The 57,671-nt window shown below is 72.0% G+C and carries 47 protein-coding genes, 1 rRNA gene and 2 pseudogenes (1 of these 50 running past the window's edge); 16 read left to right on the top strand and 34 right to left on the bottom strand.

Annotated elements, in window-relative coordinates; all coding sequences use genetic code 11:
• The 9 genes from scpB to ACIBSV_RS47450 all read right to left on the bottom strand — a co-directional run.
• A protein-coding gene (gene scpB / locus ACIBSV_RS47490) for an SMC-Scp complex subunit ScpB (RefSeq protein ID WP_395873814.1) crosses the window boundary here: on the bottom strand, positions 1–516 show its 5' portion. 108 nt of this gene lie to the left of the window's left edge; 516 of the gene's 624 nt are visible here — the first part of the coding sequence; it begins with the start codon at positions 514–516; the stop codon falls past the left edge of the window.
• A gap of 146 nt (positions 517–662) precedes the next feature.
• The gene (locus ACIBSV_RS47485) at positions 663–1,697 is read right to left on the bottom strand and encodes a segregation and condensation protein A (protein WP_395873794.1); all 1,035 of its coding nucleotides are present in this window, start codon (positions 1,695–1,697) and stop codon (positions 663–665) included.
• Between the two features lie 132 nt (positions 1,698–1,829).
• On the bottom strand, positions 1,830–2,393 hold the full coding sequence (locus tag ACIBSV_RS47480) for a hypothetical protein (RefSeq protein ID WP_395873793.1): 564 nt from the start codon (positions 2,391–2,393) through the stop codon (positions 1,830–1,832).
• Positions 2,378–3,352: a ParA family protein gene (locus ACIBSV_RS47475; RefSeq protein WP_020555592.1), complete on the bottom strand. Its 975-nt coding sequence runs from the start codon at positions 3,350–3,352 to the stop codon at positions 2,378–2,380. Before ACIBSV_RS47475 ends, ACIBSV_RS47480 begins: the two co-directional genes overlap by 16 nt.
• A gap of 354 nt (positions 3,353–3,706) precedes the next feature.
• Positions 3,707–4,606, bottom strand: coding sequence for a tyrosine recombinase (locus ACIBSV_RS47470; protein WP_395873792.1), 900 nt, complete (start codon positions 4,604–4,606; stop codon positions 3,707–3,709).
• Positions 4,607–4,940: 334 nt separating this feature from the next.
• Positions 4,941–6,056 (bottom strand): alanine dehydrogenase, encoded by a 1,116-nt coding sequence (gene ald / locus ACIBSV_RS47465; RefSeq protein ID WP_395873791.1) that lies wholly within the window; start codon positions 6,054–6,056, stop codon positions 4,941–4,943.
• A 200-nt stretch (positions 6,057–6,256) separates the two neighbouring features.
• Entirely contained in the window at positions 6,257–8,377 is a 2,121-nt protein-coding gene (locus ACIBSV_RS47460) for a tetratricopeptide repeat protein (RefSeq protein ID WP_395873790.1), read from the bottom strand.
• Between the two features lie 188 nt (positions 8,378–8,565).
• Positions 8,566–9,207 carry an NUDIX domain-containing protein gene (locus ACIBSV_RS47455; protein ID WP_395873789.1) on the bottom strand — a complete coding sequence of 214 codons (642 nt, stop codon included), beginning with the start codon at positions 9,205–9,207 and terminating at the stop codon, positions 8,566–8,568.
• 275 nt (positions 9,208–9,482) lie between these two features.
• Positions 9,483–11,159 (bottom strand): CTP synthase, encoded by a 1,677-nt coding sequence (locus ACIBSV_RS47450; protein ID WP_395873813.1) that lies wholly within the window; start codon positions 11,157–11,159, stop codon positions 9,483–9,485.
• Positions 11,160–11,866: 707 nt separating this feature from the next.
• Here ACIBSV_RS47450 and ACIBSV_RS47445 point away from each other — a divergent pair.
• Both ACIBSV_RS47445 and ACIBSV_RS47440 read left to right on the top strand, forming a co-directional pair.
• Positions 11,867–13,690, top strand: coding sequence for a glycoside hydrolase family 15 protein (locus ACIBSV_RS47445; protein WP_395873788.1), 1,824 nt, complete (start codon positions 11,867–11,869; stop codon positions 13,688–13,690).
• 115 nt (positions 13,691–13,805) lie between these two features.
• A complete protein-coding gene (locus tag ACIBSV_RS47440; protein ID WP_395873787.1) occupies positions 13,806–14,069 on the top strand; it encodes a hypothetical protein in 264 nt (87 codons plus the stop codon).
• A 170-nt stretch (positions 14,070–14,239) separates the two neighbouring features.
• On the opposite strand, the gene ACIBSV_RS47435 is transcribed toward ACIBSV_RS47440, so the two are convergent.
• The 5 genes from ACIBSV_RS47435 to steA form a co-directional block, all read right to left on the bottom strand.
• Complete coding sequence (locus ACIBSV_RS47435) at positions 14,240–15,373, bottom strand: glycosyltransferase family 4 protein (protein WP_395873786.1); 1,134 nt, start codon at positions 15,371–15,373, stop codon at positions 14,240–14,242.
• A complete protein-coding gene (gene murJ / locus ACIBSV_RS47430; protein WP_395873785.1) occupies positions 15,357–17,150 on the bottom strand; it encodes a murein biosynthesis integral membrane protein MurJ in 1,794 nt (597 codons plus the stop codon). Before murJ ends, ACIBSV_RS47435 begins: the two co-directional genes overlap by 17 nt.
• A gap of 70 nt (positions 17,151–17,220) precedes the next feature.
• Positions 17,221–18,168, bottom strand: a complete 948-nt coding sequence (locus tag ACIBSV_RS47425; RefSeq protein WP_395873784.1) for a hypothetical protein — start codon at positions 18,166–18,168, stop codon at positions 17,221–17,223.
• Entirely contained in the window at positions 18,165–19,286 is a 1,122-nt protein-coding gene (locus ACIBSV_RS47420; protein WP_395873783.1) for a copper transporter, read from the bottom strand. Before ACIBSV_RS47420 ends, ACIBSV_RS47425 begins: the two co-directional genes overlap by 4 nt.
• Positions 19,283–20,458, bottom strand: coding sequence for a putative cytokinetic ring protein SteA (gene steA / locus ACIBSV_RS47415; RefSeq protein WP_395873782.1), 1,176 nt, complete (start codon positions 20,456–20,458; stop codon positions 19,283–19,285). Before steA ends, ACIBSV_RS47420 begins: the two co-directional genes overlap by 4 nt.
• Positions 20,459–20,966: 508 nt before the next feature.
• Between steA and ACIBSV_RS47410 the strand changes: the two genes are divergently transcribed.
• The 3 genes from ACIBSV_RS47410 to ACIBSV_RS47400 all read left to right on the top strand — a co-directional run bounded on the left by ACIBSV_RS47410 (position 20,967) and on the right by ACIBSV_RS47400 (position 24,958).
• Positions 20,967–22,202, top strand: a complete 1,236-nt coding sequence (locus ACIBSV_RS47410; RefSeq protein ID WP_395873781.1) for a hypothetical protein — start codon at positions 20,967–20,969, stop codon at positions 22,200–22,202.
• A gap of 350 nt (positions 22,203–22,552) precedes the next feature.
• Positions 22,553–23,773 carry a sensor histidine kinase gene (locus ACIBSV_RS47405; RefSeq protein WP_395873780.1) on the top strand — a complete coding sequence of 407 codons (1,221 nt, stop codon included), beginning with the start codon at positions 22,553–22,555 and terminating at the stop codon, positions 23,771–23,773.
• A 498-nt stretch (positions 23,774–24,271) separates the two neighbouring features.
• On the top strand, positions 24,272–24,958 hold the full coding sequence (locus ACIBSV_RS47400; protein ID WP_395873779.1) for a response regulator: 687 nt from the start codon (positions 24,272–24,274) through the stop codon (positions 24,956–24,958).
• A gap of 40 nt (positions 24,959–24,998) precedes the next feature.
• Here the strand turns inward: ACIBSV_RS47400 and ACIBSV_RS47395 are convergent, their stop codons facing one another.
• Positions 24,999–25,673 carry an antibiotic biosynthesis monooxygenase gene (locus ACIBSV_RS47395; RefSeq protein ID WP_395873778.1) on the bottom strand — a complete coding sequence of 225 codons (675 nt, stop codon included), beginning with the start codon at positions 25,671–25,673 and terminating at the stop codon, positions 24,999–25,001.
• 278 nt (positions 25,674–25,951) lie between these two features.
• On the opposite strand from ACIBSV_RS47395, the pseudogene ACIBSV_RS47390 reads away from it, so the two are divergent.
• Positions 25,952–26,245 (top strand): annotated as a pseudogene (locus ACIBSV_RS47390) (FCD domain-containing protein); the annotation flags it as partial.
• Between the two features lie 122 nt (positions 26,246–26,367).
• Here the strand turns inward: ACIBSV_RS47390 and ACIBSV_RS47385 are convergent.
• Together ACIBSV_RS47385 and ACIBSV_RS47380 are read right to left on the bottom strand one after the other, a co-directional pair.
• Positions 26,368–27,135, bottom strand: coding sequence for a hypothetical protein (locus ACIBSV_RS47385; protein ID WP_395873777.1), 768 nt, complete (start codon positions 27,133–27,135; stop codon positions 26,368–26,370).
• Positions 27,132–27,737 (bottom strand): RNA polymerase sigma factor, encoded by a 606-nt coding sequence (locus tag ACIBSV_RS47380; RefSeq protein ID WP_395873776.1) that lies wholly within the window; start codon positions 27,735–27,737, stop codon positions 27,132–27,134. Before ACIBSV_RS47380 ends, ACIBSV_RS47385 begins: the two co-directional genes overlap by 4 nt.
• A gap of 294 nt (positions 27,738–28,031) precedes the next feature.
• On the opposite strand from ACIBSV_RS47380, the pseudogene ACIBSV_RS47375 reads away from it, so the two are divergent.
• From ACIBSV_RS47375 to ACIBSV_RS47360, 4 genes and pseudogenes are all read left to right on the top strand, one after another.
• Positions 28,032–28,427 (top strand): annotated as a pseudogene (locus tag ACIBSV_RS47375) (hypothetical protein); the annotation flags it as partial.
• Between the two features lie 143 nt (positions 28,428–28,570).
• Positions 28,571–28,900 carry a hypothetical protein gene (locus ACIBSV_RS47370; protein WP_395873775.1) on the top strand — a complete coding sequence of 110 codons (330 nt, stop codon included), beginning with the start codon at positions 28,571–28,573 and terminating at the stop codon, positions 28,898–28,900.
• A 160-nt stretch (positions 28,901–29,060) separates the two neighbouring features.
• Positions 29,061–29,855, top strand: coding sequence for a metal-dependent hydrolase (locus ACIBSV_RS47365; RefSeq protein ID WP_395873774.1), 795 nt, complete (start codon positions 29,061–29,063; stop codon positions 29,853–29,855).
• A gap of 108 nt (positions 29,856–29,963) precedes the next feature.
• Positions 29,964–30,521 (top strand): hypothetical protein, encoded by a 558-nt coding sequence (locus ACIBSV_RS47360; RefSeq protein ID WP_395873773.1) that lies wholly within the window; start codon positions 29,964–29,966, stop codon positions 30,519–30,521.
• A gap of 147 nt (positions 30,522–30,668) precedes the next feature.
• On the opposite strand, the gene ACIBSV_RS47355 is transcribed toward ACIBSV_RS47360, so the two are convergent.
• The 7 genes from ACIBSV_RS47355 to ACIBSV_RS47325 all read right to left on the bottom strand — a co-directional run bounded on the left by ACIBSV_RS47355 (position 30,669) and on the right by ACIBSV_RS47325 (position 39,705).
• Positions 30,669–32,282: an FAD-dependent oxidoreductase gene (locus ACIBSV_RS47355; RefSeq protein WP_395873772.1), complete on the bottom strand. Its 1,614-nt coding sequence runs from the start codon at positions 32,280–32,282 to the stop codon at positions 30,669–30,671.
• 276 nt (positions 32,283–32,558) lie between these two features.
• Positions 32,559–33,569 (bottom strand): LacI family DNA-binding transcriptional regulator, encoded by a 1,011-nt coding sequence (locus tag ACIBSV_RS47350; protein ID WP_395873812.1) that lies wholly within the window; start codon positions 33,567–33,569, stop codon positions 32,559–32,561.
• Between the two features lie 147 nt (positions 33,570–33,716).
• Positions 33,717–35,189, bottom strand: coding sequence for an enolase C-terminal domain-like protein (locus ACIBSV_RS47345; RefSeq protein ID WP_395873771.1), 1,473 nt, complete (start codon positions 35,187–35,189; stop codon positions 33,717–33,719).
• Positions 35,186–36,154 carry an NAD-dependent epimerase/dehydratase family protein gene (locus ACIBSV_RS47340; RefSeq protein WP_395873770.1) on the bottom strand — a complete coding sequence of 323 codons (969 nt, stop codon included), beginning with the start codon at positions 36,152–36,154 and terminating at the stop codon, positions 35,186–35,188. The genes ACIBSV_RS47345 and ACIBSV_RS47340 overlap by 4 nt, the downstream gene beginning before the upstream one ends.
• A 125-nt stretch (positions 36,155–36,279) precedes the next feature.
• Positions 36,280–37,134: a carbohydrate ABC transporter permease gene (locus ACIBSV_RS47335; protein ID WP_395873769.1), complete on the bottom strand. Its 855-nt coding sequence runs from the start codon at positions 37,132–37,134 to the stop codon at positions 36,280–36,282.
• A gap of 20 nt (positions 37,135–37,154) precedes the next feature.
• A complete protein-coding gene (locus ACIBSV_RS47330) occupies positions 37,155–38,108 on the bottom strand; it encodes a carbohydrate ABC transporter permease (protein ID WP_395873768.1) in 954 nt (317 codons plus the stop codon).
• Positions 38,109–38,292: 184 nt separating this feature from the next.
• Positions 38,293–39,705: an ABC transporter substrate-binding protein gene (locus tag ACIBSV_RS47325; protein ID WP_395873767.1), complete on the bottom strand. Its 1,413-nt coding sequence runs from the start codon at positions 39,703–39,705 to the stop codon at positions 38,293–38,295.
• A 252-nt stretch (positions 39,706–39,957) separates the two neighbouring features.
• On the opposite strand from ACIBSV_RS47325, the gene ACIBSV_RS47320 reads away from it, so the two are divergent.
• Positions 39,958–42,360, top strand: a complete 2,403-nt coding sequence (locus tag ACIBSV_RS47320) for a hypothetical protein (RefSeq protein WP_395873766.1) — start codon at positions 39,958–39,960, stop codon at positions 42,358–42,360.
• 232 nt (positions 42,361–42,592) lie between these two features.
• Here ACIBSV_RS47320 and ACIBSV_RS47315 read toward each other — a convergent pair whose 3' ends face one another.
• Entirely contained in the window at positions 42,593–43,099 is a 507-nt protein-coding gene (locus tag ACIBSV_RS47315) for a hypothetical protein (protein ID WP_395873765.1), read from the bottom strand.
• A 346-nt stretch (positions 43,100–43,445) separates the two neighbouring features.
• Between ACIBSV_RS47315 and ACIBSV_RS47310 the strand changes: the two genes are divergently transcribed.
• From ACIBSV_RS47310 to ACIBSV_RS47300, 3 genes are all read left to right on the top strand, one after another.
• Complete coding sequence (locus tag ACIBSV_RS47310) at positions 43,446–44,030, top strand: TetR/AcrR family transcriptional regulator (RefSeq protein ID WP_395873764.1); 585 nt, start codon at positions 43,446–43,448, stop codon at positions 44,028–44,030.
• A 111-nt stretch (positions 44,031–44,141) separates the two neighbouring features.
• Positions 44,142–44,543, top strand: a complete 402-nt coding sequence (locus ACIBSV_RS47305) for a cupin domain-containing protein (protein WP_395873763.1) — start codon at positions 44,142–44,144, stop codon at positions 44,541–44,543.
• Between the two features lie 52 nt (positions 44,544–44,595).
• Positions 44,596–45,210: a DUF4865 family protein gene (locus tag ACIBSV_RS47300; RefSeq protein ID WP_395873762.1), complete on the top strand. Its 615-nt coding sequence runs from the start codon at positions 44,596–44,598 to the stop codon at positions 45,208–45,210.
• A gap of 663 nt (positions 45,211–45,873) precedes the next feature.
• On the opposite strand, the gene recN is transcribed toward ACIBSV_RS47300, so the two are convergent.
• From recN to ACIBSV_RS47275, 5 genes are all read right to left on the bottom strand, one after another.
• The gene (gene recN / locus ACIBSV_RS47295) at positions 45,874–47,607 is read right to left on the bottom strand and encodes a DNA repair protein RecN (RefSeq protein ID WP_395873811.1); all 1,734 of its coding nucleotides are present in this window, start codon (positions 47,605–47,607) and stop codon (positions 45,874–45,876) included.
• Between the two features lie 122 nt (positions 47,608–47,729).
• A complete protein-coding gene (locus tag ACIBSV_RS47290) occupies positions 47,730–48,617 on the bottom strand; it encodes an NAD kinase (protein WP_395873761.1) in 888 nt (295 codons plus the stop codon).
• A 73-nt stretch (positions 48,618–48,690) separates the two neighbouring features.
• Positions 48,691–49,494, bottom strand: a complete 804-nt coding sequence (locus tag ACIBSV_RS47285; RefSeq protein ID WP_395873810.1) for a TlyA family RNA methyltransferase — start codon at positions 49,492–49,494, stop codon at positions 48,691–48,693.
• Positions 49,495–49,596: 102 nt separating this feature from the next.
• Entirely contained in the window at positions 49,597–49,848 is a 252-nt protein-coding gene (locus tag ACIBSV_RS47280) for a hypothetical protein (protein WP_395873760.1), read from the bottom strand.
• Positions 49,845–50,453, bottom strand: coding sequence for a hypothetical protein (locus tag ACIBSV_RS47275; protein WP_395873759.1), 609 nt, complete (start codon positions 50,451–50,453; stop codon positions 49,845–49,847). The genes ACIBSV_RS47280 and ACIBSV_RS47275 overlap by 4 nt, the downstream gene beginning before the upstream one ends.
• A 397-nt stretch (positions 50,454–50,850) precedes the next feature.
• Here ACIBSV_RS47275 and ACIBSV_RS47270 point away from each other — a divergent pair, with 397 nt between their 5' ends.
• A complete protein-coding gene (locus ACIBSV_RS47270) occupies positions 50,851–51,192 on the top strand; it encodes an alkyl sulfatase C-terminal domain-containing protein (RefSeq protein WP_395873758.1) in 342 nt (113 codons plus the stop codon).
• 30 nt (positions 51,193–51,222) lie between these two features.
• Here the strand turns inward: ACIBSV_RS47270 and ACIBSV_RS47265 are convergent, their stop codons facing one another.
• Both ACIBSV_RS47265 and ACIBSV_RS47260 read right to left on the bottom strand, forming a co-directional pair.
• Complete coding sequence (locus ACIBSV_RS47265) at positions 51,223–52,227, bottom strand: HAD-IIA family hydrolase (RefSeq protein ID WP_395873809.1); 1,005 nt, start codon at positions 52,225–52,227, stop codon at positions 51,223–51,225.
• A gap of 65 nt (positions 52,228–52,292) precedes the next feature.
• Entirely contained in the window at positions 52,293–52,766 is a 474-nt protein-coding gene (locus ACIBSV_RS47260; protein ID WP_395873757.1) for a tetratricopeptide repeat protein, read from the bottom strand.
• Between the two features lie 103 nt (positions 52,767–52,869).
• Between ACIBSV_RS47260 and ACIBSV_RS47255 the strand changes: the two genes are divergently transcribed.
• Positions 52,870–54,129, top strand: coding sequence for a DUF1015 family protein (locus ACIBSV_RS47255; RefSeq protein WP_395873756.1), 1,260 nt, complete (start codon positions 52,870–52,872; stop codon positions 54,127–54,129).
• A 454-nt stretch (positions 54,130–54,583) separates the two neighbouring features.
• On the opposite strand, the gene ACIBSV_RS47250 is transcribed toward ACIBSV_RS47255, so the two are convergent.
• Together ACIBSV_RS47250 and rrf are read right to left on the bottom strand one after the other, a co-directional pair.
• On the bottom strand, positions 54,584–55,450 hold the full coding sequence (locus ACIBSV_RS47250; RefSeq protein WP_395873808.1) for a hypothetical protein: 867 nt from the start codon (positions 55,448–55,450) through the stop codon (positions 54,584–54,586).
• Positions 55,451–57,578: 2,128 nt separating this feature from the next.
• A 5S ribosomal RNA gene (gene rrf, locus ACIBSV_RS47245) occupies positions 57,579–57,671 on the bottom strand; the annotation flags it as partial.

Here is a 57,671-nt window from a genome sequence, read left to right as displayed (position 1 = left end):
GCCGTCCAGGACCCCCTCGCCCTCCGCCTCCAGGGCCTCGATCTCGGGGAGGAAAGGGGCCAATTCCGGCAACTCGTCGAGCGAGCGCAGACCCATCCGCTCCAGGAAGAACTCGGTCGTGCGGTACAGCGTGGCCTGGGTCTCGTATTCGACGCCGTACTCCTCCACCAGGCCGCGCGCGAGCAGCGTGCGCATCACGCCGTCGCAGTTGACGCCGCGCACCGAGGAGATCCGGCCGCGGCTGACCGGCTGGCGGTAGGCGACCACGGCGAGCGTCTCCAGGGCGGCCTGGGTCAGCCTGGACTGCTGCCCGTCCAGGACGAAGCGCTCGACGGCGGCGGCGTGCTCGGGGCGGCTGTAGAACCGCCAGCCGCCGGCCACCTCGCGCAGGTCGAAGCCGCGGCCCTGGGCGGTGTACTCCAGGGACAACGTGCGCAGTGTGGCGAGCACCTCGACGACCGGGCGATCGAGCACCTCGGCGAGCAGATGTTCGGAGACCGGCTCCTGGACCACCATCAGGATGGCCTCCAGCGCCGCCGGAAGCGGGCTGTCCGACACCGGGAGGGCGGGCGGCGGGGTCTTGCCGCGCGCGGCCCGCGGGGCGGGTACGGCGGCCTCCGGGGCCTCGTCCTCGGGCTCGATCCAATATCCCTGGTCGCCGCTCACGCGTCCTCCTCCTCGCCCTCGCGCAACACCGTGTCGAACTCGTCGAACCCGTCCCCGACCACCACCGCCTCGTCCGTGCCCGCCGTCCACCGCACGGTCAGCTCGCCCAGCGCCTCGACCTGGTCGAACCCGACCGCCAGTTCGCGAAAGAGTTCGAGCAGGACCAGGAACCGGGCGACCACGTGCAGCGTGTCCGGCGCGTCCGCGGTCAGTTCGGCGAACGTCGCGCTGCCGGTCCGGCGCAGCCGCTCGACCACTATCGCCGCCTGCTCGCGCACGCTCACCCGCTGGACGTGGATGTGTTCGATCGACACGATCCTGGGCGCCTTGGGCGTCATCGCCTTCGCCGCCAGCCGGGCGAACCGCTCGAGCGAGGTGGTGATCACCACCTCGGGCAGCAACCCCTGATACCGCGGCTCCAGCGGCACGTCGCGCGGATGACGGCGCGACTCCTCGGCCCAGCGGTGCTCCAGGATGCCCGCGATCTGCTTGTACGCCCGGTATTGGAGCAGCCGCGCGAACAGTATGTCCCGGGCCTCCAGCAGGGCCAGGTCCTCCTCGTCCTCGACCTCGGCGACCGGCAACAGCCGGGCCGCCTTCAGGTCCAGCAGGGTCGCCGCGATCAGCAGGAACTCGGTGGCCTGGCCCAGGTCCCAGTCCGGGCCCTGGGCCCGGATGTGCGCGATGAACTCGTCGGTGACCCGGGACAACGCGACCTCGGTGACGTCCAGCTTGTGCTTGGCGATCAACCCCAGGAGCAGGTCGAACGGACCCTCGAAGTTGGCCAGGTTGACCCGGAATCCGGTGTCGTCGTCCGCCGCGGGCGGCGGTGCGGCGGGCTCGGGGAGGGCCTGCGGTTCGGGCCGCGACGCGGACCCCGACCCGACGGGCGCGCCGGGCCCGGCCCGGCCGGCGCGTGCGGCCTCGGCGGCGGGCTCGGCCCGCACGGCCCGTTCGGCCGGTACGGCGGGCCGGTCCGGGCCGCGCCCGAGCGTGCGTCGGGTGGGGGCGGGACCGTTGCTGTTGGACATGGTGCGCTCAATGGTGCGGGCCGCGACTGCGGGAAACGGCACGGACCCGCCGGGTGGTGGTCCGAATTGGGCCACTCAGGGGACCGGCGGGTCCGTCGAGACTTCGCGAAGCGGGGTTCGCTCGAATGTCGCTTAAGAGCCACGCAGCCGACGGACGAGAATGCTCGCCTCGCCGCGCGCCTCCAGGTCGGCCAGGACCACCGCGACGGCCTCACGCACTATCCGACCGCGGTCCACGGCCAGGCCGTAGTCGCCGCGCAGGCTGAGGCGCGCGTGCTCGAGGTCCATCAGTTCCTCGGCGGACACGTAGACCGTGATCTTCTCGTCGTGTCGCTCGCGCCCGCTCGGTCGGCGCTGCGCACGGGTGCGTCGGTGTGCCGGGCGCGCGTTGGGGTCGACACCCGCGGCGGCGGACATCGAGGACGCCCCCGACGGTGTGGGCGCCTCACGGCGGCCGGGCACGGGGTGTTGCACGGCGTGCTGTTCGACCTCGCCGGAGCCGCCGTCCGCACCGGACGACTCGTGTCGCTCGGCGCTGTCGGGACTGGCCCCGACCGGCGGAACCTGCGCGGGTACGGTGCCGCGCGGCTCTCCCGATTCCCCGCCGGCGCTCTGCTGCTGTTGTTGCCGCAGCATGGCGCCGCCGGTGGTCCGGAACAGCTCGTCGGCACCCGGGAGACTCACTCGGCGCGACACCGGGCGAGCACCTCCCTGGCCAGTTGGCGATAGGCGGCCGCGCCCACCGAGTTGGAGGCGTAGGTGGTGATCGGTTCGCCCGCGACGGTGGTCTCGGGGAACCTGACGGTCCGTCCGATCACCGTGTGGAAGACCTGGTCGCCGAACGCCTCGGTGACCCGGGCCAATACCTCGCGGCCGTGCACGGTGCGCACGTCGTACATCGTCGCCAGGATGCCGTCGAGCACGAGGTCGGGGTTGAGCCGCTCGTGCACCTTCTCGATCGTCTCGGTCAGCAGCGCCACCCCGCGCAGTGCGAAGAACTCGCATTCCAGCGGCACGATGACGCTGTTCGCCGCGGTGAGGGCGTTGACCGTGAGCAGCCCGAGCGAGGGCTGGCAGTCGATGATGATGTAGTCGTAGTCGTTGACCAGCGGCCGGATCGCGCGCGAGAGCGTGGTCTCACGGGCCACCTCGGTGACCAGCTGGACCTCTGCCGCCGACAAGTCGATGTTGCTGGGCAGCAGGTCCATGCCCGGGATGATGGTCTTCAGCAGGACGTCGTCCGCGCTGAGGTGACTTTCCATCAGCAGGTTGTAGACCGTGAGTTCGAGCTCCATGGGGTTGACGCCCAGGCCCACCGACAGCGCGCCCTGGGGGTCGAAGTCCACGAGCAGGACCCGACGACCGTATTCGGCCAGCGCGGCACCCAGGTTGATGGTCGACGTGGTCTTGCCGACGCCGCCCTTCTGGTTGCACATCGCGATGATCTTCGCGGGACCGTGTTCGCTCACGGGCGCCGGGATCGGGAAGTACGGAAGGGCGCGGCCGGTCGGGCCGACCCGCTCGCGCCGCTGCGTGGCGGCGTCGGGGGCGAGTGTCGCGGCGTACTCCGGATCCGGTTCGTAGTCCGCGTCGGGGTCGAACGGTCCGCCACGCAGTTCCTCGGCGTAGCGCAACTCGTCGTCGTAGTAGTACATATCGTAGGCGTACTCGTGCGCGTCCGGACCATCGAGCCCGTCTTGCCCGGCCTGGCCGGCCGGGGCGGTCTGGCCCGCCTGGGCGGCGCTGTCCGTGCGCGTCCCCTGCTGGTCCTGCAGGCCGTCGGCGGGCCCGTAGGAAGAGGTAGTCGGCGCTGCACGGCCCGGCGCCGCCCCTGGCTGGGCACCCCCGGGAGCAAATGTCGACTCGTTCACAAGTCGTCTTACCTCCTTGCCGACCAGGTCATTTCTTGCTTCGTCAGCCTGAATCCTTGCCGACGGATCGCGACTCTATGGCGTTGCGGACGGTCGCAGCAAGGCGAACCGCCCGACGCATGCAACATGTGAGGCGATCTAGTCAAGCGCCCGGGGGTGGGATCCTGCGTACACATGACGACGTCCGTCGGGGGTTTCGCGCCCGTAGACCCGGGTCGTGGACACCGAGGAATGACCCAGGAGTTCCTGGACGACCCGGACATCGGCCCCACCGTCGAGCAAATGTGTGGCGAACGAACGCCGCAGCGTGTGCGGGGAGATGGGGTCGGTCAACGCCGCCCGCGCGCCGGCGGCCCGGAGCACGGCCCAGCCGCTCTGCCGTGACAATCCGCCGCCTCGCGCGTTGAGAAAGACGGCGGTGACGCCGCACCCGGCGGCGGCGAGTTCGGGACGCGCGCGCACCAGGTACGTGTCGAGCGCCTCCAGGGCCGGCGCGCCGAGCGGCACGACACGACGCCGGCCGCCGGGACCGGCCAGGGTGATGGTCCGCGCGGCCAGGTCCAGATCGTGCAGATCCGCGCCGACCGCCTCCGAGACGCGCGCACCGGTGCCGTACAGGAGTTCGAGCAGGGCGCGGTCGCGGTGCCCGTACGGCGCGGCACCCGTCGAGGCGGCGGCGAGCAGCGCCTCGACCTGCTCGACCGACAGCGCTCCGGTGCGCCGCGGCGGGGGCGCGCCCGGACGCACGTCGTGCGCCACGTCGACCGGGACCAACCCCTCGCGCAGCGCGAACCGGTGCAACCCGCGCACCGCGACCACGGCCCGGACCACCGACGCCTCGGCCGACCCCGCGGTACGCAACGCCGCGACGAACGCGGTCACGTCCGCGGCCCGCACCTGCGCGAGCGCACCCACCCCGCGCCCGTCCAGATGGGAGAGGTAACGCCGCAAATCCCGCCGGTAGGCGAGCAGCGTGTTCCGCGCCGCCCCACACTCACCCGTCACATGGGCCAAATAGGCCCCGACCACCACATCCACGCCCCCATTCTGACCCCCAAAACACCACATGCCGCGCACCCACATCTTTGGGGGTACACGGCACGCAATGCCTACAAAAACCTCAAACACCAAACAAGCCAACCCAGCTCGCCCGGTGTCTGAGGACTAACGAGACCGCCACCCTCAAACACCGGGCAAGCCGACTCCAGCCCGTCCGGCGCTTGAGGACTAACGAGACCGCCGCCCCCAACACCGGGCAAGCCGACTCCAGCCCGTCCGGCGCTTGAGGACAAGTAGCCCAGGCCAACCTCAGCCCGGCCGGCGCATGAGGCCAATCCCAGCCCGGCCGGCGCCTGAGGCCAAAAGCCAGGCGTCAGCCCAGCACGTCATCCAACGACACAGCCGGCAGGCCGAGCGCCTCGCCGACCGCAGCGTTCGTAAGCAGACCCTCGTGCGTCGACAGGCCAAGCGCCAGCGCCCGATCCGCCTTCGCCGCATCCCGCCACCCGCGGTTCGCGAGCTGCACGATGTACGGCAGCGTCGCGTTCGTCAGCGCGTAGGTCGAGGTGTGCGGCACCGCACCCGGCATGTTCGCGACGCAGTAGAAGATCGAGTTGTGCACCTTGTACACCGGGTCGTCGTGCGTCGTGGCGTGCGAGTCCTCGAAGCAACCACCCTGGTCGATCGCGATGTCCACGAGCACCGAGCCCGGCTTCATCCGCGACACCAGCTCGTTGGTGATCAGCTTCGGGGCCTTCGCGCCCGGGATCAGCACCGCGCCGATGACCAGGTCCGCGTCCAGCACGGCCTTCTCGATCTCGTACGTGTTGGACGCGACGGTCTGCAGGTGGCCCTGGTAGATCCGGTCCGCGTCGCGCAGCGCCTGGATGTTCCGGTCCAGCAAAAGCACCTCGGCCTGCATGCCGAGCGCGATCGCCGCCGCGTTCATGCCCGAGACGCCGGCGCCGATCACGACGACCTTCGCGGCGTAGACACCGGAGACGCCACCCATCAGGGTGCCGCGACCGCCGCCCTGCGCCATCAGGTGGTACGAGCCGACCTGCGGCGCGAGTCGACCGGCCACCTCGGACATCGGGGCGAGCAGCGGCAGCGCGCCGTTCGGCAACTGCACCGTCTCGTACGCGATGGACGTGGTGCCGGCGTTGAGCAGGGCCTCGGTGCACTCCTTACCCGCGGCGAGGTGCAGGTAGGTGAACAGCGTCTGGTCCTTGCGCAGCCGACCGAACTCCGAGGCGATCGGCTCCTTGACCTTCAGAATGAGGTCACCGGTCGCCCAGACGTCGTCCGCGGTCGCGAGGATGGTCGCCCCCGCGGCCACGTACTCCTCGTTCGGGATGGACGAGCCGACGCCCGCATCGTGCTCGATGTAGACCTCGTGACCGTTGCGCACGAGCTCGTGCACGCCGGCGGGCGTGATCGCCACGCGGTACTCGTGGTTCTTGACCTCGCGGGGGATACCGACCTTCACGGCTATCAAGTCCTGTCGACAGAGGGTTGGGCACCAGCGAGCCCGGGCATGCGAATGCACGCCTTACCTCGTGGTGTCCCTAGCTTAGTGCGGTTGGAACGCCCCGCCAACCTTACAAAGTGGCAGTGAGGGGTCGACCGCTTGTCTATTTCGTAGGTTGCGCCCGAGTGGATGGGTCGGAGCGAGTACCCGCGAGGCGGCTATTCGTCACCCAGATGGCGACGAACCTCGTCGGCCTCGGGCGCGCCCGCGTCCACGAGCAGGGCCAATGCCTGCCGGCGGCGCGATCGGGCGTCCCGGACGTCGCCGGCCTCGAGCGCCAGTTCGGCGCTTTGCAACAGGGCGAGGGCCTCCAGGCGCTCGTCGCCCGCCGCCCGGAACGCCTCCATCGCGTCCCGGTAGACCGCGAGCCCCTCCGGCACCCGGCCCGCCTCGCCGAGCACCGCCGCGATGTCGGTGAGCACCCGGCCGATGTCGGCGGGGTCACCGATCCGGCGGCGCACTCCGAGGGCCGCCCGGTGATCGCGGACGGACTGTTCGAACCGGCCCATCCGCGCGTGCAGCCGGCCCAGGTGGGACAACACCCTGGCCTGGCCGGCCGCGTCGCCGATGGTGCGGCGCAGCAACAACGAGCGGTCGTACCAGTCCGCGGCGCGTTGCAGATCGCCCAGGTCGGCGTAGGCGTTGCCGAGGTTGACCATCGCGCGGCCCTCGCCGGCCGGGTCGCCCAGTCCGCGGGACACCTCCAGGGCCGCCCGGTAGCAGGACAGCGCCTCCTCCAGTTCCTGGCGCGCGACGTGCAGGTTGCCCAGATTGAGCAGCGCGACCGCCTCCTGCCGACCGGAGCCGGCCCGCCGTGCGGTGGTCAGCGCGAGTTCGTGCAGTTCGCGCACGTCGCTCCAGTGCGCGCGCCGGTCGAGCAGGCGGGTGAGCACCGAGACCAGTCGGCGGGTGGCCGCGTCCAGGCCGGCCGCCGCGGCGACCCGGGCGGCGGCCAGCAGCTCCGGCCGCTCGTCGCGCAGCCAGGCACGCGCCTCGTCGGCGGACTCGAAGCGCACGTCGGCGCCCGGGTCGGGGCCGTCCACGCCGACGATGACCCGCTCGGCCGAGCGGGCGAGCCGTACATACCGGTCGAGCAGGCGCACCCGCGCGTTGCGCCGCTCGCCGGGCCGCTCCTCCGCGTCCAGGCGCTCCTGTACGTAACCGCGCACCAGGTCGTGAAAGCGGAACCGTCCCGGCACCGAGCCCTGCTCCAGCAGATGCAGCTCGCGCAACTCGATCAGCGAGCGGGTCGCCGCGTCGGGACCGCAGTCGGCGAGCGCGGCGGCGGCGTCCGCGCCGAACTCGCGCCCGGGCACCAACGCGAGCAGCCGCAACAGCCGCGCGGCGGAAGGCACCAGTTCGCGGTGGATCAGCGAGAAGCACGCGCGCACCGCGAGGTCGTCGCCGGCCTGCTCGTGCAACCGCAACCGCTCGGCCCGCAGCCGGCGCCCGACGTCGGCCATCGCGTACCGCGGCCGGGCCCGCAACCAGGCACCCGCCATCCGCAGCGCGGCCGGGTGGAAGTCGCACAGCGCGGCCAACTCGTCCGCGGCGCGCGGATCGCACGCGACCCGGGTGTGCCCGGCCAGGTTGCCGAGCAGTTCGGCCGAGGCGCGGGTGTCCAGCATGTCCAGCGCGCACGTGCGCACCGCGGCGGCTCGGCCGAGCCCGGTGAGCGGGGACACCGAGGTGAGCACCACGAGCGCGGTGGGACTCTCCGGGAGCAGCGGGCGCAGTTGCGCCGTCCCGGTCACGTCCTCGAGCAGGATCAGGAAACGCTTGCCGTCCAGGTGCTCGCGAAAGAGCCGGATCCGCTCCTCGTGCGCGGAGGGGATGCCGACCGTGCCGAGCGCGTACAGCAGTGATTCGAGCACGTCGCCGGGCGGGATCAACTCACCGCGCGGCCCGGTGAGGCGGGCGTAGAGCCGACCGTCGGGGAAGTGCGGCGCGAGCCGGTGGGCCAGTCGTACCGCGAACTCGGTCCGGCCCACGCCGACCGGTCCGGTGATCGCGACCACCCGGTCCCGGGGCAGCCAGACCGTGCGGGTGGTGCCCGGGTGCTCGGGGTCGGTCGGCGCCAACTGGGCCGGGATCGCCGCGCCGGGACCGGTGACCCAGCCGTAGAGAGTGTCGAGTTCGTCGGTGCGGCCGACGAAGTCGGGGCCTCCGGGGGGCAGTTGGTCCACGATCGCGGGCAACGCCTCAACCGGCGCGCGCATTCCGGGAACCAGCGCCTCGGCCGTCGCGCACCCGACCCCGGACTCCCCGGTCACAGCCACCGCAGACGCCCCCTGTCTCACCCACACCCAGCCCGCAGATTACGACCACGCACCGGTCCACAGGGCCCGACTCGCCAACCCCGCGGCGCTAATTCCGTAGCGCTGATTCCGCGGCCTTTCGACCCAGACGCGACGGGTGTGCCGGTGGGCGGGAAATCCCGAGCCCACCCGGCGGCGACCGCGGCCCGTCAAAAGGGCCGAGCGGGCCAGGGCGCGTCCGCCGCCCGAAGCGCGTCCAGCCCGTCGCCGGCCAACGCCGCCGAGAGCGCCAGCGCTCCGGAAACCAGCATCGGGTTGTGCAGTTCGCCCGCCAGAATCCCGGCGATCGCCTCGTCCAGCGGAAGCCAGGAGAGTTCCATCCCGGCCTCCTCGTGCTCGGCCGCGAACCGCTCGGCCCGCGACTCGGACAACCCGCGCGCGAGGAACACCCGGATCGCCTCATCCGAGGAGCCGGGTGTGGTGAAGACGTCCACCAGCACGTTCCACGTGGCGGCCTCGTGATGGGCCTCCTCGAACAGCTCGCGCTCGGCCGCGTGCAGCGGGTTCTCCCCCGGCACGTCCAGCAGCCCCGCCGGAATCTCCCACAATTTGTGCCGCACCGGGTGCCGGTACTGGCGCAGCACCAGCAGCCGCCCCTGCTCGTCCAGCGCCACCACGCCCACCGCCCCGGGATGGTCCAGGTAGTCGCGTCGCGCGCTGCTCCCGTCCGGCATCTCGACCACATCGCTGCGCATCGACCAGACCCGCCCCTTGAACGGTGTCTCGCTCTCCGCGACGGGCCACGCCTCGGCGGTATCGACGATCCTCGCCCGAGTGCCCGGGTCGTTCACGATGCGCTCCCCTTCAAGCTGCCGCCGGCCGAATACCGCCGTCCCGATCGGCCAGCCTAGTGCCGCTCCCGGCCACACCGAGCGCCCCGGCCCGCGGTTTGTCGCGCCGGTCCACCGCCGGCCCGGCGTCGGAGGCCACCGGCGGAGAAGCCACCCGCCCCGGGTATCGGGGCGGGTGGCTTCTCGGGGTTGTCGATCGGGCCGGATCGCCGGTCAGGCGCCGCTGCCGCGACCGGCGGCGCGTACCGGTTCCCGGTCACGGCGCCGCCCGGTGTTCAGGAGGTGGTCTCCGCGACCCGGTCCTCGCCCTTGATCCGCCGTACCGCCGCCGCGACCAGGCCCGCGAAGAGCGGGTGCGGGCGGGTCGGGCGGGACTTGAGCTCGGGGTGGGCCTGGGTGGCGATGAAGTACGGGTGCTGCTCGCGCGGCAGTTCCACGTACTCCACCAGCCGGCCGTCGGGCGAGAGGCCGGAGAAGGTCAGGCCGGTCTCCTCCAACCTGGCGCGGTAGGCGTTGTTGACCTCGTAGCGGTGCCGGTGGCGCTCCTCGGACTGGGGCGCGCCGTAAACCTCGCGGGCGATCGAGCCCTCGGCCAGGTCCGCGGTGTACAGGCCCAGTCGCATCGTGCCGCCCAGGTCGCCCTGGCCCGCGACGATGTCGAGCTGGTCGGCCATGGTCGCCACCACCGGGTGCGCTGCCTCGGGGTCGAACTCGAGCGAGTTCGCGCCGTCCAGGCCGGCCAGGTTGCGCGCGGCCTCGATCACCATGCACTGAAGGCCCAGACAGATGCCCAGGGTCGGGATCCGGTGCTCGCGCGCGTACGCGATCGCCTGCACCTTGCCCTCGACACCCCGGTCGCCGAACCCGCCGGGGACCAGCACCGCGTCGCAGTCGCCGAGTTCACGCGCGGCGCCTTCGGGCGTCGCGGTGTTGTCCGACGTCACCCACTTGATCTTGGCGCGCACGTTGTTCGCGAAGCCGCCCGCGCGGATCGCCTCGGTGACCGAGAGGTAGGCGTCCGGCAGGTCGATGTACTTGCCCACCAGCGCGACGGTGACCTCGCGCTCGGGCTGGTGCACCCGGCGCAGCAGGTCGTCCCACTGGGTCCAGTCCACGTCCCGGAAGTTGAGCCCGAGCCGGCGCACCACGTACGCGTCCAGGCCCTCGGAGTGCAGCACCTTGGGGATGTCGTAGATCGAGGGGGCGTCGATGGCCGCGACCACGGCCTCCTCGTCCACGTCGCACATCAGCGAGATCTTGCGCTTGATGTCCTGCGGTACGGCCCGGTCCGCGCGCAGCACGATCGCGTCCGGCTGGATGCCGATACTGCGCAGCGCGGCGACCGAGTGCTGGGTCGGCTTGGTCTTCAACTCGCCCGACGGGCCGATGTAGGGCAGCAGCGAGACGTGCAGGAAGAACACGTTGTCCCGGCCGACCTCGTGCCGGACCTGGCGGATCGACTCGAGGAAGGGCAGCGACTCGATGTCGCCGACGGTGCCGCCGACCTCGGTGATCACGATGTCCACGTCGTCCGCGGCCATGGCCCGGATCCGCGACTTGATCTCGTTGGTGATGTGCGGGATGACCTGCACGGTGTCACCGAGGTACTCGCCGCGGCGCTCCTTGGCGATGACCGTCGAGTAGACCTGACCGGTCGTCACATTGGCCGAGCCGTGCAGGTCGACGTCGAGGAAGCGCTCGTAGTGGCCGACGTCCAGGTCGGTCTCGGCGCCGTCGTTGGTGACGAACACCTCGCCGTGCTGGAACGGGTTCATCGTCCCGGGGTCGACGTTCAGGTAGGGGTCGAGCTTTTGCATCGTGACCCGCAGGCCGCGCGCCTTGAGGAGCGCTCCGAGGCTCGACGCGGTGAGCCCCTTGCCGAGCGAGGAGGCGACGCCTCCGGTGACGAAAAGGTGCTTCGCCTGCCGGGTGCGACTGGGCGTCTGAGGCACTGCCAAGGAGGGGCTCCCGTGGTTGCGATCGAGGGGATTTCGAAGGGGACGCTGCTGGGCCGATGCGGGCCCGGAACAGTCCCACCAAGTCCACGGGATACCAGCCTAACAGCGTCGGGCCTCGAGGTCCCGCACCCGGTGCGGAACAACTGCGACACCATACGGCGATTGCCCAGAGTGACAACGCACGGGAGAATCCGGGCACATACCGACGGATCGGCCGAGTCGGATTCGACACAGAGTCAACGATCGGGTCGGCGCTCGCGGGCACGTTTCAGCGCCGACGGCGCACTATGCTACGCAGACGGCGCGCGAGCGTTTCTCCGCTCGCCGTCGCCCGCGCGCAGCGGAACCTCACGCGCGCGACGGGTGACGTCCCCCGGATCCCGACGGGACGACATTTCGGGAGTACCGGTCGATCCGACCACCGTTTCGGCGGTCGATCACGCGCGCGTGGTGCACTCTGGAATGAATCGATCAACCGCTGATCAGAACATGCCGGTCGGCGACGCGGTAAGCACAAGCGCAGCACAACACGGTTCTCCACATCACCGAACGCAGCACAACGCGGTTCTCCGCACCACATTCCGCCGGACCCCCGCCGCGCGCAGTACGAGCCGGGACGCAGCACGCGCCGACCGACTCGCAATACGCACAACCAGGACGACCGGCATCAACAGGACGACCAGGAACGGAAAGCGTTGCCCGTGACCAGCCGCATCGAGGACTACGCCCTCATCGGGGACATGCAGACCGCCGCTCTCGTGGGCCGCGACGGTTCCATGGATTGGCTCTGCCTCCCCCGCTTCGATTCGCCCGCCGTGTTCGCCGGCCTGCTCGGCACCGAGGAACACGGTTCGTGGCGGGTCGCCCCGCTCTCCGGCGGGCCCGCGACACGCCGGCGGTATCGCGGCGACTCGCTGATCCTCGAATCGGAATGGGAGACCCCGCGGGGGACCATTCGGGTGATCGATTTCATGCCTCCGGCGGACGCGCTGGTCGGCGCGCCCGTGGTGGTACGGATCGTGGAGGGGGTGTCGGGCCGCGTGCCGGTCCGCTCGGAGCTGCGCATGCGGTTCCACTACGGCAAGGTCGTGCCCTGGGTGCGGCGCGAGGCGGACGGGCGCACCGTCGCGGTGGCCGGCCCCGACGCGGTGTGGTTCGCCAGTGACACCGAGACCTACGGGCGGGGTCTGACCACCTATTCGGACGTCACCCTCGGCGAGGGCGACCGGGTCACCTTCACCCTCACGTGGCATCCCTCGCACGTCGAGGGTCCGCTGCCCACCGACGCGCTCGCGGCGCTGGCGGACACCGAGAGGTTCTGGACCGACTGGATGACCCGCTGCACCTACAAGGGGCCGTGGCGCGAGCCGGTGGTGCGCTCGCTGATCACGCTCAAGGCGCTCACGTACGCGCCGACCGGCGGGATCGTCGCGGCGCCGACCACGTCGCTGCCCGAGGACGTGGGCGGGGTGCGCAACTGGGACTACCGCTACACGTGGCTGCGGGACGCGGCGATGACGCTGGGCGCGCTGCTGAAGACCGGTTTCGTGGACGAGGCCAAGGCGTGGCGCGAGTGGCTGCTGCGGGCGGTCGCGGGCGACCCGGAGAACCTGCAGATCATGTACGGCGTGGGCGGCGAGCGCCGGCTGACCGAGTACGAGGCGACCTGGCTGCCGGGCTACGAGGGCTCGCACCCGGTCCGGATCGGCAACGCCGCCGCCGAGCAGTTCCAGCTCGACGTCTACGGCGAAGTGGTCGACGCGCTGCACCTGGGCCGGGTCTCCGGCATGGAGGGCAACGACCACGCGCACGCGCTCCAGCTCAAGCTGATGGACTACATGGAGCAGCACTGGCGCGACCCGGACGAGGGCATCTGGGAGGTGCGCGGGCCGCGCCGGCACTTCGTGCACTCCAAGGTGATGGCCTGGGTCGCGGTGGACCGCACGATCCGGATGCTCGTGGACGAGCCGATGGCCTCGGACACCGAGAAGATGCTCGAACACCTGCGGGGCGTGCGCGAGGAGATCCACCGCGAGGTGTGCGCCTACGGGTACGACGTGGACCGCAACACCTTCACCCAGTACTACGGCTCGACCGAGCTGGACGCGTCGCTCCTGCTGATCCCGCAGGTGGGCTTCCTGCCGCCGGAGGACAAGCGGGTGATCGGCACGATCGAGGCGATCCAGCGCGAGCTGACCGAGGACGGCTTCGTGCGCCGCTACCCGACCAACGGCACCAGCGTCGGCCTGGACGGTCTGCCCGGCGACGAAGGGGCGTTCCTGGCCTGCTCGTTCTGGCTGGCCGACGACCTGGCGATGATCGGCCGGGTCGAGGAGGCGCGCGAGTTGTTCGAGCGCCTGCTCGCGCTGCGCAACGACCTGGGCCTGCTCGCCGAGGAATGGGACCCCCGACTCCAACGCCAGGTGGGCAACTTCCCCCAGGCATTCAGTCACGTGCCACTGATCGACACGGCCCTGCGGCTGACCGCGACGATGCGCGCCGAGACGGCGACCGACCAGGACTGAGCACGCGGGCGCGGGAGAGGCACGGCACGAAGCCGGGAGCGAGCGGCCCGGGCGGGTCCGGTGGGCACTGCGTGCAGGTGTGCGCATCGGTTTCCGGGTGGTTCCTTCGGACGCCATGACCCGCGCACGCTCCAGGACCGCAGCGACGGGCGACGAGCCGACCGGCTCGTCGCCCGTCTTGTCGTTGCCGTTCCTGCCCCGGGGCCGGCGGCGGCGCGCGCTCACCCCCGGCGCCCGGCGACCTGCCGGCGATCACCCCGCCCGCTGCCCGGAGTGGGTCCGGCAACGATCCCTGCTGCGCGACGCGGTCGAGCGCACCTACCCCGACGCGGCCGGTCGCCGCTTCGCGTGGGAGCCGGATCGACAAGGGATCGGCTGAGCGGGCGGGCGGACCGACGGAGGGTGCGCGGCGGCCGGGCGGGCCGGCCCCCCGGTCACGGCACCGGTGCCGTGACCGCGACCCGTCCCGGTGCGCCGCGCGCCGGCGCGGCGATCGGTGCGGGCCGCGGCTCCGGTGTGATGGTCGCGGGACGGCGAGGTGGCCGCGGGCTACACCGGGCCCAGTTCCTCGTAGATGCTCAGCACCTGGGCGATGGTCTCGCGTTCGTCGGGCCAGGTCGCGGCCTGGGCTCGGCCCGCCTCGACGAGTTCGGCGCGCCGGGTCGGGTCGGCGAGCAGGCCGCGGACCGCGGCGGCGAGCTCGTCCGGCTCTCCGGCCGGCACCAACACCGCCGCGTCGCCGACGAGTTCGGGGATGCCGCCGACCTGCGTGGCGACCAGTGCGACGCCGGTGCGCAGGGCCTCCTGGGCGACCAGCGCGCGGGCCTCCCAGTGGCTGGGCAGGACCGCGAGGTCGGCCGCGCCGAGCAGGTCGGCCACATCGGCGCGGTGGCCGAGCAGGCGGACCGGCAGCGACTCGGCGTCGATCCGGTCCTGGAGCGATTCCCGCAGCGGACCGTCTCCGGCGATCACCAGCAGCGGGGTCGGCTCGTCATCCAGCCACTGCCGCGCGGCGTCCAGAAGCACCGGGTAGTCCTTCTGCGGGGCCAACCTGCCCACCGCGACCAGCAGCGGCCGGTCCCCGGCCGCGAATTCGGCCCGGACCGCCGCCCGATCCCGTTCGGCCGGCGGCAGCGGCGGCGCCGACACGGGTCCCAGCCGGGCATCCCGCGCGCCGAGTTGCCTGGCCCGGTCGACCAGGTCGGTCGAGGCGCCCAGTACGACGTCGGCCGCCCGTACCGCCCGCCCCTCCAGCACCCGGGTCAGCGCGCCCTTCGCGCCGCCGACCAGGACCGCGTTGTGCAGGGTCAGCACCAGCGGCCTGCGTCGTACCCGATGTCGGCCGAGCGCGTTGCCCGCCGCCAGCCCCGCGCGCAGCCCGTGCGCGTGCACCACATGCGCCGGGGCGCAGGCCGCGCGCAGTTCCCGCAGCGCCGCCCGATCGGTGGGCCGGGGCCCGGACCCGATCTCGACCGGGCGAAATCGCGCGCCGGCGCCCGTGAAGTCGAAGTGCTCGTCGGTCGCGGCCGGGCCGCACACGGTCACCGCGACCCCGCGCCCGACCAGGCCGGCGGCCAGCGAGCGCACGTGCGCGCCGATGCCGCCGGTGGACGTGGCCAGGACCAGGACGGCCCGCAACCGGGCCGGTTCGGTGCGCTCTCGCGACTCAGTCGTCGTGTCCACGTCGCTGCTCCCCTTCCGATTCGGCCGTCCGCCGCCCGCACAACGCGGCTTTGACAGCCTCGCCGACGGTCACGGAAACGACTCCCGCGAACACCAGGGTGCCCACGATGGCGGCAACCGCCGCGATGATCAACGTGAAGACGATGCCGCCCGTCCCGAATAGGCGCGACACGCCGAATCCGGCCGCGCCGGCGGCGACCGCGGCCACCACCGTGCCGGCCGCCGTCCCGGCCATCGACGTGCCCGCCAACGCCCGGGGGCCGGCCGTGCGGGCCACGGCGTAGGCCAGCAACACGCCGGCCGCGCTCATCCCGATCGAGTTGCCCAGGCCGAGCGCGGCCACCGTCCAGCGCGCGGGCAGCGCGAAGGCGAGGGCGACGTCGGCGAGTACCACCACGCACCAGCCGGCCACCACACAACCCGCGGCGGCGCGACCGTGGCCGGAGGCGTTCAGCGCGCGGCCCAAGTGCGCGATCAGCGCGTACCCGAGCAGGCCGGGCGCGAACGCGGCCAGCGCCCAGGCCATCTGCTCGGGCTCGGTGGAGCCGGCCATGAACAGCGCGAAGAATCGACCCAGCGGCGCGGCGGCGGCCAGCAGCAGCGCGGTGCCGAGCGCGCCGACCAGGAGCACGGTGCGGGTGGTCGCGGCGACGGCGTCCGCGAACGCGTCCCGGTCGCCGTCGTGCGCGTGGGCGCTCAGCCGCGGGAAGGCGGCGGTGGCGATCGGCACCGCGAGTACCGCGTACGGGAGCAGGTAGACCATCCACGTGGTCTGGTAGACGACCAGGGATCCGTGCGTACCGCGCCCGTTGGCGAGCAGGATCACCGCGATCGTCGCGGCCTGCTGGGCGATCAGCGTCGCGACGCCGGCCAGCGCGAGGGTGCGCACCCGGCGGGCCACGCCGTCCGGGAAGCGCAGCGTGGGACGCAGTCGCAGGCCGGTCGAGCGCAGCGGTACGACGGTGACCAGCGCGAGCGCGAGGACGCCCGCGGTGGTGCCCAGCGACAGCGTCAGTTCGGCGCCGCGCGGCAGGTCGGCGAGGTTGTCGAGGTCGACGTCGTAGCGGCTCGCGAAGAGCAGATAGCTGCCGGCCACCACCAGGCTGGACACCAGCGGCGCGAGCGTGCCGGCCAGGAATCGGTGGTGCGCCTGGAGGATGCCGCCGGCGACCACGGCGATCCCGTACAGCGGCACCTGCGGCAGGAACACCAGCAACATCCGGGAGGCGACGTCCGCGACGCCCGGCCCGTCCGCCTTCCCGGCCAACAGCAGTTCGGCGATCGGGCGGGCGAGCAGCGCGCCCAGCAGCACGATCGGGGTCAGCACCAGGACGACCCAGGTCAGCAGCGCGGACGCGATCCGCCCGGCGTCCTCGCGCGCGCCCTTGGCCACCGGTCCGGCCAGCACCGGCACGACGACACTCGCCAGCGCCCCGCCGGCCACGATCTCGAAGACGATGTTGGGCACCGAGTTGACCGTGCTGTACACGGTGCCCAGGACGGTGTCACCGACCGTCCCGGAGAACACCAACTGCCGCCCGAACCCGGCCAGTCGGGCGAAAACGGTGACCACGGCCATCAACGCGGCAGCCCCGGCGAGACCACGCACGACGGCGCGCGAGCGGGTGGCACCGGCTGGGGTGGGGGCGAGTTCGGCGTCCGGGGGGATCGCGTCGGTGCCGGCGTCGGGGGGGATGGCGCCGGCTTCGCTCCCGGGGGGCGAGCCGTCGGCTCCGCGGCCATCCGACGGCGGGGAGGCGCCTCGGGTGTCGCTCACCTGCCGACCGTTTCCGTGCCGCTCTCGGACACGCCCCCTCGCGTGCCCGCAGGCCATCGATCGTTGCCGGTCATGCCGGTGCGGTGGCTCCCTCGGCGGCCGGCTGTCGGGGCGCCGGAGCGGCGGCCGGGCGACGGCCGAGCATATCGATGGTGTTCAGCGGCCGGTTGCCGGCGATGACCTTGGTGAAGCTGACCTTCTCGCTGGCCGCGGTGAGCGCGGTGAGCACGAGCGCCTTGGCCAGCAGGCCCTTGCGCGAGGAACCGGCGGCAAAGGCCACACCCAGAGCCGCGCCCAGCGCGTTCGCGCCCGCGTCGCCGAGCATCGACTTCTCGCCGAGGTCCTCGGGCAGCAGCGCCGCCGCCGCGCCCAGCGGCGCCGCCGCGAGGGCTGCCGCGGGGCCGCCGCGGAGCAGCCGCGGAGTGCCCGAGATCAGGACCGCCTTGGCCGCGCGGCCCGGCCGCAGGTCGAACAGGTTGATCAGGTTGGCCGTACCGGCGACCACCACGCCCGCGAGCAGCTTGTCCACCGGCCGCCGCTGCACGAGCGCGCCGGCCGCGAGACCGGCCGCGCCGAGTCCGACGATCTTGAGGCCCCCGCTGGTCACCTCGCCCTTGGCGAGCGCGCCGAGGTGGCCCTTGAACCCGCGCCGATCGCTCGACCCGGCCATGTCGTCGTAGGTCCCGAACCCGGCACCCGCGACCGCCGCCAGCACGCCGGCCGCGCGCCACCGACCGGGCACCCCCGGGGCGCACGCGGCGGCGACGGCCGTGCCGACCGCCGTCGCGGGCCCTTCGAGCAGGGTCAGTACCTCGCCCCGGTGGTTGCGCCGCTCCCACAGCGCGGCCTCGCCCGGCGGGCGGCGGGTCAGCGCGGCGTACGCGGCCCGGGCCGCACCGGTCGCGGCCAGCGCCGTCACCAGCCGACCCGGCCGACCCCGGTGGGTGTCGCCGGGGGCCGCGGCACGGCCGGCTACACGAGCGGTGGCACCAGCCGGGGCGGCGGCGGCCTTCGTCACGGCGTCTCCTTCTTCGGCAGCTCCGGCAACGGACCGTCGGTGGTGCCCGTCGTCCCGTATTGACCCGAACTGCCCTGCTTGTCCTCGACCACCAGGGACCACACGACCGCGACCTGACCCACGGGCGTGTCGGCGGTGTCCACGGTGGAAACGGCCTTGGCGGTTTGATCGTTACGGCGCAGCGCCCAGATCACGCCGTTCTCCTGCGCGGCGGACGCGGTGCCGGCCATGACCGTACCGCCGTCGCCGCTGTCCAGGGCGCGAGCGAGCGAAAGATGAATGTTGTTGATCCGGCCCGGATCGTCCCCGCCGGTGGCGCCCGAAGGCGCGACGATCACGACCAGGTCGGCGCCGGTGGCGGGGTTGTCCTTGATGTCCACGAAGCCGGCGTCCTTGAGCTTGGTCAGCGTCTCGGTCGCGGCCTGCGTGTTGTGCGTGGCGGGGGTGGTGGTGCCGTTGTTCTGGTTGGTGGTGCCCTGGCCCGGGGTCTGGCCGCTCGGCGGCGCGGAGGTGGTCCCGGCTCCGGTCGTCGGCGCGCCCGACTCGGGCGCGCCCGGCGTCGAGCCGCTCGCGGGCGGCTGGGTCGACGCCGGCGGCGAACCGGGCGTACCGGTCTGCACCGGCGGCAACTTCTCGGTGATCGCGCCCGCGAGCACGCGCGCGGCCCGATCGGTCGCCGACCCGGTCGGGAAGGCCGCCGCGTTGGCGCCCAGGGCGGTGACCAGGTCGCTCTCGCGCTTGGGGTCGGTCCAAGCGCCCTTGACCGCCACCTGGCCGGTGACCGTCGCGGAGGCGCCGTCGAGCAGCTTGACCGTGCTGTCGGTCAGCTTGGTGTCCGCGCCGGGCAGCGCGACCACGACCGCCTTGTGCCCGGCGAGCCGGCCCTTGGTCAGCTCGGGCCCGACGGTGTTCATGATGCCGTTCAGGTACCTCGTACCGGCGTTCGCCCGATCGAGTTCACGACGCAAGCCTTCGTTGTTCCGGGCCAGGTCCTGGACCTGCGTGTCGAGCCCGGAGACGGCCGCCTCCTTGAGGAAGGACGCGCCGAGCACCAGCCCGACCGACAGGGCCAGGAAGACCGCGATGATGGAGACGACGTGGTATCTGAAGTCGATCAACTGAACAGTCCCTGGAGCCAGTAGACGAAGGCGTCCCACTGCGCCCCGAACACGTGGAAGTACGCGCGACCGAGCGGGGTGACCCGCACGGTGACCGCGATGGTGACCAGCGCGGCGAGGCACAGCATGAGCAGCGATGTCGTGGAGATGCGGCTGCGGTACAGACGGCTGACGCCCTTGGCGTCCACGAGCTTGCCGCCGACCCGCAGCCGCGTGAGGAAGGTGCTCGCCATGCCGGCCCGGCCCTTGTCCAGGAACTCGACGAGCGTGAGGTGCGTACCGACCGCGACGATCAGGCTCGCGCCGCCGTCGTCGGCGAGCAGCATCGCGATGTCCTCGCTGGTCCCGGTGGCGGGGAAGGCGATCCCGTCCACACCGAGCTCGTCGAGGCGTTCCATCCCGGGGGCGCGCCCGTCGCGGTACGCGTGCACGATGATCTCCGCGCCGCAGCGCAGCGCCTGGTCGGACACGGAGTCCATGTCGCCGACGATCATGTCCGGCTTGTAGCCGGCCTGGAGCAGCGCGTCCGCACCGCCGTCGACGCCGATCATCACCGGGCGGTACTCCCGGATGTAGGGCCGCAGCGCGGCGATGTCCTCGCGGTAGTGATAGCCGCGGACCACGATGAGCACCTGACGGCCGTCGATCCGGGTCCGGATCTCGGGGACGCCGACGCCGTCGAGGAGCAGTTCGCGCTCCTCGCGGATGTACTTGAGGGTGTTCTCGGCGAACGCCTCAATCTGCTCGGACAGCCCGGCGCGGGCCTCCTCCATCGCGGCCGCGACCGATTCCGCGTCGAGCAGGGTGCCGACGGCGATCGGGTCGTCGCCGCGGTAGAGGACGTTGTCCTCGACCCGGACCAGCTCACCCTCGCGGATCCGGTCGAGCACGCTCCCGCCGACGGCGTCGAGGAGCGGTACGCCGGCCTCGACGAGCAGTTGCGGCCCGATGTTGGGGTAGCGCCCGCTGATGCTTTCGGCGGCGTTGACCACGGCGGCCGGCCGGCACTTGACCAGCGCCTCGGCGGCGACGCGGTCGAGGTCGCCGTGATTGATGATCGCGACGTCTCCGGGCCGCAGGCGCTTGGTGAGGTCCTTGGTACGCCGATCGACCCGGGCGAACGAGCCGGTGTCCTCGGTTTGCCGTCGACGACGAAGCGCGGGAATCCTCACCGGCGCAATCCTGCCATGCACAGTATTTGGCGGTGGCCGCCGGCCGCTCTCTCCTCGCTCGCTCGTCGATCACCGGTCGACGATGCAGTCGTGGGCGCCGACGCGCCGAGAGGCGCCCGAATTCGCAGCAGCCCGGGGGTGGGGGCGCGGCCGGGTCGTGGGGGCGGGGCCGAAGTGGGGGCGGATGAGGGGCGCGAGGAGGGGTGAAACCGAAGCGCGGCTGTTACACGACGCCGGTGGAGCAGCGCACACGACATGGGGCCGCGGGGCCACGGCAGGCCACGTCGGCGCCCGTGAAACCCCACACTCCCCCGCAACGGTGGGCCGGGTGGGACATGTCCCACCCGGCCCACCGAGACGCGGCCGCACCCGTGCCCGGCCGGCTCGGGTACGCGGCCCGTTCCGGGATCGGTGGGAATGCCGACGAGGGGCGGTCCCCCATCCGGGGGATCGGGATCGGCATGTGTGGCGACGCGCTCGGGTGTGGGTCGCCACAAGGCTGGTCCGCATGGAGACCACGGAGCCGACCCACACCGCCGACCCGCACCCGACGGCACCCGATCCGACATGCGCGGACACCGATGCCCGGCATCCCGCCGAGGCGGACCCGCGCGGCGGACCCCGCCCGGTCGTGGCCCCCGGGGCGGGCCCCACCCTCGACGTCCCGCGCGACGCCGACCCCGCCGGTCCGCGTCCGGCCGGCGCCGATGCCCGGGGCGTGCTTCGGCGGCGGCTCGCCTGGTTCGCGGTGCTCGCGTGTTCGCCCTACTTGCTGTTGAAGCTGCTCTGGGTGGTCGGGATAGACGTGGGCGTGGTGCATCCCGACGAGCTGCACCGCGCGCAGTGGATTGCCGCGAACGCGCTCACGTTCGGAATGGACGCGATCGCGGCGCTGATCGCGTACGCCCTCACTCGGACGCGCGAGGTCCGGGTCCGCGCCTGGTTGATCGCGTTGCCTTTGTGGGTGGCGTCGGGGCTGCTCGTGGTGATCATGACGGCCGTACCGCTCAGCCTGATGGGTGCCGCGGTCGGTGACGGCAACCCGTTCGCGGACGACGACTTCCTGCGGCCGTGGGTGTACGCGGTCGTCTACGGCGGCTTCATTGTCGAAGGCGCGGTGTTGTCGGTGGCCTTCGGGCTGTATGCCCACGAACGCTGGGGCGCGCTCTTGCGGGTCCGCGTTCGGGCTCTGCCGGATCCGGCCGGCACCGGTGACGCGCAGCGGTTCCTCGGTACGGTTGCCGCGCTCCTCCTCGGCTTCGCGGGTGTACTCCGGATGGCGTGGGCAGCGGGCGCCCACTTCGGCATGACCGGCCGGTGGATCGCCGACCGGAACGCGACCGGGCGCTGGATGGACGGCGTACAGGGCGGGCTCGCCCTGATCGGCGCGACGGGCCTGATCCTGCTCGTCCACCGGCTCGGCGGCACGCGTGTCCGGGGTCCCCTGGCAATGGCCTGGTTCGGGGCGGGCAGCGCTTTCGGATGGGGCGCCTGGATGGGCTTGATCAGCGCCGGAGCCGCAGCCGACAGCACCCTGGCGGAGCGCACCTCCAGACTGCTGCACTTTGTCTACACTGCCGAAATGATCAGCGGCGTCCTGGCTCTGACCATCGGCTGGTTCTTCCTGACCGAGTACGCCGGCCACACCCGCCACATCACGCACACGGCACACCCGAGCACCACCCCCGACGCCCCGAGCGCCGACGGCGAGCCCCACGCGCACTCGACGAAAGCCCACCCGTGACCACCGGTCGCATCCACGCCGCCCCACCCACCACGCGCAACGCCGACCGCGCACCGAGCGCCACCGCGCACGGTGCCCCCGGCCCGGCCCACGACGACACACCCGAGCCGACTCGGATCCCGTGTGCCGGGGGCGTCGCGTGTGCCGGTGTCGGAGTGGTCCGTGACGGCACGTCGGCCGTGGGTGGACGGGGTCGGCGTGCCGCCGGCGCCTCGGGCGGCGATGGTGTGGCGGGGTGGGCGTGGTGGGGGCTGGGGGCGGGGGTGCGGGGCGTGGTCGGATGGGTGGGTCGGCGGATGATGGTTCGGGTCGTTCGAGGGCTGGTCGGGCGGCGGGCACGGTTGCGGTGGGTGCATCTCGTGTTGGGGGGCGCCCTGTTGATGCCCTTCCATTTCGCCGCGCTCACCGTGCTCGCGGCCACCGGGCTGTTGCGCGGCACACCGGCGGAGGCGCTCACGTCGCAGTTCGTCGCGCTGGTCTTGGCGCTGCCGTTCGTGGCGACGGCCGGGCTGGTTCCGCTGGTACGCACCCTGGAGGGCAGCGCCGCACGGGTGTTGTGCGCGCCGGAGGGTGAGGTGCTGAGTGTCCCGGCGACCAGTGCGGCGGCGCGGCGGCGGGCGTCCGCGTGGTTCACGCTGCATGCGCTCGTGGGCGGTGTCGTCGCGGGCACCTCGCTCGCCGCGCCGCCCGGGGGTGTGGTGTTGCTCGTACTGCCCCTGGCCCCGGCCGTCGCCGACGTCTTCCCCTGGGCCGAACCCGCGCACGCGCTGCCGATCGCGTGGGTGCCGGTCGGCCTGGCCCTGCTCGTCCTCCCCCTGTTCGTATCCGCCGCCGCCGGCGCCTGGCTGGCCCGCCTCGCCCCCACCCTGCTCGGCCCGACCCCCGCCGACCGCCTCGCCCTCGCCGAGCAACGCGCCGAACGCCTCGCCGAACGCGCCCGAATCGCCCGCGACCTGCACGACTCGGTCGGCCACGCGCTGAGCGCCGTCGGCATCCAGGCCGCTGCGGCCGGCCGGCTGCTGGAGCGCGATCCGGCCTTCGCCGCCCGGGCGCTGGCCGCGATCGAGGACACCGCACGCGAGGCGGTGGCCGAACTCGACCATGTTCTGGGCCTGTTGCGCGAGGAATCGGACCCGTCCGCCGCGCCCGTACCGTCGCTCACCAACCTGGCCGACCTGATCGCCCGCACCCGCGCGGCGGGCGCCGACGTAGACCTCGAACTCGACCTCGAACCCGAACTCGGCCGCGACCTCGAACCGACGGGGGGCTTGGAGGGCCTGCCGCGCCTGGTCTCGCGCGAGGCGTACCGAATCATCCAGGAGGGATTCGGCAACGTCTTGCGGCACGCGGGCGAAGTCCCGGTCCGACTCCGCATAGCGGTCGCCAGGGGCGAGTTGGCCATCGACCTGAGCAATCCGCTCGGCTCGGCCCGGGCCACCCGACACGGCGGCGGACGCGGCCTGCGCGGCGCAGCCGAGCGAATCGCCGTACTGCGCGGCACCTTCACCGCCGCCCCCCACGACGGCCACTGGCACCTGACCGCCCGCATCCCCCTGGAAGGCCACTCGTGACCAAGACCCACACGCGTGCCGACCACCGCCGAAGTGCCGCCGCCACAGGCCGCCGCCCGCGCACCCTCACCGCCGGCCCGCACCGACGCCGGCGACACCCGACCACGCCACCCCACACACCACGCCCGCCGCCGCAACCGGCCCCGCACCGCCCCCATCGGGCGACTCCCCGGCCGCACGAAGACGGGACGCGTACCGCATCTCCTCGAGGGCGTCCCTGTGAGCGACCCCGAGCCGACACCGACAAACAGCGCGGTCCACACCGTCGCGACGGCCGGCCCCACCGTGATCGATCGGGCGCACGTCGCCGTGGAGGCTGCTGCCGTGAGCCGCGGACTCTCGGAGACGCGGTCGTGACCCGGCCCGAACCCGGCCCGATCGCCGCCGACGACGGCGGAATTCCCGCCATGCCGGCCCGCGCGCCATGGTCACCGGCGCCCGGCCCGCGCCGAATGGCGGCGGCGGGGAAGCGGGTGTGCGTCGCGACCGCTTGGAGGTATGTCCGTGAACGAGCCCGTGCGCGTGTTGATCGCCGATGACGAGAGCCTGGTTCGTGCGGGACTCCACGCGATCGTGGCCGCCGAGCCCGACCTGGCTGTCGTCGGGGAGGCCGCCACGGGTGTGGAGGCGGTGGCGAGGGCGCGGGAGTTGCGGCCGGATCTGGTGTTGATGGACGTTCGGATGCCGGGCCTGAACGGGATCGAGGCGACCGCGCAGTTGCTGCGCGAACCGTCGGGGTCGCCGAAAGTTCTGGTGGTGACGACGTTCGAGAACGACGAGTACGTCTACGACGCGTTGCGGGCCGGAGCGCACGGCTTCCTGCTCAAGCGGGCGCGCGCGGAGGAGATGGTGCACGCGATTCGGACCGTGGCCCGAGGCGATTCGTTGTTGTTCCCGACCGCGATCCGCGACTTGGCGTTGAGCCGGGCATCGGCCCGGGAGCGGAGCCGGGAACTGCGTACGCGGATCGACCGGCTGACCGCGCGCGAGCAGGAGGTGCTGCGGTTGATCACGGCCGGCCTGTCGAACACCGAGATCGCCGAACGGACCGCGCTGGGGTCGGAGACGGTCAAGACGCACGTGGCCCGTGTACTCGGCAAGCTCGGCGTCCGAGACCGCACCCAGGCGGTGATCGCCGCGTATGAGAGCGGATTCGCCACGACGGGGCGCGGGGGCTGGGAGTAGGTCCCTTTGTGGCGACTCCGGGAGCGGGTCCCTTGCCGGCTCAGGCTGTGGGGCGGTGCAGGCTCTTGCGCAGGTGGTAGGCCCGGGTGTCGAGGGAACGCACCCCCGGGAGAACCGGGTCGGGTGGGTCGGACGGACCGGTGGCGGCTCGGGACGCGGCGTAGGACTCCGCGTCGGCCCACTCCGTGTAGGCCATGCCCCGGGTGCCGTCGAGGTTGATGTGCACGTGGGTGGCGATCCGGCCCGGGGCGTGGTCGCGTACCGCCGTCGCCAGGGTCAGTTCGGCCCAGCGGCGGGCGGCCGGTGCGGTGTCGGCCTCGATGTCGTCGATCACGATCAGGGTCGGGGTGGCCGGGTATTCGGGGTGGATCGCGCTGCCGGTCAGGCGATAGCGGATCACGCCGGGGCGTTCGATGCCGGGTATGACCTCATCGATGCCTCGGACGAGCTTCGGCCGCGTGGTGCGCATGAAGGCCCGGTGCTCGTCGTCGCCGGTCCACTGGGCGTAGTTGAGGACGCGCTCGCCGTCGGTACTCACGAAGCAGTTCAGGGTGAGGAAACCGGCGGGCCACGGAACGCCCTCCCACTCGGCGATCGTCGCGTCCACGGCGGCGCGTTGGCGCTCCGGCGTGTGCACGATCCAGGGGCTGACCAGGATCGTACCCACGTCGGCCCGGCGAACCCGGGGCAGCGCATGGTGCGGTGTAGCGGTCACGGAGACTCCTCGACTCGACCTCGACGGCAGAACCCACCCCACGGTGCAACTTCAACCGCTCTTGAGGTCAAGCCCGGCACGGCGCCCGGCCACCACCGCAGGCGGCCGCCGTGGCGCCGCTGCGGATCGAGTACGACAGACCAACGGCCGGAGCGCGTACGCCGAACCCGACGAGCAATACGCCAAACGCACCACACACGCGCCCCCGACAGCAACACCGCGCCAACGGCGCCCACCCGGCCCCTGACAGGCGCGGCCGGCCCCAGGCCCCACGTCCTCTCTTCCACCGCACCCTGCTGGAGGGTTGCGGCAACCCCGTACTCCTGGAGACCTTCGACCGCATGTGGACCGCGAGCGAACTGGCCCGCCGCTGGTCGGCCCACCGCTCCCCCGACCGGGACGGCATCGACGAACACCGCCGAATCGAGGAAGCGGCGCCGGCCCGTGACGCCGACACCGCAGCTGCGGTGCTGCTCAAGCACCTCACCCGAACCGCGACCAACCTGACCGGCTGTGCCCACCCCGACCCCGACCCCGGACACGACACCACGCCACACACCGGACCGGCGTAGCGGTCACGTCCCACGCCGACACTGCACCTCACGGCGTCGGCCGAGCCGCGTCGGGCCCGAAGCCGCGCTGCCGACGCCGCCCCGCAGGCAAGCCGGGCGAGCCGGGCGAACCGCGGGCCGAACTATCGGCCGGGCAAGGGACCAGCGGGAGTTGCCGACCCGGCCGGAGCGGGTGGCGGGGTCGGGCCGTCGTCGAAGGTCGGGCCCGTCTGACTCGGGTCGTCGACCAGGACACAGGGACCCACCGGGCCATCGGCGAGCTGGTAGAGGGTGGTGCTTCCGGCGCTGTCCGAGTTGTGTACGCGTCGGCCGTCGCGAAAGCCCGGGTCGGGGAGGTCCTTCGCGTTGACCTTGAAGAGAGTGGCGGTGAGCACCAACGTGGCGTCCGGGGGGATGAGCTCCGGGCGTACCTCGGTCCAACGGTGGCTGTAGAACTCCAGTTCCGCGTCTGTCATCAGCCGGCCCTCGGGCGATGGGAGCCAGTGATAGATCGCGTTCAGGTCGTCGTTCGAGATGGGGCGTTCGGTGAAGCGGCCGGCAGCGCACTTCTTGCCGTAGGGCACGTAGTCGACGACTGCCCGCAATCCCAGGTCCCGGAAGCGCTGTTCGAGGCCCTTGGGGTTCCGGAACTCGTCGACCTTGAACAGGATCCCGCCATCGGGCCGCTTCACCACCTCGAAGGGCTGGGCCTCGGCCGAACCACCGCTGAGCATCGGCACACCGACCCCGATCCCGGTCGCGAGCACCGCCGAGGCGGCCAAGCCGTAGACCGCCCGCCTGCGCCGGCGAGAGGTCGCGGGGCGCACCGGTGGCGGATCGGCCGCCGGCACACCTCCCTCGGCGGCGAGCGTCTTGAGCTCCTCCAGCGCGCGTTCCTCGAAATTGATCATGCCTTCGCCTCCGCCTGTACGTGTGCGCTCCGGGTCTCTCGGTGGGGCTCCGCCGACGGCGAGCCCAGTTCCTTCGCGAGTCGTCGCCGCGCCCGGTGCAACCGCACCCGCGCCGCGACCGGCCCGATGCCCAGCACCCGAGCGGCCTCGACGACCGTCATGCCGTCGACGCTGACCAGTTCGACCACCGAGCGGTCGTCCTCGGACAACCGCTCGATCGCCCGGTAGATGTGCCGGGCCGCCGATGCCGCGTCGAGTCGCTCCTCCAGTCGCAGGATGTCGTCCTCGTCCAGCCACCGACGGCCCGCCATCCGCCGCGACGCGTCGGCCTCACGCGCCGAGCGACGACGTTCGCTCGCGACCACGTTGCGGGCAACCCCGTACAGCCATGCCAATTCGCCGCCCGGACCGCCCCGATAGCCCCCCGCAGAGCCCATCGCGGCGATGAAGACCTCGACGGTCAGATCGGCGGCCGACTGTGGGTCGTCCACCCGTCGGGCCACGAAACGCCCCACCGCGTCTATATGTCTGCGATAGAACGCCTCCAGGAGCGCCGGGTCCCCGGCGATCCCTTTGACCGCTTGCACATCCGGTCCGTCCAAAATGGGCTCCTCGCACCGCGCCGATGTTGTCGCCTGTCACCTCTCTTGTGGCGGGTGGCACCGAGAGCGTTACAGGTCCCGACAGGAGCTCCGACCCCGACACGGACCCGGCGTGTACACGGACACGAAAGCGCGCACATCCACGTACACATACGCATCCGCGCGGCGACTGCTGTCCGCAGAAGCCGTCGTACGGCGACGACGACTCCACGCGACGATCGAGCAGATGGACCGCACCGCATGCCCGCGGCGATCGTGTGACGCGCTGTCGGCGGCGGCTGCGATGCTTCCGACGTGCCCCCTTGGAACCTGCTCGTCCTCGACAAGGCCCTGCGCGCCGGTTGGGCCGCCGACACCTGCTCTCCCGACAACCAGGCCGACTGGCTTCCCGACAACCCTGCCTGGGGCCACTGCGACATCACGGCCTTGATCGTCCAGGACATCCTCGGCGGCGACCTCCTGCTCGGCGAGGTCCACCTCGACGGGGACCAACATGGCTTCCACTGGTGGAACCGCCTGCCCAGCGGCATCGAACTCGACCTGACTCACGAACAGTTCCGGCAGGGCCAGGCCGTCACCGAAGCCCGCGTCGTCCCACGCCCACCGGGCCTGCCACCCCGACGCCGCGAGGAGTACCTGCTCCTGCGCGAACGCGTCACCAAACACCTCGGCCACCTACCGCCCCCCGCCGCCCGACCACCCCGGAGGCGGCGCCCGGTCGACCCCGCCCCAGCCCGCCGAGCGAAGCGACGCGCCGGACGTTCGGCCGCGCGGGGTTCGAACCGCCCGGAAATCGGGTGTGCCGGCCTGACGATCGCCGGGAGACTCGACTCATGCTGCGATTCCCGGCGAACCCCGGCGGCCTGAAAGACCCGGTCACTCTCCTCGACGACGAAGGGACCCGCTGGGTGCTCCATCGCAGGCGCGTGGACCTGCGCGTCGTGCGGCGGCTCGTCAAGGACAACGCCACATCGGTCATATGGGGCGACATGGGAGGCATCTGCCCTCGACCCGTCCCGGAGACCGAACGACCCGAGCTCTGGGGTCGGATCAAAGACGAGTACCTGGGCCCCGGCGGAGCATGCTCGACCGGCCGTTACCTGGCACACGAGTTCCGTGCCGACCCGCGACGCCGCATGCTCTACATCGAAGACCACTGCTGACCGTGCGCGAACCGACGGCCCGCCGGTGCGGACTGCCGGGCCACCAGCCGAACGACTGCCCTCTCCACGGGGGTTCACAGCCCCCAAGATCGGCACCGCTAAGCTGCGGTCACTGTGCGGGCTCGGGGTTCGCCCGGGTTCACCAGAGGAGCACGACCGCATGATGGGGCCGGCCCATTCACTGTCCGGAGCATGCGCGTGGATGGCCGCGGGTGCCGCCGCCGATGCCTACGGCCGCCCGATGCCCTGGCCCGTCCTGGTGGTCGGCGGCCTGATCTGCGCCGGCGCCGCCCTCGGGCCGGACCTCGACCACAAAGCCGCCACCGTCTCCCGCTCGTTCGGGCCGATATCCCTGATCCTGTGCGGCCTGGTCGACGCCCTCGCGTCCGCCACCTACAAGGCCACCCGCAAGAAGGGCGACCCCCGCCGCAACGGTGGCCACCGCACCCTCACCCACACCTGGGTCTGGGCCCTGCTGGTCGGCACCGGCGCCTCGGCGATCTGCGCGTACGGCGGCCGCTGGGGCGTACTGGGCGTTCTGTTCGTGCACATGGTGCTCGCCATCGAGGGTCTGTTGTGGCGCCAGGCCCGGCTGCACAGCGACATCCTGGTCTGGCTCCTCGGCGCCACCAGCACCTGGATGCTCGTCGAGGTCCTGAACCGTCCAGGCAACGGCGCGAATTGGTTCTTCACCGAGCCCGGCCAGGAGTACTGGTGGATCGGCCTACCGATCGCTCTCGGCGCCCTCACCCACTGCGTCGGCGACGCGCTCACCGTCTCCGGCTGCCCGATCCTGTGGCCGATACCGATCGGCCGCAAACGCTGGTACCCCCTGGGCCCGCCGAAGTCCATGCGCTTCCGCGCGGGCGCCAAGGTCGAGGTCAAGGTCCTGATGCCACTGTTCATGGGCGCGGGCGGCCTGGGCGCCGTCAGCGCCCTCGGCTACCTCGGCTGACCCGGGCCGCAATCCTCGCACCCGCGTTCGATCGTCGAAACGCTTTCCCGACGGCACGCAATTGTCCCTGTCATGCTGATTGTTCCGGCTCGAACGACAGGAGCGTCGATGCGTGCGGAGGACGTGGCCGCGGTCGTGGTCGCGGTGGTGGTGCCCGTACTGACCGCAACCGTCGCGGTCTTCGCGGTCGCCTGGCAGGATCGCCAGGCGAGCCGGTCGCAAACCGGCCGTCGGCAACGGGCGTTCGAGGACGCGACCCGACAGGTCGACTTCGCGGTCCTGTGGTGGGACGCGCGTCAACGCCTTCCCGGCAACCAGGAGGAGTTGGCCAACGCGAGTCGCGTCGCCCAACGCTGGCTCGATCAGGCGGGCGCGCTCGTGGTCGCCGCCGGACCCGGCACCGTCGACCCACCACGTCGGTTGTCCCCCACCCGGCTATTGCTGCTCTATCCGTTCCGTTACACAGCCGCCAAGTTCATCCGCGCGAGCTTCCTCGCGGCACTCGGCATCATGGCCGTCACCAGCGTCGGTGTGCTGAGCGTGGCGCTGTCCACCGGTACCGGCGCGGACTTCGGCTGGTCGCTGACGTGGCTGCTGCTCTTCGCCCTGATCGCGCTGTCCCTGCGCTTCTGGGCCGTCTCGGCGGATGCCGTCCGCCAACCCTGAACCTCGATGGGTTACGAGCCCGACCCATCGATCAGGTCCGGGCCCCGACCACGCGATCAGACCCGATTGCGACCAATCGGCCCGGCACCCTCCGAAGGCCGCCCCGCCGACACGCCTGCGGCGAAGCGGCCCTCGGGCTGGGGCTGTTCAGTACCCGGCCGGGGCCGGCCAGTGGCGCTCCACCCCGATCGCGTCCAGTACGTCCGCGAACTCGGCGAACAGCGCCGGGTCTTCGCGTACCGCGTGTGGTTCGACGCCCCGCTCCAGGCAATAGGAGGCGAGTCGGCCGACCACCTCGCCCACGTTCCACTCCACCGGGTGCAGCCGGTAGCAGCCGTTGGAGATGTGCGTGGTGCCGATGTTCTTGGCCGCCGGGAGCAGGTTGCGCATCCGGATCGGCAGCAGTGCGCCGAGCGGGATCTCGAACGGCACGCTGGCCACGTCGATGTAGTTGTCGCCGCCGGTCGAGGGATGCAGGTCGATCCGGTAGGCGCCCACGCCCACCGAGTCCGGGAAGTGGTGGATGCCGTGCGTGCCCAGGATGTCCCGCGAAACGTGGTGTTCGGTCACCGTGGTGACCGCGCGGATGCGCCGCGACTCGCGCACGTAGGCGGACTTGGCCAGCCCGTCGGCCGTGCCGACCACATCGTGCCGCAGCCGCAGTCCGGGATACCCGGTGCCTCCGTCCGGCCGGGGCGCCTCGGTCTGGAGCCAGTACAGCACCGACAGGGACAGTTGCTTGGCCTCCCGGTGCGCGGCGGCGGCCTCGTCCGCGCCGACCTCGATGATCGGCCGCAGCCAGTAGTCGTTCAGCGGCCAGTTCACCAGCGTGATGTCCGAGTCGACCGCGCCGGGCTCGAACAGGCCCTTGGCCAGGATCCGCCGGAACAACCACAGGTCGTCGCCACCGGCGTTGGCGCTCTGGTCGGCATGCACCGCGAGCGGGTCCCCGGTCGGGCGCGGGTCGAAGGTCCGCACCTCGGGTTCGAGCGTGCGCGGGTCCGGCGCGAGGAAGCCGAGCAGGGGCCCGGGCCAGAAGTCCGGCCGGTACGAGCGCCAGAACTCGTAGTCGGCGGGCTTGTCGATCACGTGGTTCTCGCCCTCGTGGTGCGACACCGCGAAGCAGTAGGTGATGCCCTGCATGTTCAACGGCTCGTACCGCTCGGGCGCGTTCGGCTCGTCATGCTCGTCCCGGGACTCGGCGCCGGTGACGTACTCCGCCTTGGCCAGCGGAAGCAGCTCACCGGTTTCGGTCGCGTCCAGGACGTACGTCGCGCTGATCGTGTGCGACTCCTCGGTACGTACGCCCCACAGGGTGACCGCGCGAACCCGGTCGCCGTCCGCGAACACCTCGGCGGGCACGTGCTCCAGGAGTATGCGCAGCCGCCCGGACGCCAGGTGCGGCGCGAGCAGCGCCTGCAACACGGCCAGCGCGGCGCGCGGTTCGTGGCACAGCTTGCTCACGTAACCGGCGCCGGGGTTGAGCTCGCGACGCTGCCGAGCCGCTCCGGTCAGCGGGTACCAGGTGCGGTAGTGGTCGCGGATCGCGGTGCGCAATTCGCGGTAGCTCGCGGGTGCGCCGTAGCTCTCGATCCAGGGATGCTCGTCCGGCGGCACGGCCTGCGCGGTGAGCTGTCCGCCGATCCAGTCGGTCTCCTCCGTGAGTACGACCGTCCGGCCCGCGCGGCACGCGGCCAGCGCGGCGGCAACTCCGCCGAGCCCACCGCCGACGATGAGAATCTCGGTGCTGATTTCGGACATGGTGAAGCCTTCCGTGAACGGTGCGAATGGAACGCGCTGCGGAATCGCGAGGGAACGAGGTTGTGAAGACGAAGGAAGAAATCAGCGAAACGAGGCGAAGCCGGGCAACACGCAAGATCGCCAGGGCGTAGAACGGCATGCCCGCATGGCCGTTCGCCGCGGGACGACCCAGGAGGACTCAGGACGACTAGGCCGACGGGCCGACCGGCGCGCCTGCCCACCAGTCCGCCGGCCCACCGATCTGCCGGGCCCGCCGACTCGCCCCTCAGCCCGAACTCAGCGCGCCGGCCCCGCCGTCTGCCCCGGCACCGCCTCACAGTTCATCAACTGGTGTCTGGCCAGGCTCGGATCCCCCGCGATCAGGCCGGTGAGCAGGCGGACCGCGGCCGCGCCCATCTCCCGTCTGGGTACCGAGAACCCGGACAGGAACGCCGGCCCGGGGACCGCGTGTTCGGGCGCACCCAGGGTCGCCAGCGACAGGTCCTCGGGAAAGCGGTAGCCGGCGGCGGAGGCCGCCTCCAGCACCGCGCGATGCGCGGCGTCGGTGTCGGTCGCCTCGGTGACGATCGCGGTGACGCCCTGCTCGTACCAGCCCCGCAACCGGTCGGTGGTCAGGTCCGAACCGTCGGTGCGCACCACGCCGGCGCGCTCGACCGGGAGTCCGCATTCGGCCATGCCGCGACGGAACCCGGCCTCGCGGTCCACCGCGCTGATCGCGTCGTCGAGTTCGCGGACGTACAGGATCTTGTGGTGCCCCAGCTCGGCCAGGTGACGTACGACCTCCGCCGTCGCCGTCACGTAGTCCGCACCGACGTACGGCAGTCGGTCGCCGAAGTCGTCGTGCCGGCCCAGGTAGACCACCGGCAGGTCGGTGGCCAGGAGCCGGTCCATCTCCCGGATCGGCAGGTGTCGGCCCATGAACAGGCAACCGTCGGCCAGCCGGACCCGGTTGAGCACCTCGGCGTGTGGCCGCTCGCCGGTGACGCTGGAGGCGATGAACATCAGCAGGTCGTAGCCCTGGGCGGCGGACTCCTGCTCGATGCCGACCAGGAACGGGTGGTACGCGTGCGACATCTCGGTGGGGAAGGTCGCGGTGAACGTGTACAGGCCGAGCAGGTTGTTCTGGCCGGCCGCCAGCCGCTTCGCTATCGGGTCCGGCACGTAGCCGAGTTGCTCGGCGGCGGCCATCACCTTGCGCCGGGTCTCGTCGGCGATCCCGACCGCTGCCGAACCGCCGCTGAGGATCAGGGACACCGTCGGCTGTGAGACGCCGGCCAAGCGGGCGATATCCGCCTGACGGGGCCGGTTCGCGCGTGAACCAGCCGGCCGTCCGGGCCCGCCGATCGGCTTCATGTACTCCTCCAAATGCCTGACAACGGGTTCCTAATGCGCATCAGATCAATCGATCCAGTATATCCAGTCACGGTGCGTGATTCACGGTGCTTCCAGGCCGCCGTCGGGGCGGCGCACCCGGGCCGCCCACCGCTCGTGCAGGTGGGTCCGCGGCGGGTACTTCGCCGCCGCCGCCTCGTCCAGGTCGATGCCCCATCCGGGCCGATCCGAGGGCGTGAGGTAGCCGTCCACGGTGCGCAGCGTGCCGGGGAACACCTCGTGCACCCGCTCGGGGTAGACGTGTTGCTCCTGGATGCCGAAGGCGGGACTGGTCACATCGAGCGTGACGTTGACCGCCGCGCCGATCGGCGAGACGTCCGGCGGCCCGTGCCACGCGGTCCGCACCCCGGTCAGCTCGCACAGTGTGGCCAGCTTGCGGGCCGGGGTCAGCCCGCCCACCGCCGACACGTGCACCCGCAGGTAGTCGACGCCGCCGGAGGTGATCAGGCGCGTCGCGTCGGTCGTCGAGGTGAGCAACTCGCCGGAGGCGATCGGCATCGGCGCGGCGGCGCGCACCTCGGGCAGCCGATCGAAGTGCTCCGGCGCCAGCGGGTCCTCGAGGAAGAACAGCCGGTACGGCTCCAGCGAACGGGCCAGTCCCACCGCCTCCTTCGGGGTGAGCCGGTTGTGTGCGTCGTGCAGCAGCCCGAGTTCGTCGCCGAGCACCTCCCGGGCCCGCTCGAACAGGCGCGGCGCGGTACGCAGGTAGTGGCCGACGTCCCAGCCGTCCGGATAGGGCGCGCCCGGGTAGCCGCCCGGCGTGCCGTCGGCGCCGTAGGTACCCAGACCCGGGCCGCCGGTCTGCAACCGCACGTAGCGGTAGCCCTGTTCGGCCAATGCGGCCACCCGCTCGATCGACTCCTCGATGCTGCCGCCGCGAGCCCCTGTGTACACCGCGGCACCACCGCGCACCCGGCCGCCGAGCAGTTCGTACACCGGCACGCCCAGTCGTTTGCCGGCGATGTCCCACAGCGCCTGGTCGATCCCGGACAGCGCGTTGTTGTGCACCGGGCCGCCACGCCAATAGGAGGAGTAGTGCAACAGCCGGAAGATGTCCTCGATGTCGGCCGGGTGCCGACCGATCACCATCGGCGCGAGGTGTTCCTCGACGGCCGCGACCACCGCGTGGAAGCGCTGGGTGAAGGTGGCGCAGCCGAGGCCGTACAGCCCCGGCTCGGACGTGTCGACCCGCACCACGACGAGCGGCACCCCACCGGGCGCGGTCACGATCGCCCGCACCGACGTGATCCGCAACGCGTCCCGAGCGGCCCACGGCGCCTGCGTCTCGGCCATGACCGCGAGAGTCGCCGTGTCGGGCACGTGAACACCGGGCACTTGGGCCTCGGTCACGTAAGCCCCGGGCACGAGCACGCCGGGCACGTGAGCCTCGGCCACGTGCGCCTCGGCCATGCGAACGCCGGGCGTCGCCGCCGGATCCACCCAATCGGTGGATCGCGTCCCCGTCTCGGACTCCGTCTCGGACTCCGACTCGGGCTCCGACTCCGACTTGCTCATGAGGTTCGCTCCTGTGGGTACGAGGTCCGATCAGCGTGCCGAGCGCTACCCGACTCCGGCTGTTTCGCAGACGAATCGTCCCGGGTATCGCCGGAGATCAGCCCGCCCGCGACCGGATACGGGTATCGGGCGCTGAAGCCGAGAAGCCGCCGGGCGGGCGCCAGGTCGATCGGGACCGACCGCTCGGGAAACGTCGCCCGGCAGGGCACATCCGGCAGGTGGGTGGCGACGAGTTCGCGAGTGGGCGTCGCCGAAAGCGTGTCCGGCGCCGCCACGAACAGCACCGGTGCGCCCGTCACACCCGACGCGGTCAGGCCGAGTACGCACGCTCGGGCGGCGTCCCGCAGGTCGAGATAACTCCACACCTCCGCCGCACCGCCGGCCGGGTCGCCGGCCAACCGAGCGGCGTGCCCGCCGAGTCGGTCGGGATCACCGAGGAACGGCAGGCGCAACGCCACTGCCGTCATTCCGTGTCGCCGGTGCATCATCGCGGCGGTGGCCTCGTCGACCTGCTTGGACAGCGCGTACGGGTCCTCGATGCAAAGCGGCAACTCCGTGTCGAGGGGCAGGTACGCCGGCTGCGGCCGAGGCGTGGAACGGGCGAACGGCAGGCCGGTGACGGACAGGCTGCTCGCCAACACCGCGCGGCGGACCCCTGCCCGCCCGGCCTCGTTCAGCACCACGAAGGTGGCCTGCGTATTCGTACCGAACACCACCTCGGGCGCGGCTACTTCGGGCGAGGCGAGCGCGGCCAGGTGGATCACCGCGTCGACCCCGTCGAGCGCATCCGCCACGGCCACCGGATCCCGGGCGTCACCGACCACCACCCGGTCGGCGCGCAACTCCCCGGCATCCCCGACGTCCTCGGCGACCAACGCGGTCACCGGCACCCCTCGACCGGCCAACTCCGCCAACACGGCGGTCCCCAGCCGTCCCGCGGCACCGGTAACGAGAACCCGCGCCATCCACACCTCGGGCTCGGGCACCTCCGACCCACGCGTCGCGGACCCACCCACGCCGCTTCCCCGCACACCGCTTCCGTGCGCCACTGGCTCGTGCCTTCCGCGCCCGCGCGTTCCGCGCCCCCCGCTCACTTGAGCCCCGTGAACGCGATGCCGCGCACGATCTGCCGCTGGAAGACCAGGAAGACCACAACCGGCGGGATGATCGTGATCAGCATTCCCGCGATCAGCAGACTCTGGTCCGAGGTGTCCGCGAGTCGCGGGAGCGCCACCGCCAGCGGCTGCTTGTCCGTGTCGGTGATGGCGATCATCGGCCAGAGGAAGTCCTTCCAGGCGTTCATCACCGCGAGCAGCGACACCACGGCCAGGATCGGCCGGGACATGGGCAGCACGATACGGGTGAGAACCCGCCACGGACCGGCACCGTCCAGGCGGGCCGCCTCGAGAAGTTCCCGGGGAATGCCGTCGAAGAACTGTTTCATCAGCAGCACGTTGAACGCGTGCGCGCCGGCCGGCAGCCACACCGCCATCGGCGTGTTGGCGATCGACCCGCCGGTCAGCGGCAGGTCCTGGATGGTCAGGTAGAGCGAAACCATCGACACCGTGCCCGGCAGGAACAGCGTGGCCAGCACCGCGGCGTAGACGTACTTGCCGTAGAACGGCCGCAGAATGGACAGCGCATAGGCCCCGGTGACCGCGACGAACAACTGCACGAACCAGGAACCACCCACCAGTACAACGGTGTTCGTCAGATAGCGGCCCAGGTCCAAGCTCGTCCACGCGGTCGAGATGTTCGACCAGTGCGCCTCCTCGGGCCACAGCGCCAGCGGGTGCCGCAACGACTCCTGGGTGGAGGAGATCGAGCCTTTGAACACCCAGTAGATGGGGCCCGCGCCCTCGATCACCAGCGCGGCGATCAGCAGCAGTTGGGTGGTGCCCAGGCCGAACCGGGTGAGGGGACGGCGACGTTCCGTCTCGGACATCACGCCCCTGGTACCGGTACTCATTTCGTCCCCCACGCGCGGGTGAGCCGCAGATAGATCGCCGACAGGATCGCGAGCACCGCGGCCAGGCTCACGCTCAGCGCGGCGGCGCTGCCGTAGTCGCCACTGACGAACGCGTACCGGTAGATGAGCAGCAGCACGGTGACCGTGGAGTCCTCCGGGCCGCCGTCGGTGAGTACGAACGGCTCGGTGAACACCTGGAAGGTGTTGATCACTTGGAGCAGCATCATGATCAACAGGACCGAGCGCATGTGCGGCAGCGTGACGTGCCACAACCGGCGCCGGACCGAGGCCCCGTCCAGTTCCGCGGCCTCGTACAACTCGGTCGGCACACTCGCGAGCGCGGCCAGATAGATCAGTACCGCGCCGCCCGCGCCCGCCCAGGTCGCCTCCACCACCAGGCTCGTCATCGCGGTGTCGGCGGATTGCAACCACGGGTACGGGCCCAGGCCGACCTTGCCGAGCACCTCGTTGAACAGCCCCGAGTCCGGGTCGTAGAACCACTTCCACATCAGCACCGCCACCACCGGCGGGACCGCGACCGGCAGGTAGACCAGCACACGCATCAGCCCGGCGCCGCGCCGCAGTTCGGACATCAGCACGGCCAGGAACAGCGGCAACGGGAAGCCGATCAGCAGCGCCAGGCCGGTGAACACCAGGGTGTTCCACACCGCCTTGCCGAGCAGCGGATCGTCCAGCAGGGTCTGGTAGTTCTGTAGGCCGACCCAACTCGCCGGTTCGACCAGGTTGGTCTGCTGGAAGCTGAGCACCAGGCTGCGGATGATCGGCCACCACGAGAACAGGCCGAACACCAGCACGGTCGGCAGCAGGAACAACGCCGCCGCGACGTGCCGGGATCCGCCGCGCCACCGGGTCGCCTTGGGCAGGCCCTTGCGCGAGGGCACCTGCGCGACGACCGGCAGGCTCTCCCGGGAAATGGTCGGCGTACTCACCGCGAGCCCCCGTCGCGATCCGGGTACCGCCCGACGCCCCCGTGGTGATCCCGGTACGGCCCGGCACCCCCATCGCGATCCCGGCACATCCCGGCACCGACCGACCCCCCGCCGGCAGCAGGCGTCCGCATGATTCCGGGTCGACCCGACGCACCCCCTCGGCGTGCCCGGGTCTCGCCCCCGGTCACTGCGCCTGCGCCTTCTCGAAGGCCGGCCCGAGCCGGTCGCCGGCCTTCGCCAACTCCTCGCGCGGATCCGCGTCCTTGCGGGTCAACACGGCCTGCACCACGGTGTCCAACGCCCCGTACAGATCCTGCGCGGCGACCGGCGGCTCCACCTGGTAGTCCAGCTTGCCCACACCGGTGACGTAGGGCGCGAAGTTCGCGGTCGGGATGTTGGTGTGCTTGTTGATCGCGGCGTTGACCGGGTCGGCCACGGCGGCCGAGTAGAACGGCAGCGTGGGCAGACCGACCGCGAGCTTGTCCGCGGCCTGGGCGAGCGCGAGTTCCTCGGCCGCGGCCGGGTCGTACGTCGGCTTGAGGTAGAAGTAGTCGATCCACTTCACCGCCGCGGCCCGCTGCGCCGGTGTGGCCTTGGCGCTGACCACGGCCATCAGGCCGCCGAGCAGGGTGGCCTTGCCGCCGTTCTGTTGCGGAAGCGCGGCCATGCCGAAGTCGGCGGGCTTGCCGGAGTACTGGGTGATGTAGCGCTGGTAGCTGTTGACCGTGCTGATCATCATGCCGATCTTGCCCGCGGCGAAGTCGCGTTCGGCGTCCTGCTGGGTGCGCAGATGGTTGTTGCCCATCGAGTCGTCCTGCCAGCGCATCGCGGACAGTTGCTTGAGCGCGTTCTCGGCCGGGCCGTCGAGCAGGGACGGCACGTACTTGTCGCCGACCTTCTTCTCCATCGAGCCGCCGTAGGCGTAGGTCATCGCGGTGAGGATCCAACCGCCGGTGTTCTTGACGGTCATCTGGGTGTAGCCGGTGGCGCCGGTGTCGGAGATCTTCTTGGCGGCGCTACGCACCTCGTCCCAGGTCGCGGGCGGCTTGTCCGGGTCCAGACCGGCCTTGGTGAACAGGTCGCGGTTGTAGACCAGGCCGAGCGCGTACTCGGTGACCGGCAGCCCGTGGATCTTGCCGTCCGCGGCGGTGGCCGGGGCCAGCGCGCGCGGGTCCAGGTCGCCCGAGTGCGGCAGGCTCTTGACCTCGGTGCTCAGGTCGGCGATCTGCTTGCGCGCGATCAGGCCGGGCGGTTCGGTCAGCGGCACGGTCAGCACCGTCTCGGCGCTGCCGCCCGCCAGGCGGGCCGCGAACGTGCGCGCGTCCCACTGGGTGTCGGTCGGCTTGAGCTTGATGTTCGGGTTGGCCTTCTCGAACGCGGCGACCGCGTCCAGGAATTGTTGCCGCGTCTTCGGGGCCGTGGTCGCGGGCATGCCCGCGACGGTGATCGTGGTCTTGCCGGAGGAGCCGGCGCCGTCGGACGTGCCGGACGAACAACCGGCGGTGCCTGCGACGAGGGCGAGCGCGAGCGCCCCGGCCCCCGCCACCGCCCGACGGCGCCGGCGCCGGTGCGTGCTGACCGGGACTGACTCGGCCACGGGTACCTCCCTGGATCCTGGTGCTGCGGGCCGGACGTTGCTCCGGAGGGATGCCGCTCCGGACGCGGATGCGTCGGGCTGCGATGAGGTCGTATCTAATTCGCATTAGGAGAGTGTGTCAAGAGGGTTGCCGACAAGTTGCGCGGCCCGGCGAATCAGACATACGGCGACCTTGACTCGTGTCGACGATCGGAGTACACATTCGCTCTAATCCGCATTAGGTCAGCCCTGTCGCTCGGGAAAGGGATCCTCATGTCCACCCACCACGCACCCGACGACCACCACAGCGGCGACGGCGACCTGCGCCGACGCGGCTTCCTCGCCGGGGCGGTCGCCGTCGGTGTGGCCGGCACGGTGCTGCCGGGAACCGCGTTCGCGGCCGAACAGGCGGCCCCGGTGACCGTGTCCGCGCCGGGCATCAGCCTCACCGCCGGCGCCGACGGCTACGTCTCGATCCGCGACGGCGGCGGGATCGAGCGGGTGCGCCTGACCAGATTCATGGCCAAGGACACCGTCGCCGGCATCCAGCAGAGCACCGGCGGCACACCGTCGTTGATCACGCTCGCCGACGGCAGACCCGCGATCCGGGTCGAGTACACGCTGCCCGCCGCCGCGAACGGGATCACCGTCCGGGGCGTCTTCGACGTCACCGCGCACCGGGCGCATCTGCGCTGGGAGGTGGGCGGCTCGACCACACTGATCCCGGCCGGCTTCATGTTCGGGCGCACCGTACTCGCGCCCACCGCGCCGGAAACCTTCGCCGCGCTGACCACGTGGAACCGGGACGCGGGCGGCGGCATCCCGTACGAGACCAACGCCGGCGTGGTCTACCAGGAGACCTGGGCCGACACGAAGGCGTATTTCCGGCTCGCCGGCACCACTCCGGCCTGGACCAACGCCACCTGGATCCACGCGCCCGGCACCGCGACCACCGACGGCGCGGTGACCGAGGCCGACCTGGTACTCGGCACGATGCGGCCCGCGGCGGCCGGCACCACCGGATCGGCCCGGCCGCTCGGTGTCGAGGTGTGGACCGACCAGCCGTTCTCGCTGTGGGACCGGGGCGGGGTACCGATGCCACTGCACGCGGAGGTCGCCAACGGCGGCGCCACCGACAAGGCGGTGCGACTGTCCTGGTGGGCGCGCGACTTCGACGGCCGGATCCTGGGCAGCGGCACGGTCACCGACACCGTCGCGGCGGGCGCCACCTGGGCGCAGACGTTCACCGTCACCTCGCCGCCGCACGGCATCGTGTTCACCGAGGTGAGCGCGACCTCCGGAACGGACGAGGCGTTCGCCCGGACCAACCTCTCGGTGCTGCCCTCGTTCGCCTACCAAGCGGGCCCCGACAGCATGTTCGGCATCGCCAACTACCCGTGGCTGCTCGAGCCGGACGCCCCGGCCGTGCTGGGCCTGATGCGGCGACTCGGCATCAAGCGGGTGCGGATCTCCTACGACGGCGGCCCCGGCCTGCCACCGGCCACGCTCGACGCGGCCGGCTTCGCGCACAACATCGAACTGGCCGGCATCCCGCTCGGCGGCACCACCGCCCAGATCGCCGCGTGGGCGGACACCAACACCGCCAAGGCGATCGGCGCGAACGCCGACTGGTTCGAGGTGGCCAACGAGATCAACAAGCCGTGGATGAGCGGCCAGACCGCGTCCGCCTACGTCCGCGACGGACTGCACCCCGTACGGGATCGGCTGACCGCGGCCGGGGCCCGGACCAAGGTGATGAACGCGGGCCTGGCCGGGATGGACTACGTCTGGACCAAGAACTTCCGCGACGCGGGCGGCTGGGACCTGATCGACGGCTTCGCCTTCCACCCCGGCCGCGGCAACTTCACCCCCGACTACGCGCCGGCGCCGGCCGACTGGACCATGGGCGACCACGGCACGTACTGGAACTTCCTCGGCGGCCTGCGCAAGGCCCGCGAGGTGATCGCCGAGTACGGCGAGAAGGAGCTGTGGCTGACCGAGGCGTACGCGTGCACCAAGCCGAACAGTTGGTGGCACGACACCTATCGGCACGCGGCGGAGAACGTGCTGTTGACCCTGGCGCTGGCCAAGGCCGAGGGGGTGCGCTGCGTGAACTGGTACCAGTTGCACGACAGCGTGCTGGGCAAGCCGCAACTGGCCGACCCGGTGAACTCCGAATACCACTACGGGCTGATGCACCGCGACCTCGGCGCCAAGCCGTCGGCACTGGCCTACGCCACGGCGGCCCGGGTGCTGGATCGGGCCACGTTCGTCCGCCGGTTGAACCTGGCCGACCCGGATCTCAAGGGGCTGCTGTTCGCCTCGCCCGACGGCCCGATCTCGATCCTGTGGAGCCGCAAGGACGGGTACGTACTCAACCCCGACCACCCGACGGACTCGGGATGGTTCGCCGCGCCCGAGCCGTGGGTGGACGGGTGGCGGACGAAGACGACGCTGATGGTGGCGGCGGCCCCGGGAGCTTCACCGGCAGAGGCCGGGCGACGCGGTCGTGGGCATCGCGGCGGCGGGCGCAACACCGCGGCGACGGTCCGCGAGCTGGACTGCATCGGGCGGGAGCGGCTGCTGACTCCGGTGCGCGGGCGCGTGGAGCTTCGCCTGGATGGCGCGCCTCGGATCTACTACGGGCTCACGGACACACCGGACGCACCGTGTTGATCCGGGCCGACGGATCCGCCGGACACACGGCCGGTACGGGCTGACCGGCACGCTGGACCGGGCGTGGCTGGCGTGGCGGACGCGCCGGGCGTGGCGGACGTGCCGGACGGGACGGACGTGCCGGACGGGACGGACGGGACGCGAAGGCGGCGCGGCGACGCGGCGGGCGGCCTCGTCGGGGTGGAGCGGGGCGGCGGCGGACTCGGTGCCGCCGCCCCGGTCTGGTGGCGGATCAGTTGTAGGTCAGGGGCGGGCTGAGCGGGGTGCGGGTGACGCAGTACCAACTGGGCCACGACGACGACGTCGGGAACAGCACCCGCAGGCTCCAGTTGCTCGGTGAGGGCGGCGAACCGGTGAGCACGGCGTTCAATGGCTGCCCGGGCGAGATGGTGCCGCTGACCTTCGGAATCGCACCCAGGTTGAGCACGGGCGCACCGGCCGTGTAGGGCGGATTGATCGTGCCGTCGTAGACCACGCCGCCACTGGGTCCGTTGAAGAGCACGGTGGTGTTGATCGAGTTCGCGGGGAAGCTCACCGGGACCGCCGTGGCGATGTTCACCTTGAGCAGGCCACCGCCGGTGCTGTACGTCACCTTCGTGGTGAACGTTCGGCCCCTGGTGTCCACGCAGTTGTAGGGGGATGTCGAGGGCCCGCCCGCAGAGGCGGTACCGGCGAACGTGGTCACGGCGGCGAATGCGCCGGCGGTGGCGAGCGCGGCGATCTTTGCGCGCTTGGACATACCTGTCTCCTGGGTTTCTGGGCTGGACCCGAACCGTGCGGAGGAGCAGAAGTACACCGGGTGCGACCACACCCGTCACGCGCGCCCAGTAGACCAACCCCCGCCCCACCCCGACAAGCCGGCCGACGGGAATGTCTCGATCTGGCAAATGGCGGGATCCGGCGACCGGCGGTGGCGCGGTGCGCGGTACGGGGTGCGTGGTGTGGGTGCGTGGTAGGGGTGCGTGGTGGTGGGGGGTGCGCGTGTGCGTTGCGCGGTGCGCGGTGCGCGTTGTGCGGTGGCGCCGGTCCTATGAGGTGTCGGGTGAATTACGGATTCTGTACCTACTGGTATGTACACTCGCAGCATGAGTTCGAATACCGCCGACCTGCTGATCGAGACCACGCGTGACCTCCTCTGGGAGCGCGGCTATATCGGCACCAGCCCCAAGGCGATTCAGCAGCGGGCCGGAGTGGGCCAGGGCAGCATGTACCACCACTTCACCGGCAAGTCGGATCTCGCGCTGGCCGCGATCGACCGGACCGCCAAGGAGATGCGGGCCGCCGCCGAACGGCAGTTCGCCGCGCCGGGAACCGCCGTCGAGCGGATCACCGCCTACCTGCGACGCGAGCGCGACGTGCTCAAGGGCTGCCCGATCGGCCGGCTGACCCAGGATCCGGACGTCATGAGCGACCCGGCGCTGCGCGGACCCGTCGACGAGACCTTCGTCTGGCTGCGCGGCAGGCTGGCCCGGGTCCTGGCCGAGGGCCGCGCGCGGGGTGAATCGGGTGTGGCCGCGCTCGACCCCGACAGCACCGCCGCCACCATCGTCGCGGTGCTCCAGGGCGGTTACGTACTGGCCCGCGCCGCCGACTCGACCGAGCCCTTCGACCAGGCCGTGACCGGCGTACTCGGCCTGCTGAGCGCACCGCCGCCCACCGGCCGGGGCTGAAGCCGGGTCCGAAACCGAGTCCGGGCTTGCGAAACAGAGTCCAGGCGACATCGAGTCCGAGCGAGACAGAGTCCGAGCGAAACAGGGTCCGAGTTCCGAGGAGCCCCCTACATGCAGGTCATCCGTACCCAGGCCGCCACCGCCGCGGCACCGCCCGAGTGGCTGACCGGCCCGGCCTGGCTCGACGAGATCGCCGCGCCGGTCGAGCCCTCGCGGGTGCGCGTCGACAGTGTGCACTTCGCACCCGGCTCCCGCACCGTGTGGCACCGCCACCCGCTCGGCCAGGTGCTCCACATCACCGAGGGCACCGGCCTGGTCCAGCACCGCGGTGGTCCCGTGGAAACCGTGCGTCCCGGCGACACCGTACGCATCGCGCCCGACGAATGGCACTGGCACGGCGCCGGCCCCACCACGTTCATGACTCACCTGGCCATCCAGGAGGTGGCCCCCGACGGCACCGAGGCCGAACGAGGCGACCCGGTCACCGACACGGAGTACCAACCCGTCGGATAGCCGATGCAGCCGACACCGAACCGCAACGACCACGAGGACGGGACCTTCGGACATGTACGCCCATCAGTACGAGATCACCTTGCCCGCCGACTACGACATGGGCATCATCCGCAAGCGCGTCGCCGACTTCGGGCACGGCCTCGACGACCGGGCGGGCCTGGGCCTGAAGGCGTACACGATCCGCGAACGCGGCGTCGACGGCTCGCCGGTCAACGAGTACGCGCCGTTCTACCTGTGGCGGGACATCGGCGCGATGGCCCACTTCCTGGTCGGCGGTGGCGGCTTCCAAGGCATCATCCGCGACTTCGGTCGCCCCCGGGTCCGGCACTGGACCGGCCTGGCCCATCTGCCCGGCCCCGCTCGGGAGCACGCGCCCAAGGCCGCCTCCCGCCGCCTGCTTCCGCTGCCGGCCGACCCCGACCCCACGGGTCTCGGCCTGGCCGCACACATCGACGCCGAAATCGAAGCCCTACACGCGCTCGCCCGCACCGACGGCGTCCACACCGCTGCCCTCGCCCTCGACCCGGACCACTGGCACCTGATGCGCTTCGTCCTGTGGCAGGGCCCCATCCCGACGCCCCACCACAAGGACACCACCGAACGCTACGAAATCCTGCACACATCCACACCGTCCCTGACCGACCTGCCTACCGGCCGCCTCACCTGAGACCCCCGCTTGCACCTGGGGCGCAAGCGGGGCCGACTCCACACACGGCCGAAGAGCGAGCGGGGCGTCGGGGCGGTCGGGTGGGACTGGGTCGGAGCTGGAGCGGGTCGGGGCGGGACCGGGTCGGGACCGAAGCGGGGCGGGGTAGGCCGGAGTCGTGTCCCGCGGCGTTGCTGTTTGTTGGGCGACTTCGTCGCCGGCTCGCGAGGCGCCGCTTTTTCTTTCCCCCGCTTCGCTCCTCCAAGAAAAAGCGGCGCCTCGCTCGGGGCTTCGTGTCCCTCCGCTTCGCTCCGGGCCACGAAGCCCACACCTGCGGCTCCGCCGCTCTCCGCGCTTCGCGCGTCGATCACTGGGGTGGGCGCGGGTCGGGGGCGCTGACGCGCCAAACCGCAGCCGGATCCGCCGGCCCGGTCGCGGGCGGGCCGACCTCTCACCGCAGCAGCCAACCCCACCCATCCGGCAAACCACACCGGGGCTGCGAGGCCGGATCAGGCCCCCACGCCGCCCCTGAAACCCCAACCTCCGCAACGGGTGGAGCGGGTGGGTACACAACCCAAAGCAACCAAAGACGCATCCGCAGCAACGCGCACAACGCACGCCGATCGCCCACGCGACCCACCCGCTACCGCAGCGAACCCGCCCAAACCGCTTCGCCCATCAGGGTCATGTGACCTCGAGCTTGGCCCCGGCGGCCGTGGCCAGGAGTTCTTCCGCGTGGGCCCGGCCGAGTTCGGAGTCTTCCAGGCCGGCCAACATGCGGGAGAGTTCTCGGACTCGGGCCGGGTCGTCGAGGGTGACCACTCCGGAGCGGGTGACCGTACCGTCGCTGGACTTTTCCACCACCAGGTGGCGGTCGGCGAAGGCCGCCACCTGGGGGAGGTGGGTCACCACGATCACCTGGGCGACCCGCGCCAGGCGGGCCAGGCGGCGGCCCACCTCGACCGCGGCCTTGCCGCCGACGCCCTGGTCGACCTCGTCGAAGACGAACGTGGGGACCGGGTCGGCGCCGGCGAAGACCACCTCGACGGCGAGCATCACCCGGGAGAGCTCACCGCCGGAGGCACCCTTGGCCAGCGGTCGCGGTGGCGCTCCCGGGTGCGGGGACAGTTGCAGTTCGACCTCGTCCACGCCCGCCTGGCCGTACGCCAGGACCCGATCGCCGACCGGCAGCCCGTCCGGGTCGTCCACCCCGGAGATGGCCACGCCGACCCGCGCGTACGGCATCGCCAGCGCCGCCAACTCGCCGGTCACCGCCGCCGCGAAGCGTTCCGCCGCGGCGTGCCGGGCCGCCGACACCTCGCTCGCGAGCGCCGCCAACTCGACCCGCAGCGCGTCCCGTTCGGCGGTCAGTTCCTCGGTGCGGTCGTCGTCGCCGTCCAACTCGGCCAACCGCGTGGCCGAGCGCTCGGCCCAGGCCAGCACCTCGTCGATCGACTCTCCGTACTTGCGGGTCAGCGCCGACAGCGCCGCCCGCCGCTCTTCCGCCGCCGCGAGCCGAACCGGGTCCGCGTCCACGCCGGCCGCGTAGGAGGCGAGCTCGGTGGCCACGTCGGACACCAGGTAGCCGACCTCGCCGAGCCGATCCGCCAACGCCGCCAACGCCGGGTCGTGCGCGCGTACCGCCTCCACCGCCCGCTGCGCGGCGCCCAGCAGGGTCGAGGCGTCCACCGCGTCCGTACCGGTCTCCGGATCGCCCAACAGCGCCTCGTGCGCCGTGGTCGCCGCGGTGCGCAGCGCGTCCGCGTGGCCCAGCCGCAAGGTCTCCGCGGCCAGTTCCGCGTCCTCGCCCGGCTGCGGCACGACCTGTTCGATCTCGGTCAGGCCGAACCGCAACAGATCGGCCTCCTGCGCGCGTTCGCGCGCCCGGGTGGTGATCTCGGCGAGTTCCGCGCTCACCTCGCGCAGCCGCCGATAGACCCCGCCGTACGCCTTCAACGGCACCGACACGGCCTCCCCGGCGTACCGGTCGAGCGCGCCGCGCTGCCGGGCCGGGCGCAGCAGCCGCTGCTGATCGGTCTGGCCGTGCACCGCGATCAGGTCGTCGGCCAGGTCGGTCAACAACCCGACCGGCGCGGACCGCCCGCCCACGTGCGCACGCGAGCGACCCTCGGCCGAGACCGTCCGCGCCAGCAGCAGCTCGTCGTCGTCCAGCTCGGCGCCCGCCTCGATCGCCCGACGCCCCGCCGGCGAGTCCGCCGGCACGCTGAGCCGACCCTCCACCAGGGCCTTCCCCGTCCCGTTGCGCACCAGCCCGGCATCGGCCCGCCCACCGAACAGCAAGCCGAGCCCGGTCACCACCATCGTCTTGCCGGCGCCGGTCTCGCCCGTGACCACGGTGAAGCCCGGCGCGAGCTCGACTACGGCGTCTTCGATGACACCCAGACCCTGTATCCGCATCTCTTCGAGCACGGGACGACACTACGAGGTCGTGGGGACTCCACGCGAAGAACGCAGTTCAACGGCGTGTGTTCAACACACGAACAGACGACCGTATCGACGATCCGGCCCGGAAAGGCGACTCACTTTCGCCCGCGCCAGCCCTTGACCGGCAGCGCGAACTTGGCCACCAGTCGATCCGTGAACGGTGCCCGATGCAACCGCGCCAACCGCACCGGCTGGGTCCCGCGACGCACCTCCACACGCGCCCCGGCAGGCAACTGCACGGTGCGCCGGCCGTCACACCACAGCGCGCCGGGCGGCGTCTCCGGCGCGAGCTCGAGCGCCAGCACCGAGTTCGGCGAGACCACCACCGGGCGCGCGAACAACGCGTGCGCGCTGATCGGCACCATGATCAGCGCCTCCACCTCGGGCCACACGATCGGCCCGCCGCCGGAGAAGGCGTACGCGGTCGACCCGGTCGGCGTCGCGCACACCACCCCGTCGCAGCCCCACCGGGACAGCGGCCGGCCGTCCACCTCGGCGACCAGTTCCAGCATGCGCTCACGCGAGGCCTTCTCGATCGCGGCCTCGTTCAGCGCCCAGTTGGTGTGCACGATCTCGCCGTTGACCCGCACCAGCACGTCGAGCGTCATGCGCTCCTCGACGTCGTAGTCGCGCGCCACGACCCGCTCCACCACGTCGTTGAGGTCCTCGCGCTCGGCCTCCGCCAGGAAGCCGACCCGGCCCAGGTTGACCCCGAGCATCGGCACCGCCGCCTCGCGTACCAGCTCCGCGCCGCGCAGCAGCGTGCCGTCGCCGCCGAGCACGATGGCCAGCTCGCAGCCCTTGGCCGCGTCCGGCTCCACCGACACCACGACCGCGCCCGGCAGGGCCAGGTCGTCCGCCTCGTTCTCGAGCACCCGTACGCCCAGGCCCGCCGCGATCAACCGCTCCACCACCAGCCGTGCGCTGCGCAATGCCGCAGGTCGGCCGGTGTGCGTCACCACCAGTACCGTGCGATCGTTCATGCCCGTATCCCCTCGTCCGCATCGAACCGACCGCAGCCGTACCCGTACGCCGTGACGCTACCGTGCGCGCCGCTCACCGAGGCCCCTCGGCGACCGCCCGATCGACGTCCGCCGGGTCCAACTCCGGCGCACCGGCCCGCATCCACAGGAAGTACTCGACGTTGCCCGAAGGCCCCGGCAGCGGCGACGCGGTCACCCCGAGCACACCCAGCCCCGTCTTCGCGGCCTGTTCCGCGACCGTACGCACCGCCTCGGCCCGCAAGGCCGGATCACGCACCACCCCGCCCGCGCCGAGCCGCTCGCGCCCGACCTCGAACTGCGGCTTGACCATCATCACCAGATCCGCGTCCGGCGCGGAACAGCGCACCAGCGCGGGCAGCACCAGCCCGAGCGAGATGAAGGACAGGTCGCCCACCACCAGATCGACCGCCGGCCCCACCTGATCCGGCGTCAGCTCACGCACGTTGGTCCGGTCTCGTACCGTCACCCGATCGTCGCTGCGCAGCGCCCAGGCCAGTTGCCCGTACCCGACGTCCACCGCGACCACGTGCGCCGCGCCCGCGCGCAGCAACACGTCGGTGAAGCCGCCGGTGGAGGCGCCCGCGTCGATGCAGCGCCGCCCCTCGACGGTGAGGCCCAGCGGGGTGAACGCGGCCAGCGCGCCCGCGAGTTTGTGTCCACCGCGCGAGACGTAGTCCGGATCGCCCTCGTCGGCGGCGACCACCACGGCCGCCCCCGCATCGACCTGGGTGGCCGCCTTGGTCGCGGCCTGACCGCCCACCGTCACCCGCCCGGCCGCGATCAGTTCGCTCGCGTGGTCCCGGGAGCGAGCGAGTCCCCTGCGCACCAGCTCGGCGTCGAGCCTGCGTCGTGCCACCGGTCGTGCCTGCCGTTCCTTGGTTGTGCCGAAGTCGTCGACGAGGACCGCCGTTCCCGCGCCCGACACGCGTGGGTCCCTCGCCCGAGTCGGGATTCGGACCTACCGGTCCAGGTCCGCCAGGGTGTCCCGCAGCCCTCGGTGCACATCCTCGTACACCGACCCGTGCGCCTCGGTGGGCAGGTCACCCACACGGCTCAGGGTGGCGAGTACGGCGTCCACGTGCGGATCACCGGTGGGCGCGGGCGGCTCGACGTCGAGCGGCCCGATCGCGGTCGGCCCCGAGGGCGCGACGAGCCCGACCGCGCCGGACCCGTCGCCGCCCGCCACGCCCACGTCCGCGCCCTCGCTCACGACTGCTCGTCCGCGCCGGCGGCCGGCTCGGCGGGCTTGCGGATGGCCTTCTTGGCCGGCGTCGCCTTCTTCGTCGCGGCGGTGCCGTTCGTCTTGCGCGCGGGCTTGCGCGGGCCGGCCACCGGAGCCGACGCGGGCGCGTTCGCGGCCGTCTTGCGCGCCGCGGCCTTCTTCGCCGCAGCGGGCTTCGGGGCGGCTGCGGGCTTCGGGGCGGCGGGCTCGGCGACCGGCGAAGCGGCGGCACGGGTCGCGGCCGGCGAGCCCGTACCCGTCGCCGGACGGGCCGTCCGCGGCGTGGACGCGCGCGCCAGGCGATGCTCCAGGTCGGTCACCCGGCTCTTGAGCCGAGCGATCTCCTCCTCCGCCTTGATCAGATCCTTGGTCCACGGCTTCGACCGGGACAACGCCTTGTCCACCTCGCCGCGCACGACGCCCACGAGCAGGTCCCGGTTCGCCTTGCCCGTCTCGTACAGCTCCTCGGCGACCTGCTGCACGTACTGCGGCAACGCCTGGGCCTGGTCGGGCACCTGCTCCAGGTCCAGGCCGCTGCGCTCGACGAGGGCCTTGGCCACCTCGGTGACACGCTGCCGGGTCATCTCGGTCAAGCCACTGGCGATCTGAAGGTAACTGCGAACGACATCTCGCATAAGCGGCGCCTGCCTTCCTGCTCCGGCCGCCGTATGCGTGCCTGCGCGGCGATACGAACGGCGATGATCGGTCTGCTCCGACGCTACCCTCTCGACCGGCGCGGGGCCGGAAGCAACGACATGCGGGCCGCGCCGAGAACGACGGAGAAGGGCGGAGAGGGGCCGAGAGAGGGGAAGAAGGACGGAGAACGACATGGCGCCGGCCCGAGGACGGCCGCCGACCACGGCCGTCGACGACGACCGAGGAGGAGGCGGCGGAAGGCGAGCCGACCGCACCCGGCGACCCGGCCCGGCATCGGCGGACCCCTGGTGGGGTACGGTCGCCAACCGGATCCCACGGAAGGAACGCCTTCGCATGGCCACCGTCGAAGAGTGCCGCAAGGCCCTCGAGGAACTGTCCGCCAAGATGGGCCGAGCGGAGGGCGAAACCCGCAAGGCCACCCAGCTCGACCGCAGCCTCAGTTGCCGCGTCACCGACCTCGACGTCACCTTCTCCGGCCGACTGCGCGACGGCGCGCTGCACGACATCGACACCGAGCCGCGCACCGACAAGGCACAGATCCGGCTGAGCCTGACCGGCGACGACCTGATCGCGCTGGTCGCCGGCGAACTCAACTTCGGTGCCGCGTGGGCCAAGGGCCGGGTCAAGCTGGACGCCTCGTTCAAGGACCTGCTGGTCCTGCGCAAACTGCTCTGACCCGGCCCGCCCCACCTCGGGTCGCGCCCGCTACCAGCCCAGACGCGACACGACCCCGGCCGTGTCCACCGGCGCGTGCGCCGCCCAGGCCGCGGCGCACGCCGCCCGCAGCCCGTCGATCCGCTCGCCCTTGCCCTCGACCGCCAACGCGCCGTCGACCACCCGCGCCGACCAACCACCGCACACCCACGCCCCGCCCTCCGGCCGGGCCGTCACCGGCGCGGCCAACAACGCCCGCAGGTCCTCGGCCACGAACGTCGGCCGCCGGCCCTCGCCCGCCGCCAGCAGCCCATCCGGCGTGGTGACCCCGGTGAGCACCAACAGGCTGTCCACGCCCCCCTTGCACGCGCCCTCGATGTCGGTATCCAGCCGGTCGCCCACCACCAACGGCCGACGCGCGCCGGTACGCAGGATCGTCTCCCGATGCAGCGGCAACTCGGGCTTGCCCGCGACCACCGGCTCGACCCCCGTCGCCGCTCGCACCACGCCCACCAACGCGCCGTTGCCCGGCGCGATCCCGCGCTCGGTGGGAATGGTCAGGTCCGCGTTCGAGGCCACCCAGAACACCCCGCGCGCCACCGCGTACGACGCCTCGGTGAGCGCCTGCCACCCCACGTCGGACGCGAACCCCTGAACCACCGCCGCGGGCTCCTCGTCCGCCGACCGCACCGGCCGCAGCCCGTGCTCGCGCAACGCCACCTCCAGCCCCGCGCCGCCGACCACGAGCACCGCCGCGCCCTCGGGCACCCGCTCCGCGACCACCCGCGCGGCGGCCTGCGCCGAGGTCACCACGTCCTCGGGCTGAGCCGGGATGCCCAGCTCGACCAGATGTTCGGCCACCGTCTTGGGCGGCCGGGACGCGTTGTTCGTGACGAACGCCAGCCCCATCCCCCGCCGCCGAGCCTCGGCCAGCACCTCCACCGCGTGCGGAACGGCCCGCGCGCCGGTGTACACGACACCGTCCAGGTCGAGCAGCGCGACGTCGTACTCCCGTGCCAACTCCCCCGCCGCCGCAGCCACGTCCGGAGCGTCCACCCCCGATGCCGAAGTCGTTGCCGAGGTCGAAGTCGTTGCCGAGGTCCCTGCCGAGGTCTGCTTGCTCACGCGTCGTCGCTCCTGTCGTCCATGTCCCCACCGTCCTTGCCGATCGTCCCGTACGCGCCGGCCCTCGCGCGCAACGTGGCCCGCGCCTGGACCAGCGCCGTCCGGTAGTGCTCGGTCTCCGGCCGCATCGCCACCGCGAGCGCCAAGTGCTCCACGGCGGTCTCGAAATCGCCGAGCCGCGACGCGGACAGTCCCCACCCGAACTGCGCGTAGTCGTCCGCCGGATCCGACTCGGCCACCGCCCGAAAATGCCGCAGCGCCTCGTCGTGTCTGCCCGAGTCGAACCAGGCCCGCGCCAGCGCCTCCCGCACACTGCGCGACTCCGGCGCCGCGTCCGCCGCCCGCGCCAGCAACTGCGCGGCGGCGGCCGGATTACCCGACGAGAGCAACTGCATGCCACGCCGATACCAGTCGTACACGTCTCCCGTGGGCGCACCGTTCACCCCGCCGGCTCCCTGAGCCATCGCCATGATGCCCTCCCGCAACTCGACCATCCGCCGGCCGGCGAAATCCGGCGGCCGGCGACATCGGATGTCCTGATCTTGCCCGGGCTCGGGCCCGTAACATTCGGCCATGGACGACGCAGTGCCGAACGGGCTCGATCTGGCCCCCTTCCGCGGGCTTCGCTACGACCCGGAACACGTGGGGGACGTCGCCTCGGTGACCTCGCCGCCGTACGACGTGGTCGAGCCCGGCGGCGTACCCGCGCTGGAGGACGCCGATCCGCACAACATCGTGCGCCTGGTCCTCCCGCGCAGCGCGGAACAGGCGGGCACCACGTTGCGCACCTGGCTGGCCGAGGGCGTCTTGCGCCCCGACCCGCTGCCCACGCTGTACGTATACGAACAGCGCGACCACAACTCCATCCAACGCGGTCTGATCGGCGCCCTCTCGCTCGACTCCGCGGTCCTGCCGCACGAGGACGTGATGGCCGGCCCGGTCGCGAACCGCGCCGCGCTGATGACCGAGTTGTCGGCCAACCCCGAGCCGATCCTGCTGGTGTACACCGGCGGCGGGCGCGCCTCGGACATCGTGGAACAGACCACCCACCAGTCGCCGCTGGTCGGTCTGCGCACGCCGGACGGCATACGTCACCGGCTGTGGGGGGTGACCGATCGGCACGCGCTCGCCGCGATCCGCGAGGACCTCGCGCATCGCAAGGCGCTGATCGCCGACGGCCACCACCGCTGGGCGGCCTACGCCAGGATGCGCGACCGCGCGCACGCGGACGGCCGTGGCAACGGCCCCTGGGATCGCGGCCTGGTGCTGCTCGTGGACACCGTCCGACACCCGCTGAGGGTCGGCGCGATCCACCGCGTCCTGCCCAAGCTGCGCCCGGCCGACGCGCTGAACGCCCTGGCCACCTACGGCGACGCGGGCGCCGGCGCGTTCCTGGCCCGCCCCCTCGACGGCACTTTGCCGGCCGCCCTGTGGGCACTGGACCAGGCCACCGGACCGGCCTTCCTGCTCGCCGGCGACCGCCGCTTCCACCTGCTCACCGGCCCCGACCCGGACCTGCTCGACCTCGCGATCCGCGCCGACCGCCCGCACATGTGGCGCTGCCTGGACGCCACCGTCCTGCACGCGGCCCTGCTCGATCACGTCTGGCACGTCCCCGACAACTGGGACAACATCACCTACGTCCACGACGCCACCGCCGCCGTACGCCAGGCCAACCACACGGGCGGCACGGCAATCCTGCTCCGTCCCACCGACGAGCGGGTGGTGAGAACGCTGGCAGAACAAGACGTGCGCATGCCGCGCAAATCAACATCATTCGGCCCGAAACCAGCCACCGGCTTGGTGCTACGAACCTTGGACCTGGACGAGTAGCCCCAACCATCCCCACCCCACAACCGACCCCGCCTCGTAGTCGGCGCCAAGTCGTAGGCGGCGCCGGGTCGTAGGCGGCGCCGCGTCGCGGTCGCGGGGGGACTGGGCCGGGGCCGGGCCGGGGCGAGTCCAGTCGGGGCGGGTCGCAGGCGGAGCCGGCTCGGGCCAGGCTGCGAGCGCCGCTGGGTCGCAGGCGGAGCCGGATCACAAGCGGGACCGGGTCACGGTCGGCGCCGGGTCGCGGTTCGAGCCGGCTCGCAGGCGGGACCGGGTCGCGGGGCCGGACCAGGCCACCCCGGCGCCCCTGAAACCCCAACCTCCGCGCCAAAGGCAACGGGTGGAGCGGGTAGGTACACAACCCAACCCAACCAACGCGCAACGGTGGCCACGCCCGAAACGCAAGAAGGGCCCGACACACATACGTGCCAGGCCCTTCTCACCTCCCACCGCCAAGTCAGTCCTTCTCGGCCGCCGACTCGTCATCCGCAACCACGTCCGAGTTCGCCGCACCGGCAACCTCGTCCTCGGCCGCAACCTCGGCCTCGACGTCGGCAACCTCGTCCCCGGCCTCCTCGTCGGAGTCGGCGGAGCCATCGACGTCGACGTCGTCGGATTCCGCGTCCGCGTCATCCTCCGCGTCCGGGTCGAGCGCGTCGGTGAAGTCGAGGCCGTCGAGTTCGGCGACCCGCTCGGCCGCACCCGTCTCGCCCGTCGTGTCCGCCTCGGCTGCCCGGCCGAACCAGTCACGCGCCTCATCGTCCCGGCCCACGGCCGCCAACGCGTCGGCGTACGCGAATCGCAGTCGCGCCACCCACGGATTCGTCGACGCCGAGTTCAGCTCCGGCACCTGCAGCGTGACCACGGCCGCGTCGAGCTGGTCCAGGTCGCGACGCGCGCCGGCGGCAACGATCCGCAGCTCGATCTGCGCGGCCTTGTCCAGTTCCTTGACCTCGTCCGCGCCGGCCATCTGCAACGCCCGCTCCGGACGACCCAGCCCACGCTCGCAGTCGGCCATCACGGCCCAGTGCTCGCTCGAACCGGTCATCCGCCGCGCCGCACGCAGCTCGGACAGCGCCTCCGCGTACGCACCCGCCATGTACGCGGCGATCCCCGCCGCCTCCCGCACTGCGGCAACACGCGACGCGAGCCGCAGCGCGACCTTGGCGTACTTGTAGGCCAGCTCCGGGTCCTCGTCGACCGTACGGCCGATCATCACCAGGTTGCGCGCGACCTCGTCGGCGAGGGTCTTGGGCAGCCCGCGCAGCTCCTGCCGCGCCTCCGCACCGAGCTCCTCGGCCTGCACGTCCTCCGGGATGTACATCCGCTCGACCGGCACGTAACCGGGCTCGTCCCGACGGTCGAACGACGGCCGCGACCCACCACGATCGTCCCGATTCCCATACAACGGACGGCTGTTCCCGCGATCCCGGTCCCCATGGGAGGGTCGGCCACCACGGTCGTCCCGGCTGAACGAGGAGCGCGACCCACCACGATCCCCGCGGTCGCCATACGACGGCCGCGAGCCGCGGTCGTCCCGAGCGGGCCGGTCCGAACGCTCCGGCCGATCCGACCGGAACGGCGGACGCGACGAAGCACCGCGGTCGTCCCGAGCAGGCCGGTCCGAACGCTCCGGACGGTCCGACCGGTACGGCGGACGCGAACCGCCACCGGAACGAGCGTCACGATTGAACGAGGGACGCGCCGAGCCACCACGGTCGTCCCGGTTGAACGACGGGCGACGGTCCCCACCACGCTCGTCCCGACCACCACTCGCCGGACGACCCGAACCCCGGTCGTCCCGCCGCGGCGCCGGACGACGCTCGTGGAACGGCTGCCGCGCACCGGGCTGACCGTTGTAGGTCGGCCGGCTGCTGGCGCCGTCCTTGTAGTCGCGGTCCCCGAACTCCCGCTCGTCACGAGCGGACCGGTCCGAACGCTCCGGACGGTCCGACCGGAACGGCGGACGCGAACCGCCCGCACCGCTGCGGTCGTCCCGGTTGAACGACGGACGACGGTCCCCACCACGCTCGTCCCGGTTGAACGGGGGACGCGAGCCACCCCGGTCGTCACGGTTGAACGAGGGACGTGACGAACCACCGCGGTCGTCCCGAGCGGGCCGGTCCGAACGCTCCGGCCGATCCGACCGGAACGGCAAACGCCCACCGGCGCCACCCCGGTCGCCACGATCATCACGGTTGAACGAGGGACGCGACGAAGCACCGCGGTCGTCCCGAGCAGGCCGGTCCGAACGCTCGGGCCGGTCCGACCGGTACGGCGGACGCGAACCGCCACCGGAACGATCGTCACGATTGAACGAGGGACGGCGATCCCCGCCGCGCTCCTCACGGAACCCGGGCCGATCGTCGCGACCGGCCGGAGGCCGACGGTCGTCACGGTTGAACGGGGGACGCGAGCCACCCCGGTCGTCACGGTTGCCGTACGACGGGCGACTGCCACCACGGTCGTCACGGTTGTAGGGCGGACGCGAATCACCGTCGCGGTCCGGCCGCGCGATCGCGTGGTCGCCGCGAGCCCCGTAGGACGTACGCGACTGACCGCGGTCACGCTCGGGAGCGTCTGCCCGGAAGGGCGGACGGGAGCCACCACGGTCGTCGCGGCCAGGGCGATCGTCACGAGCGGGCCGGTCCGACCGGTACGGCGGACGCGACCCCCCACCCGCACGATCGTCACGATTGAACGAAGGCCGCGAGGAACCCCCACGGTCATCGCGTCCACCGGACTGCGGCCGACCCGCACCACGGTCATCACGGTTGAACGGGGGACGCGAGCCACCCCGGTCGTCACGGTTGCCGTACGACGGGCGACTGCCACCACGGTCGTCCCGGTTGCCGAACGAAGGACGCGATCCACCGCGGTCGTCGCGGGCAGGCCGGTCGGAACGCTCGGGCCGGTCCGACCGGTACGGCGGACGCGAACCGCCACCGGAACGATCATCGCGATTGAACGGGGGACGCGAAGCACCACCGCGGTCGTCCCGACCGCCGGACTGGGGACGCCCACCGGACTGCGGCCGACCGGCGCCCGCGCCACGGTTGCCACCACGGTCGTCACGATTGAACGGAGGATGCGAACCGCCACGGTCGTCACGGCCACCCTGGTCACGACCACCGGAAGCCGGACGGCCACCGCGATCATCACGGTTGAACGGCCGGCGATCACCGCCGCCACCGCCCCCCGAGTACTGCGATCCACTGGGACGGCGACTCGGCCGTCCCTCGGAGGGGGGATTGGACATGGGATTTGCTCCTCGTGATCGTCGTACGGGTACGCAGTCGCCTGTGGCGCGACCACCATTGTCCCGTATGACGAACGAAGTCGGCGCACCCGATGGTGGCCCTGAGCCCCTGTGGACAGGAGTCGCCACGGTAAATAGAACTGGACAAAAAAATAAGGGGCCCCACCGGGGTGGGGCCCCTTACTCACGTTGATTCCGGCGGCGTCCTACTCTCCCACACCCCTTCGAGTGCAGTACCATCGGCGCTGGAGAGCTTAGCTTCCGGGTTCGGAATGAGACCGGGCGT

The organism is Embleya sp. NPDC050154, assembly GCF_044460165.1.
Lineage (GTDB): Bacteria > Actinomycetota > Actinomycetes > Streptomycetales > Streptomycetaceae > Embleya.
Note: the sequence above shows the minus strand (reverse complement) of the source record. Positions and strands in the feature narration are given on the sequence as shown.

What these genes read in the sequence shown, in the direction of transcription:
- ACIBSV_RS47485 (WP_395873794.1), bottom strand. Translation starts at nt 1,697, where the DNA reads ATGTCCAACAGCAACGGTCCCGCCCCCACCCGACGCACGCTCGGGCGC.
- ACIBSV_RS47475 (WP_020555592.1), bottom strand. Translation starts at nt 3,352, where the DNA reads ATGTACTACTACGACGACGAGTTGCGCTACGCCGAGGAACTGCGTGGC.
- ACIBSV_RS47440 (WP_395873787.1), top strand. Translation starts at nt 13,806, where the DNA reads ATGACCCGCGCACGCTCCAGGACCGCAGCGACGGGCGACGAGCCGACC.
- ACIBSV_RS47410 (WP_395873781.1), top strand. Translation starts at nt 20,967, where the DNA reads ATGGAGACCACGGAGCCGACCCACACCGCCGACCCGCACCCGACGGCA.
- ACIBSV_RS47400 (WP_395873779.1), top strand. Translation starts at nt 24,272, where the DNA reads ATGTCCGTGAACGAGCCCGTGCGCGTGTTGATCGCCGATGACGAGAGC.
- ACIBSV_RS47385 (WP_395873777.1), bottom strand. Translation starts at nt 27,135, where the DNA reads ATGATCAATTTCGAGGAACGCGCGCTGGAGGAGCTCAAGACGCTCGCC.
- ACIBSV_RS47370 (WP_395873775.1), top strand. Translation starts at nt 28,571, where the DNA reads ATGCTGCGATTCCCGGCGAACCCCGGCGGCCTGAAAGACCCGGTCACT.
- ACIBSV_RS47365 (WP_395873774.1), top strand. Translation starts at nt 29,061, where the DNA reads ATGATGGGGCCGGCCCATTCACTGTCCGGAGCATGCGCGTGGATGGCC.
- ACIBSV_RS47360 (WP_395873773.1), top strand. Translation starts at nt 29,964, where the DNA reads ATGCGTGCGGAGGACGTGGCCGCGGTCGTGGTCGCGGTGGTGGTGCCC.
- ACIBSV_RS47355 (WP_395873772.1), bottom strand. Translation starts at nt 32,282, where the DNA reads ATGTCCGAAATCAGCACCGAGATTCTCATCGTCGGCGGTGGGCTCGGC.
- ACIBSV_RS47345 (WP_395873771.1), bottom strand. Translation starts at nt 35,189, where the DNA reads ATGAGCAAGTCGGAGTCGGAGCCCGAGTCGGAGTCCGAGACGGAGTCC.
- ACIBSV_RS47340 (WP_395873770.1), bottom strand. Translation starts at nt 36,154, where the DNA reads ATGGCGCGGGTTCTCGTTACCGGTGCCGCGGGACGGCTGGGGACCGCC.
- ACIBSV_RS47335 (WP_395873769.1), bottom strand. Translation starts at nt 37,134, where the DNA reads ATGTCCGAGACGGAACGTCGCCGTCCCCTCACCCGGTTCGGCCTGGGC.
- ACIBSV_RS47320 (WP_395873766.1), top strand. Translation starts at nt 39,958, where the DNA reads ATGTCCACCCACCACGCACCCGACGACCACCACAGCGGCGACGGCGAC.
- ACIBSV_RS47315 (WP_395873765.1), bottom strand. Translation starts at nt 43,099, where the DNA reads ATGTCCAAGCGCGCAAAGATCGCCGCGCTCGCCACCGCCGGCGCATTC.
- ACIBSV_RS47310 (WP_395873764.1), top strand. Translation starts at nt 43,446, where the DNA reads ATGAGTTCGAATACCGCCGACCTGCTGATCGAGACCACGCGTGACCTC.
- ACIBSV_RS47305 (WP_395873763.1), top strand. Translation starts at nt 44,142, where the DNA reads ATGCAGGTCATCCGTACCCAGGCCGCCACCGCCGCGGCACCGCCCGAG.
- ACIBSV_RS47300 (WP_395873762.1), top strand. Translation starts at nt 44,596, where the DNA reads ATGTACGCCCATCAGTACGAGATCACCTTGCCCGCCGACTACGACATG.
- recN (WP_395873811.1), bottom strand. Translation starts at nt 47,607, where the DNA reads ATGCGGATACAGGGTCTGGGTGTCATCGAAGACGCCGTAGTCGAGCTC.
- ACIBSV_RS47290 (WP_395873761.1), bottom strand. Translation starts at nt 48,617, where the DNA reads ATGAACGATCGCACGGTACTGGTGGTGACGCACACCGGCCGACCTGCG.
- ACIBSV_RS47270 (WP_395873758.1), top strand. Translation starts at nt 50,851, where the DNA reads ATGGCCACCGTCGAAGAGTGCCGCAAGGCCCTCGAGGAACTGTCCGCC.
- ACIBSV_RS47260 (WP_395873757.1), bottom strand. Translation starts at nt 52,766, where the DNA reads ATGGCGATGGCTCAGGGAGCCGGCGGGGTGAACGGTGCGCCCACGGGA.
- ACIBSV_RS47255 (WP_395873756.1), top strand. Translation starts at nt 52,870, where the DNA reads ATGGACGACGCAGTGCCGAACGGGCTCGATCTGGCCCCCTTCCGCGGG.
- ACIBSV_RS47250 (WP_395873808.1), bottom strand. Translation starts at nt 55,450, where the DNA reads ATGTACATCCCGGAGGACGTGCAGGCCGAGGAGCTCGGTGCGGAGGCG.